67 protein-coding genes, 1 tRNA gene, 1 other RNA gene, 2 pseudogenes and 1 riboswitch (1 of these 72 running past the window's edge) are annotated in these 56,801 nt (G+C 32.5%); of the genes and pseudogenes, 48 read left to right on the top strand and 23 right to left on the bottom strand.

Annotated elements, in window-relative coordinates; genetic code table 11:
* From HMPREF2580_RS09440 to whiA, 13 genes and pseudogenes are all read left to right on the top strand, one after another.
* A pseudogene (locus tag HMPREF2580_RS09440) lies at positions 1-211 on the top strand (CHAP domain-containing protein) (its annotated part extends 437 nt beyond the left edge of the window); the annotation flags it as partial.
* Positions 212-605: 394 nt separating this feature from the next.
* Entirely contained in the window at positions 606-1,247 is a 642-nt protein-coding gene (locus tag HMPREF2580_RS09435) for a YfbR-like 5'-deoxynucleotidase (RefSeq protein ID WP_037541189.1), read from the top strand.
* Between the two features lie 5 nt (positions 1,248-1,252).
* Positions 1,253-1,489: a CsbA family protein gene (locus HMPREF2580_RS09430; protein WP_002441536.1), complete on the top strand. Its 237-nt coding sequence runs from the start codon at positions 1,253-1,255 to the stop codon at positions 1,487-1,489.
* Between the two features lie 290 nt (positions 1,490-1,779).
* Positions 1,780-3,765, top strand: coding sequence for an excinuclease ABC subunit UvrB (gene uvrB, locus HMPREF2580_RS09425; RefSeq protein WP_002441539.1), 1,986 nt, complete (start codon positions 1,780-1,782; stop codon positions 3,763-3,765).
* Between the two features lie 7 nt (positions 3,766-3,772).
* Positions 3,773-6,607 (top strand): excinuclease ABC subunit UvrA, encoded by a 2,835-nt coding sequence (gene uvrA, locus HMPREF2580_RS09420; RefSeq protein WP_070832324.1) that lies wholly within the window; start codon positions 3,773-3,775, stop codon positions 6,605-6,607.
* Between the two features lie 392 nt (positions 6,608-6,999).
* Entirely contained in the window at positions 7,000-7,932 is a 933-nt protein-coding gene (hprK, locus tag HMPREF2580_RS09415; RefSeq protein ID WP_002441542.1) for an HPr(Ser) kinase/phosphatase, read from the top strand.
* Positions 7,933-7,938: 6 nt separating this feature from the next.
* Positions 7,939-8,775, top strand: a complete 837-nt coding sequence (gene lgt, locus HMPREF2580_RS09410; RefSeq protein WP_002441545.1) for a prolipoprotein diacylglyceryl transferase — start codon at positions 7,939-7,941, stop codon at positions 8,773-8,775.
* The gene (locus HMPREF2580_RS09405) at positions 8,754-9,278 is read left to right on the top strand and encodes an acyltransferase (RefSeq protein ID WP_371106729.1); all 525 of its coding nucleotides are present in this window, start codon (positions 8,754-8,756) and stop codon (positions 9,276-9,278) included. Before lgt ends, HMPREF2580_RS09405 begins: the two co-directional genes overlap by 22 nt.
* Positions 9,278-10,717, top strand: coding sequence for a tetratricopeptide repeat protein (locus HMPREF2580_RS09400; protein WP_070832320.1), 1,440 nt, complete (start codon positions 9,278-9,280; stop codon positions 10,715-10,717). The genes HMPREF2580_RS09405 and HMPREF2580_RS09400 overlap by 1 nt, the downstream gene beginning before the upstream one ends.
* A gap of 44 nt (positions 10,718-10,761) precedes the next feature.
* Entirely contained in the window at positions 10,762-11,724 is a 963-nt protein-coding gene (gene trxB / locus HMPREF2580_RS09395; RefSeq protein ID WP_301280170.1) for a thioredoxin-disulfide reductase, read from the top strand.
* 171 nt (positions 11,725-11,895) lie between these two features.
* A complete protein-coding gene (gene rapZ / locus HMPREF2580_RS09390; RefSeq protein ID WP_070832317.1) occupies positions 11,896-12,807 on the top strand; it encodes an RNase adapter RapZ in 912 nt (303 codons plus the stop codon).
* Positions 12,804-13,796: a gluconeogenesis factor YvcK family protein gene (gene yvcK / locus HMPREF2580_RS09385; RefSeq protein ID WP_002441556.1), complete on the top strand. Its 993-nt coding sequence runs from the start codon at positions 12,804-12,806 to the stop codon at positions 13,794-13,796. Before rapZ ends, yvcK begins: the two co-directional genes overlap by 4 nt.
* Positions 13,797-13,922: 126 nt before the next feature.
* Positions 13,923-14,867, top strand: a complete 945-nt coding sequence (whiA, locus tag HMPREF2580_RS09380; protein WP_002441558.1) for a DNA-binding protein WhiA — start codon at positions 13,923-13,925, stop codon at positions 14,865-14,867.
* Positions 14,868-14,932: 65 nt separating this feature from the next.
* Here the strand turns inward: whiA and HMPREF2580_RS09375 are convergent.
* Positions 14,933-15,004: transfer RNA gene (locus tag HMPREF2580_RS09375), tRNA-Arg, on the bottom strand.
* Positions 15,005-15,195: 191 nt separating this feature from the next.
* Here HMPREF2580_RS09375 and clpP point away from each other — a divergent pair.
* Positions 15,196-15,783: an ATP-dependent Clp endopeptidase proteolytic subunit ClpP gene (gene clpP, locus HMPREF2580_RS09370; RefSeq protein WP_002441560.1), complete on the top strand. Its 588-nt coding sequence runs from the start codon at positions 15,196-15,198 to the stop codon at positions 15,781-15,783.
* A 215-nt stretch (positions 15,784-15,998) separates the two neighbouring features.
* On the opposite strand, the gene HMPREF2580_RS09365 is transcribed toward clpP, so the two are convergent.
* From HMPREF2580_RS09365 to HMPREF2580_RS12345, 3 genes are all read right to left on the bottom strand, one after another.
* Positions 15,999-16,181, bottom strand: coding sequence for a hypothetical protein (locus tag HMPREF2580_RS09365; RefSeq protein ID WP_002441562.1), 183 nt, complete (start codon positions 16,179-16,181; stop codon positions 15,999-16,001).
* A 31-nt stretch (positions 16,182-16,212) separates the two neighbouring features.
* Entirely contained in the window at positions 16,213-17,112 is a 900-nt protein-coding gene (locus HMPREF2580_RS09360; protein ID WP_070832314.1) for a TIGR01777 family oxidoreductase, read from the bottom strand.
* 394 nt (positions 17,113-17,506) lie between these two features.
* Positions 17,507-17,680 (bottom strand): hypothetical protein, encoded by a 174-nt coding sequence (locus HMPREF2580_RS12345; RefSeq protein WP_167495588.1) that lies wholly within the window; start codon positions 17,678-17,680, stop codon positions 17,507-17,509.
* Positions 17,681-17,998: 318 nt separating this feature from the next.
* On the opposite strand from HMPREF2580_RS12345, the gene HMPREF2580_RS09355 reads away from it, so the two are divergent.
* Positions 17,999-18,655, top strand: coding sequence for a DUF4887 domain-containing protein (locus HMPREF2580_RS09355; RefSeq protein ID WP_070832311.1), 657 nt, complete (start codon positions 17,999-18,001; stop codon positions 18,653-18,655).
* 49 nt (positions 18,656-18,704) lie between these two features.
* On the opposite strand, the gene HMPREF2580_RS09350 is transcribed toward HMPREF2580_RS09355, so the two are convergent.
* Positions 18,705-18,953, bottom strand: coding sequence for a hypothetical protein (locus tag HMPREF2580_RS09350; protein ID WP_002441568.1), 249 nt, complete (start codon positions 18,951-18,953; stop codon positions 18,705-18,707).
* 365 nt (positions 18,954-19,318) lie between these two features.
* On the opposite strand from HMPREF2580_RS09350, the gene HMPREF2580_RS09345 reads away from it, so the two are divergent.
* The 16 genes and pseudogenes from HMPREF2580_RS09345 (at position 19,319) to HMPREF2580_RS09280 (ending at position 33,920) form a co-directional block, all read left to right on the top strand.
* Entirely contained in the window at positions 19,319-20,332 is a 1,014-nt protein-coding gene (locus HMPREF2580_RS09345; protein WP_070832309.1) for a sugar-binding transcriptional regulator, read from the top strand.
* A gap of 52 nt (positions 20,333-20,384) precedes the next feature.
* The gene (gap, locus tag HMPREF2580_RS09340) at positions 20,385-21,395 is read left to right on the top strand and encodes a type I glyceraldehyde-3-phosphate dehydrogenase (protein WP_002441572.1); all 1,011 of its coding nucleotides are present in this window, start codon (positions 20,385-20,387) and stop codon (positions 21,393-21,395) included.
* A gap of 201 nt (positions 21,396-21,596) precedes the next feature.
* Positions 21,597-22,787, top strand: coding sequence for a phosphoglycerate kinase (gene pgk, locus HMPREF2580_RS09335; protein WP_002441575.1), 1,191 nt, complete (start codon positions 21,597-21,599; stop codon positions 22,785-22,787).
* A gap of 165 nt (positions 22,788-22,952) precedes the next feature.
* Positions 22,953-23,714, top strand: coding sequence for a triose-phosphate isomerase (tpiA, locus tag HMPREF2580_RS09330; RefSeq protein ID WP_002441577.1), 762 nt, complete (start codon positions 22,953-22,955; stop codon positions 23,712-23,714).
* A 2-nt stretch (positions 23,715-23,716) separates the two neighbouring features.
* Complete coding sequence (gene gpmI, locus HMPREF2580_RS09325) at positions 23,717-25,234, top strand: 2,3-bisphosphoglycerate-independent phosphoglycerate mutase (protein ID WP_002441579.1); 1,518 nt, start codon at positions 23,717-23,719, stop codon at positions 25,232-25,234.
* Positions 25,235-25,372: 138 nt separating this feature from the next.
* Positions 25,373-26,677, top strand: coding sequence for a surface-displayed alpha-enolase (gene eno, locus HMPREF2580_RS09320; protein WP_002441581.1), 1,305 nt, complete (start codon positions 25,373-25,375; stop codon positions 26,675-26,677).
* Between the two features lie 254 nt (positions 26,678-26,931).
* Positions 26,932-27,390, top strand: a complete 459-nt coding sequence (locus HMPREF2580_RS09315; protein ID WP_095323332.1) for a hypothetical protein — start codon at positions 26,932-26,934, stop codon at positions 27,388-27,390.
* A gap of 68 nt (positions 27,391-27,458) precedes the next feature.
* A complete protein-coding gene (gene secG, locus HMPREF2580_RS09310) occupies positions 27,459-27,692 on the top strand; it encodes a preprotein translocase subunit SecG (protein WP_002441585.1) in 234 nt (77 codons plus the stop codon).
* Between the two features lie 300 nt (positions 27,693-27,992).
* Positions 27,993-28,733, top strand: coding sequence for an alpha/beta hydrolase (locus HMPREF2580_RS09305; RefSeq protein WP_002441587.1), 741 nt, complete (start codon positions 27,993-27,995; stop codon positions 28,731-28,733).
* Between the two features lie 31 nt (positions 28,734-28,764).
* Entirely contained in the window at positions 28,765-31,143 is a 2,379-nt protein-coding gene (gene rnr, locus HMPREF2580_RS09300) for a ribonuclease R (protein WP_070832306.1), read from the top strand.
* Between the two features lie 24 nt (positions 31,144-31,167).
* Entirely contained in the window at positions 31,168-31,638 is a 471-nt protein-coding gene (gene smpB, locus HMPREF2580_RS09295; RefSeq protein ID WP_070832302.1) for an SsrA-binding protein SmpB, read from the top strand.
* Between the two features lie 129 nt (positions 31,639-31,767).
* Positions 31,768-32,129: a transfer-messenger RNA gene (gene ssrA / locus HMPREF2580_RS09290) on the top strand.
* A gap of 55 nt (positions 32,130-32,184) precedes the next feature.
* Positions 32,185-32,343: a hypothetical protein gene (locus HMPREF2580_RS12340; protein WP_176747476.1), complete on the top strand. Its 159-nt coding sequence runs from the start codon at positions 32,185-32,187 to the stop codon at positions 32,341-32,343.
* A 189-nt stretch (positions 32,344-32,532) separates the two neighbouring features.
* Positions 32,533-32,818 (top strand): annotated as a pseudogene (locus HMPREF2580_RS12090) (terminase small subunit); the annotation flags it as partial.
* 293 nt (positions 32,819-33,111) lie between these two features.
* Positions 33,112-33,513, top strand: a complete 402-nt coding sequence (locus tag HMPREF2580_RS09285) for a DUF6941 family protein (protein ID WP_070832299.1) — start codon at positions 33,112-33,114, stop codon at positions 33,511-33,513.
* Positions 33,514-33,515: 2 nt separating this feature from the next.
* Positions 33,516-33,920: a hypothetical protein gene (locus HMPREF2580_RS09280; RefSeq protein ID WP_070832296.1), complete on the top strand. Its 405-nt coding sequence runs from the start codon at positions 33,516-33,518 to the stop codon at positions 33,918-33,920.
* A gap of 269 nt (positions 33,921-34,189) precedes the next feature.
* On the opposite strand, the gene HMPREF2580_RS09275 is transcribed toward HMPREF2580_RS09280, so the two are convergent.
* Together HMPREF2580_RS09275 and HMPREF2580_RS09270 are read right to left on the bottom strand one after the other, a co-directional pair.
* Positions 34,190-34,768: a hypothetical protein gene (locus tag HMPREF2580_RS09275; protein ID WP_070832293.1), complete on the bottom strand. Its 579-nt coding sequence runs from the start codon at positions 34,766-34,768 to the stop codon at positions 34,190-34,192.
* A gap of 53 nt (positions 34,769-34,821) precedes the next feature.
* Positions 34,822-35,496, bottom strand: coding sequence for an Ltp family lipoprotein (locus tag HMPREF2580_RS09270; protein WP_070832290.1), 675 nt, complete (start codon positions 35,494-35,496; stop codon positions 34,822-34,824).
* 942 nt (positions 35,497-36,438) lie between these two features.
* On the opposite strand from HMPREF2580_RS09270, the gene HMPREF2580_RS09265 reads away from it, so the two are divergent.
* Positions 36,439-36,840, top strand: a complete 402-nt coding sequence (locus HMPREF2580_RS09265; RefSeq protein ID WP_070832288.1) for a DUF1433 domain-containing protein — start codon at positions 36,439-36,441, stop codon at positions 36,838-36,840.
* Positions 36,841-36,937: 97 nt separating this feature from the next.
* Here HMPREF2580_RS09265 and HMPREF2580_RS09260 read toward each other — a convergent pair whose 3' ends face one another.
* Positions 36,938-37,432, bottom strand: coding sequence for a PH domain-containing protein (locus tag HMPREF2580_RS09260; RefSeq protein WP_002441603.1), 495 nt, complete (start codon positions 37,430-37,432; stop codon positions 36,938-36,940).
* 151 nt (positions 37,433-37,583) lie between these two features.
* Here HMPREF2580_RS09260 and HMPREF2580_RS12560 point away from each other — a divergent pair, with 151 nt between their 5' ends.
* Complete coding sequence (locus HMPREF2580_RS12560) at positions 37,584-38,513, top strand: thermonuclease family protein (protein ID WP_083321685.1); 930 nt, start codon at positions 37,584-37,586, stop codon at positions 38,511-38,513.
* A 108-nt stretch (positions 38,514-38,621) separates the two neighbouring features.
* Here the strand turns inward: HMPREF2580_RS12560 and HMPREF2580_RS09250 are convergent, their stop codons facing one another.
* The 3 genes from HMPREF2580_RS09250 to HMPREF2580_RS12385 all read right to left on the bottom strand — a co-directional run bounded on the left by HMPREF2580_RS09250 (position 38,622) and on the right by HMPREF2580_RS12385 (position 39,976).
* Positions 38,622-39,170, bottom strand: a complete 549-nt coding sequence (locus tag HMPREF2580_RS09250) for a hypothetical protein (RefSeq protein WP_070832284.1) — start codon at positions 39,168-39,170, stop codon at positions 38,622-38,624.
* A gap of 162 nt (positions 39,171-39,332) precedes the next feature.
* Positions 39,333-39,401 (bottom strand): epsilon family phenol-soluble modulin, encoded by a 69-nt coding sequence (locus tag HMPREF2580_RS12555; protein ID WP_115177471.1) that lies wholly within the window; start codon positions 39,399-39,401, stop codon positions 39,333-39,335.
* Between the two features lie 464 nt (positions 39,402-39,865).
* Positions 39,866-39,976, bottom strand: a complete 111-nt coding sequence (locus tag HMPREF2580_RS12385) for an excalibur calcium-binding domain-containing protein (protein WP_142382855.1) — start codon at positions 39,974-39,976, stop codon at positions 39,866-39,868.
* Positions 39,977-40,241: 265 nt separating this feature from the next.
* Here HMPREF2580_RS12385 and HMPREF2580_RS09245 point away from each other — a divergent pair, with 265 nt between their 5' ends.
* A complete protein-coding gene (locus HMPREF2580_RS09245) occupies positions 40,242-40,442 on the top strand; it encodes a cold-shock protein (protein WP_037541206.1) in 201 nt (66 codons plus the stop codon).
* 125 nt (positions 40,443-40,567) lie between these two features.
* Positions 40,568-41,302 carry an SGNH/GDSL hydrolase family protein gene (locus HMPREF2580_RS09240; protein WP_070832281.1) on the top strand — a complete coding sequence of 245 codons (735 nt, stop codon included), beginning with the start codon at positions 40,568-40,570 and terminating at the stop codon, positions 41,300-41,302.
* Positions 41,303-41,507: 205 nt separating this feature from the next.
* On the opposite strand, the gene HMPREF2580_RS09235 is transcribed toward HMPREF2580_RS09240, so the two are convergent.
* The 4 genes from HMPREF2580_RS09235 to HMPREF2580_RS09220 all read right to left on the bottom strand — a co-directional run bounded on the left by HMPREF2580_RS09235 (position 41,508) and on the right by HMPREF2580_RS09220 (position 43,741).
* Positions 41,508-41,834 (bottom strand): hypothetical protein, encoded by a 327-nt coding sequence (locus HMPREF2580_RS09235; RefSeq protein ID WP_070832277.1) that lies wholly within the window; start codon positions 41,832-41,834, stop codon positions 41,508-41,510.
* A gap of 301 nt (positions 41,835-42,135) precedes the next feature.
* On the bottom strand, positions 42,136-42,354 hold the full coding sequence (locus HMPREF2580_RS09230; protein WP_002441617.1) for a hypothetical protein: 219 nt from the start codon (positions 42,352-42,354) through the stop codon (positions 42,136-42,138).
* A 28-nt stretch (positions 42,355-42,382) separates the two neighbouring features.
* Entirely contained in the window at positions 42,383-42,667 is a 285-nt protein-coding gene (locus HMPREF2580_RS09225; RefSeq protein WP_070832275.1) for a hypothetical protein, read from the bottom strand.
* Between the two features lie 327 nt (positions 42,668-42,994).
* Positions 42,995-43,741, bottom strand: a complete 747-nt coding sequence (locus HMPREF2580_RS09220; RefSeq protein WP_070832272.1) for a poly-gamma-glutamate hydrolase family protein — start codon at positions 43,739-43,741, stop codon at positions 42,995-42,997.
* A 180-nt stretch (positions 43,742-43,921) separates the two neighbouring features.
* Here HMPREF2580_RS09220 and HMPREF2580_RS09215 point away from each other — a divergent pair, with 180 nt between their 5' ends.
* Positions 43,922-44,527, top strand: coding sequence for a GNAT family N-acetyltransferase (locus HMPREF2580_RS09215; RefSeq protein WP_070832269.1), 606 nt, complete (start codon positions 43,922-43,924; stop codon positions 44,525-44,527).
* Between the two features lie 141 nt (positions 44,528-44,668).
* On the top strand, positions 44,669-44,902 hold the full coding sequence (locus HMPREF2580_RS09210) for a hypothetical protein (RefSeq protein ID WP_002441627.1): 234 nt from the start codon (positions 44,669-44,671) through the stop codon (positions 44,900-44,902).
* Between the two features lie 63 nt (positions 44,903-44,965).
* Here the strand turns inward: HMPREF2580_RS09210 and lnsA are convergent, their stop codons facing one another.
* The 3 genes from lnsA to tsaA all read right to left on the bottom strand — a co-directional run bounded on the left by lnsA (position 44,966) and on the right by tsaA (position 46,251).
* On the bottom strand, positions 44,966-45,550 hold the full coding sequence (gene lnsA, locus HMPREF2580_RS09205; protein ID WP_070832266.1) for a lipoprotein N-acylation protein LnsA: 585 nt from the start codon (positions 45,548-45,550) through the stop codon (positions 44,966-44,968).
* 225 nt (positions 45,551-45,775) lie between these two features.
* Positions 45,776-45,964 (bottom strand): type II toxin-antitoxin system toxin TsaT, encoded by a 189-nt coding sequence (gene tsaT / locus HMPREF2580_RS09200; protein WP_002441631.1) that lies wholly within the window; start codon positions 45,962-45,964, stop codon positions 45,776-45,778.
* A 29-nt stretch (positions 45,965-45,993) separates the two neighbouring features.
* Complete coding sequence (tsaA, locus tag HMPREF2580_RS09195) at positions 45,994-46,251, bottom strand: type II toxin-antitoxin system antitoxin TsaA (protein WP_070832263.1); 258 nt, start codon at positions 46,249-46,251, stop codon at positions 45,994-45,996.
* 442 nt (positions 46,252-46,693) lie between these two features.
* Between tsaA and HMPREF2580_RS09190 the strand changes: the two genes are divergently transcribed.
* On the top strand, positions 46,694-46,897 hold the full coding sequence (locus tag HMPREF2580_RS09190; RefSeq protein ID WP_070832260.1) for a sterile alpha motif-like domain-containing protein: 204 nt from the start codon (positions 46,694-46,696) through the stop codon (positions 46,895-46,897).
* Here HMPREF2580_RS09190 and HMPREF2580_RS09185 read toward each other — a convergent pair.
* A complete protein-coding gene (locus tag HMPREF2580_RS09185; RefSeq protein ID WP_002441638.1) occupies positions 46,889-47,125 on the bottom strand; it encodes a hypothetical protein in 237 nt (78 codons plus the stop codon). The genes HMPREF2580_RS09190 and HMPREF2580_RS09185 overlap by 9 nt on opposite strands.
* Before the next feature lie 223 nt (positions 47,126-47,348).
* Here HMPREF2580_RS09185 and HMPREF2580_RS09180 point away from each other — a divergent pair, with 223 nt between their 5' ends.
* Complete coding sequence (locus HMPREF2580_RS09180) at positions 47,349-47,933, top strand: histidine phosphatase family protein (RefSeq protein ID WP_070832257.1); 585 nt, start codon at positions 47,349-47,351, stop codon at positions 47,931-47,933.
* 62 nt (positions 47,934-47,995) lie between these two features.
* On the opposite strand, the gene HMPREF2580_RS09175 is transcribed toward HMPREF2580_RS09180, so the two are convergent.
* From HMPREF2580_RS09175 to HMPREF2580_RS09165, 3 genes are all read right to left on the bottom strand, one after another.
* Entirely contained in the window at positions 47,996-48,616 is a 621-nt protein-coding gene (locus HMPREF2580_RS09175; protein ID WP_070832255.1) for a LysE/ArgO family amino acid transporter, read from the bottom strand.
* 197 nt (positions 48,617-48,813) lie between these two features.
* Positions 48,814-49,320 (bottom strand): GNAT family N-acetyltransferase, encoded by a 507-nt coding sequence (locus HMPREF2580_RS09170; protein ID WP_002441644.1) that lies wholly within the window; start codon positions 49,318-49,320, stop codon positions 48,814-48,816.
* Positions 49,321-49,713: 393 nt separating this feature from the next.
* Entirely contained in the window at positions 49,714-50,136 is a 423-nt protein-coding gene (locus HMPREF2580_RS09165; protein WP_002441647.1) for an organic hydroperoxide resistance protein, read from the bottom strand.
* Between the two features lie 169 nt (positions 50,137-50,305).
* Here HMPREF2580_RS09165 and aroD point away from each other — a divergent pair, with 169 nt between their 5' ends.
* Together aroD and HMPREF2580_RS09155 are read left to right on the top strand one after the other, a co-directional pair.
* Complete coding sequence (gene aroD / locus HMPREF2580_RS09160; protein ID WP_070832252.1) at positions 50,306-51,028, top strand: type I 3-dehydroquinate dehydratase; 723 nt, start codon at positions 50,306-50,308, stop codon at positions 51,026-51,028.
* 78 nt (positions 51,029-51,106) lie between these two features.
* A complete protein-coding gene (locus HMPREF2580_RS09155) occupies positions 51,107-51,649 on the top strand; it encodes a nitroreductase family protein (RefSeq protein ID WP_002441651.1) in 543 nt (180 codons plus the stop codon).
* A 77-nt stretch (positions 51,650-51,726) separates the two neighbouring features.
* Here the strand turns inward: HMPREF2580_RS09155 and HMPREF2580_RS09150 are convergent, their stop codons facing one another.
* Complete coding sequence (locus tag HMPREF2580_RS09150) at positions 51,727-52,050, bottom strand: thioredoxin family protein (protein WP_037541218.1); 324 nt, start codon at positions 52,048-52,050, stop codon at positions 51,727-51,729.
* A 141-nt stretch (positions 52,051-52,191) separates the two neighbouring features.
* Between HMPREF2580_RS09150 and HMPREF2580_RS09145 the strand changes: the two genes are divergently transcribed.
* The 7 genes from HMPREF2580_RS09145 (at position 52,192) to HMPREF2580_RS09115 (ending at position 56,762) form a co-directional block, all read left to right on the top strand.
* Positions 52,192-52,545 carry an arsenate reductase family protein gene (locus HMPREF2580_RS09145; RefSeq protein WP_070832248.1) on the top strand — a complete coding sequence of 118 codons (354 nt, stop codon included), beginning with the start codon at positions 52,192-52,194 and terminating at the stop codon, positions 52,543-52,545.
* Positions 52,546-52,717: 172 nt separating this feature from the next.
* Positions 52,718-53,098: a glycine cleavage system protein GcvH gene (gene gcvH / locus HMPREF2580_RS09140; RefSeq protein WP_070832245.1), complete on the top strand. Its 381-nt coding sequence runs from the start codon at positions 52,718-52,720 to the stop codon at positions 53,096-53,098.
* Positions 53,099-53,294: 196 nt separating this feature from the next.
* Positions 53,295-53,681 carry a toprim domain-containing protein gene (locus HMPREF2580_RS09135; protein WP_002441658.1) on the top strand — a complete coding sequence of 129 codons (387 nt, stop codon included), beginning with the start codon at positions 53,295-53,297 and terminating at the stop codon, positions 53,679-53,681.
* On the top strand, positions 53,674-53,970 hold the full coding sequence (locus HMPREF2580_RS09130) for a thioredoxin family protein (RefSeq protein ID WP_002441660.1): 297 nt from the start codon (positions 53,674-53,676) through the stop codon (positions 53,968-53,970). Before HMPREF2580_RS09135 ends, HMPREF2580_RS09130 begins: the two co-directional genes overlap by 8 nt.
* Before the next feature lie 57 nt (positions 53,971-54,027).
* A riboswitch (SAM riboswitch) is annotated at positions 54,028-54,130 on the top strand.
* An 88-nt stretch (positions 54,131-54,218) separates the two neighbouring features.
* Positions 54,219-55,244: a methionine ABC transporter ATP-binding protein gene (locus HMPREF2580_RS09125; protein WP_070832242.1), complete on the top strand. Its 1,026-nt coding sequence runs from the start codon at positions 54,219-54,221 to the stop codon at positions 55,242-55,244.
* Positions 55,237-55,932, top strand: a complete 696-nt coding sequence (locus tag HMPREF2580_RS09120) for a methionine ABC transporter permease (RefSeq protein ID WP_002441663.1) — start codon at positions 55,237-55,239, stop codon at positions 55,930-55,932. The genes HMPREF2580_RS09125 and HMPREF2580_RS09120 overlap by 8 nt, the downstream gene beginning before the upstream one ends.
* A gap of 20 nt (positions 55,933-55,952) precedes the next feature.
* Complete coding sequence (locus HMPREF2580_RS09115; protein ID WP_070832239.1) at positions 55,953-56,762, top strand: MetQ/NlpA family ABC transporter substrate-binding protein; 810 nt, start codon at positions 55,953-55,955, stop codon at positions 56,760-56,762.
* Positions 56,763-56,801: the final 39 nt, after the last annotated feature.

The following is a 56,801-nucleotide window of genomic DNA, read 5'->3' as shown; positions in this document are numbered from 1 at the left end:
TTTCAATGTTAATAACACACCTGAAGTCGGTGCAATCTTCCAAAGTGGACCAGGACAAAATGGTGCTGGTGCATATGGTCACGTAGGTGTAGTTGAGTCAGTAAATCCTAACGGTACATTAACTGTTTCAGAAATGAACTGGAACGGTGGAGTCAACGTTAAATCATATAGAACAATCTATAATCCTGGTTCATACAGTTATATTCATTAAACTATCATTTGAAATTAAGAAGTGGGACAGAAATATAATTTAGTAAAATTAATTTCGGTCTCCTGCACCCAACTTGCATTGTTTGCAGTATTTCTTAAAAAAGAAGTTCACTATGTTGGGGCTCTGCCAACAAGGATGATTAGGATTGAAAGAAGCTTGATATCAGTGAACTTTCAATTCAGTCATCTACTATCAATATGTTAAAGGAAGCTGAGATCATTATCTTGGCTTCTTTTTTGTTGAAAATAAATCTATAAAATATGAATTTACTTTCAATAATGAGATTGATTGATATAATAACTATAAGTAAAATATCTGCTTTATAAATATTATTTGTCAATAAGCGATAACTATAAAAATTAAACTAAGTTCGTGTATGAGGAGGTATCGTGATATGGGCGTACATCAATACTTTAAAAGACTTTCAGATTTAGAAAAATTAATAAGATTGCCAGGAAAATTTAAATACTTTGAGCATAATGTGGCGGCTCACTCCTTCAAAGTAACTAAAATTGCACAGTATTTAGCAACGGTTGAAGAATATCATGGCAATGAAATCAACTGGAAAAGTCTGTATGAAAAAGCGCTGAATCACGATTTTGCAGAAGTTTTTACAGGAGACATCAAGACGCCTGTTAAATATGCGAGTAGAGAACTGAAAAAATTGTTCTCTCAAGTCGAGGAAGAAATGGTTGATACTTTTATCAAAGAAGAAATTCCTGAACAATATCAAAACGTTTACCGAGAACGTCTCCAAGAAGGTAAAGATGATTCCTTAGAAGGACAAATACTTTCAGTAGCAGATAAGATTGATTTATTATATGAAACATTTGGAGAAATTCAAAAACGTAATCCAGAGCCTTTATTTTTCGAAATTTATGAAATGAGTTTAGAAACAATCATTCAATTTGACCACCTACATTCAGTTAAAGACTTTATAGATAATGTTATTCCTGAGATGTTAACTGAAAACTTTATTCCTAGAACTGAATTGCGTGAAACTACTATGACAATTTTAAATAGAAGAAATGGGTGACGATAATGATTTGGTATGCATGTGCCGCCTTTTTTCCTTGTATTTTAGTCGTGCTATTTAGCGTTGTAACGAGAAGTAAATGGATTGGCACACTATTAACACTTATTTTAATAGGAACATCTATCTATAAAGGGTTTTTCCATAATGAATGGATTATTTTTATAGATGTCGTAAGTCTATTGGCAGGCTATTTGATTATAGATAAATTAAAGTTTCATAAGAACCAAGAAGATTCTCGTTAGGATAATATGAATCGTAAAATAACTAAACATATCTTTTGAAGGTTTAAGAAGAATGTTTTATAGTATATTTACACATTAAAGACTTAAATTGAATAACTTTTTTAAACAAGCATAGTGCATCGCTATGTTTGTTTTTATTTTGAAAATAATCAATGATAAGCGAACAAATGTTTGCTTTAGAAGATATAAATTTGTTAAAATAGAACATAAATAAAACGTGAAAATTCAGTTCATAAACATGCATGTTAAACTAAATATAAGCGATAAATAAATAGGAGGCGTATGTCAGAATGGTCGAACACGTTCCATTTAAGTTGAATTCTGAATTCGAACCACAAGGGGATCAACCACAAGCAATACAAAAGATTGTTGATGGAGTAAATGAGGGGAAACGCCATCAAACGTTATTAGGGGCTACAGGAACTGGTAAAACATTCACCATGAGCAACGTGATCAAAGAGGTTGGTAAACCTACATTAATCATTGCACATAACAAAACATTAGCTGGACAACTTTACAGTGAGTTTAAAGAGTTCTTCCCTGAAAATAGAGTAGAATATTTCGTCAGTTATTATGACTATTATCAACCAGAAGCATATGTACCATCAACTGACACTTTCATCGAAAAAGACGCCTCAATTAACGATGAAATTGACCAATTACGTCACTCCGCTACAAGTGCGTTATTTGAGCGTGATGACGTCATTATTATTGCCAGCGTAAGTTGTATTTACGGCTTAGGTAATCCAGAAGAATATAAAGACTTAGTTGTAAGCGTACGCGTAGGAATGGAAATGGACCGTAGTGAACTTTTAAGAAAGTTAGTCGATGTTCAATATACTCGGAATGATATTGATTTCCAACGTGGTACGTTTAGAGTGCGAGGAGATGTTGTTGAAATATTCCCTGCATCTAGAGAAGAAATGTGTATTCGTGTTGAATTCTTCGGTGATGAAGTTGACCGAATTAGAGAAGTTAATTACTTAACAGGAGAAGTCATTCGCGAACGTGAACATTTTGCAATTTTCCCAGCTTCTCACTTCGTAACTCGAGAAGAAAAAATGAAAGTAGCAATTGAACGTATTGAAAAAGAATTAGAAGAACGATTAAAAGAATTACGTGATGAAAATAAATTATTGGAAGCTCAAAGACTTGAACAACGTACAAATTATGACTTAGAAATGATGAGAGAAATGGGCTTCTGTTCAGGAATCGAGAACTATTCAGTTCACCTTACATTAAGACCTTTAGGTTCTACACCATACACGTTACTTGATTATTTCGGAGACGATTGGCTTGTAATGATTGATGAATCACACGTTACGTTACCGCAGATTCGTGGTATGTATAACGGTGACAGAGCACGTAAACAAGTACTTGTAGATCATGGTTTCCGTTTACCAAGCGCGCTAGATAACCGCCCACTTAAATTTGAAGAGTTTGAAGATAAAACAAAACAATTAGTGTATGTATCTGCAACACCAGGACCATATGAGTTAGAACATACTGATGAGATGGTAGAACAAATTATCCGTCCAACAGGATTACTTGATCCTAAAGTGGATGTTCGACCAACTGAAAATCAAATTGATGACCTATTAAGTGAAATCCAAGAACGTGTAGAGCGAAACGAACGCGTCTTAGTTACAACATTAACTAAAAAGATGAGTGAAGATTTAACCACATACATGAAAGAAGCGGGAATTAAAGTGAATTACCTTCACTCTGAGATTAAAACATTGGAAAGAATTGAGATTATTCGTGACTTGCGAATGGGCACATATGATGCAATTGTAGGTATTAACTTGCTAAGAGAGGGTATTGATATACCTGAGGTTTCATTAGTAGTTATTCTTGATGCAGATAAAGAAGGATTTTTACGTTCAAATCGTTCACTTATCCAAACGATTGGTCGTGCTGCCCGTAATGATAAAGGTGAAGTTATTATGTATGCCGATAAAATCACTGATTCCATGCAATATGCAATTGATGAAACCCAAAGACGTCGGGATATACAAACGGCACATAATGAAAAATATGGTATCACGCCACGAACAATTAACAAAAAAATACATGATGTCATTAGTGCTACAGTGGAAAGTGATGAAACGAACGAACAGAAACAAACAGAACTACCTAAGAAAATGACTAAAAAAGAAAGACAAAAAACAATCGAAAATATAGAAAAAGAAATGAAAAAAGCAGCTAAAGATTTAGACTTTGAAAAAGCAACAGAATTAAGAGATATGTTATTTGAATTAAAAGCAGAAGGGTGACGTTTAAATGAAAGGACCGTCTATAGTAGTTAAAGGAGCTCGTGCACACAACTTAAAAGGGGTAGACATTGAATTACCTAAGAATAAACTTATTGTCATGACCGGGCTTTCAGGGTCTGGTAAATCTTCCTTAGCGTTCGACACCATTTATGCTGAAGGACAAAGACGCTACGTGGAATCGTTAAGTGCATATGCTCGTCAATTTTTAGGTCAAATGGATAAACCAGATGTAGATACAATTGAAGGTTTATCGCCTGCGATATCTATCGATCAAAAGACTACTAGTAAAAATCCTCGTTCAACTGTAGCTACAGTTACGGAGATTTATGACTATATTCGTCTACTATATGCTCGAGTTGGGAAGCCTTATTGTCCTTATCATGACATAGAAATTGAGTCGCAAACGGTTCAACAAATGGTGGACAGAATTTTAGAGCTTGAAGAACGCACTAAAATACAATTACTTGCCCCAGTTGTGTCCCATAGAAAAGGAACGCATGAAAAATTAATTGAAGATATCGGCAAGAAGGGGTATGTACGTCTTCGTGTAGATGGAGAAATCGTAGATGTTAATGAAGTCCCAGAGTTAGATAAGAATAAAAATCACACAATAGAAGTCGTTGTAGACCGTTTAGTAGTTAAAGATGGTATAGAAACGCGTTTAGCTGATTCAATTGAAACAGCTTTAGAATTAGCTGAAGGAAATTTAACAGTTGATGTTATCGATGGAGAAGAACTCAAGTTCTCTGAGAACCATGCATGTCCTTTATGTGGATTTTCAATTGGTGAATTAGAACCTAGAATGTTTAGTTTTAATAGTCCATTCGGTGCTTGTCCCACTTGTGATGGCTTAGGTCAAAAACTAACAGTAGACCTAGACTTAGTTGTGCCAGATAAAAATAAAACTTTAAATGAAGGTGCCATTGAACCATGGGAACCTACAAGCTCAGATTTCTATCCAACACTTTTAAAACGTGTGTGCGAAGTGTATCGAATTAACATGGATAAACCTTATAAGAAACTGACAGATAGACAAAAAGATATTTTAATGAACGGTTCTGGTGATAAGGAGATAGAGTTCACTTTCAAACAACGAAATGGCGGAACACGTAAACGTACAATGGTGTTTGAAGGTGTTGTTCCTAACGTTAATCGTCGCTATCATGAATCACCTTCAGAATATACACGTGAAATGATGAGTAAATATATGACAGAATTACCATGTGAAACATGTCATGGTAAACGTTTAAGCAAGGAAGCTTTATCAGTATATGTAGGCGGATTAAATATTGGCGAAGTTGTAGAATACTCAATTAAAAATGCTTTGAAATATTATGAAAACATTGAGTTGAGCGAACAAGATAGAGCGATTGCAAATCAAATTTTAAAAGAAATTATTTCAAGATTATCTTTCTTAAATAATGTAGGTTTAGAATATCTGACGCTAAATCGTTCGTCAGGTACTTTATCAGGTGGTGAAGCACAGCGAATTCGTCTTGCAACGCAAATAGGTTCAAGATTGACAGGTGTCTTGTATGTCTTAGATGAACCTTCCATTGGTTTGCATCAAAGAGATAATGATCGCTTAATTAATACTTTAAAAGAAATGCGTGATTTAGGTAATACACTCATCGTTGTAGAACATGATGATGATACGATGAGAGCTGCAGATTATTTAGTTGATGTTGGCCCTGGCGCTGGTAATCATGGTGGAGAAATCGTATCAAGTGGTACACCATCTAAAGTAATGAAGGATAAAAAATCTTTAACAGGTCAATATTTAAGTGGTAAAAAACGTATCGATGTACCTGAACATAGAAGAGAAATAACAGATAAGAAAATTAGTATTCAAGGCGCACGTAGCAACAACCTTAAAGATGTTAATATTGATTTTCCGCTTTCAGTTATGACAGTAGTTACTGGCGTATCAGGATCAGGTAAAAGTTCACTAGTAAATGAAATTTTATATAAATCTCTTGCTCAAAAAATTAATAAATCCAAAGTTAAACCTGGAAATTATGACAAAATTGATGGTATCGATCATTTAGATAAAATTATTGATATCGATCAATCTCCAATCGGTAGAACGCCTCGTTCGAATCCTGCAACTTATACTGGTGTATTTGATGACATTCGCGATGTTTTTGCGCAAACAAATGAAGCGAAAATACGTGGATATCAAAAAGGAAGATTTAGTTTTAACGTAAAAGGTGGCCGTTGTGAAGCTTGTAAAGGTGACGGCATCATTAAAATAGAAATGCATTTCTTACCTGACGTATACGTTCCATGTGAAGTTTGTGATGGTAAACGTTATAATCGTGAAACTTTAGAAGTCACTTACAAAGGTAAAAATATTGCAGATGTTTTAGAAATGACGGTTGAAGAAGCAACACACTTTTTCGAAAACATACCTAAAATTAAGAGAAAACTACAAACACTAGTAGATGTAGGACTTGGCTATATAACTTTAGGACAACAAGCAACAACACTTTCAGGTGGTGAAGCACAACGTGTGAAACTTGCATCTGAATTGCATAAACGTTCAACAGGTCGTTCAATTTATATTCTTGATGAACCTACGACAGGTTTACACGTGGATGATATCAGTCGCTTGTTGAAAGTGTTAAATCGTTTAGTGGAAAATGGAGATACCGTCGTAATTATTGAACATAACCTTGATGTCATTAAGACGGCAGATCATATCATTGACCTTGGACCTGAAGGCGGTGATGGCGGTGGTACCATTGTTGCTACCGGTACACCTGAAGAAATAGCACAAAACGAAGATTCTTATACTGGAAAGTACTTGAAACCAGTATTAGAAAGAGATAGTATTGAATAGTTTAGTTCATATAATAAACTTAGAATAGAATGTCTAGAGAGAGACTAGAATGCAATGAAATGTTCCTTACAAAGTAGCCAGTTTAACAACTCAAACTTTGAAGGGGCATGAACCACAGATGCGTTTTAGTCTCTCTTAGTTTTTATATGATGATCAATATCGATTTAAGTCAGAGACGCTTTGACACTTTTATGAGTCATTCATTGTAATTCGTCCAGTGCTTCATTTTCAAAAAGCAAAAGAATTTGTGACTTAAAATGTTCAAGTTAATAGTCATTTAAGAATGTTTTATATTTTAAAGCATCATTTTAATATAGATTGTGAGTTTATTTTTGATATGATAATAGAATAGAGAATAGAAATGAAGGGATATTGAAAATTGAGGTGAACCCATGTTAACAACAGAAAGATTGGTTAATACGCTTAATTTAGAAGTAATTGCCGGTGAACAAGGTTTAGATAGACCAATAAAGAATACAGACATTTCACGTCCAGGTTTAGAAATGGCAGGTTATTTCTCTCATTATGCTTCTGATAGAATTCAATTATTAGGAACTACAGAGCTATCATTTTATAACTTACTTCCTGATGAAGAAAAAGAAGGAAGAATGAGAAAATTGTGCCGACCAGAAACGCCCGCAATTATTGTTACGCGTGGATTAACTCCCCCTGAAGAATTAGTGAATGCTGCTAAAGAATTACATACACCGATTATCATAGCGAAAGATGCCACAACAAGTTTAATGAGTCGATTAACTACATTTTTAGAACATGAATTGGCTAAAACAACATCTCTCCATGGTGTGCTTGTAGATGTTTATGGCGTTGGTGTACTCATTACAGGTGATTCTGGTATAGGGAAAAGTGAAACAGCATTAGAGTTAGTGAAACGTGGTCACAGACTAGTTGCTGATGATAATGTTGAAATCAAAGAAATTACTAAAGATGAATTAATAGGAAAGCCACCTAAGTTAATCGAACATTTACTAGAGATTCGTGGTCTCGGCATAATCAATGTTATGACACTTTTCGGCGCAGGGTCTATTCTCACTGAAAAGCAAATCCGCTTAAATATTAACTTAGAAAATTGGAATAAAGATAAATTATATGATCGCGTAGGGCTAAACGAAGAAACCCTAAAGATTCTAGATACTGAAATTACTAAAAAGACCATCCCTGTTAGACCAGGTCGTAACGTCGCAGTCATCATTGAAGTTGCTGCAATGAATTATCGTCTTAATATCATGGGGATTAATACAGCAGAAGAATTTAGCGAACGATTAAATGAAGAGATTGTTCGCAATAGTCATAAAAGTGAGGAGTAATATGAAATGGGTTTAACGCTAGGTTATATCGATCCAGTTGCCTTTAACATTGGACCTATCCATGTTCGTTGGTATGGCATCATTATTGCTTGTGGCATTTTATTAGGTTATTTTATTGCGCAAGCCGCACTTAAGAATGTAGGGTTACATAAAGATACTTTAATAGATATCATATTTTATAGTGCCATTTTTGGTTTTATAGTAGCTAGATTGTATTTTGTTATTTTCCAATGGCCGTATTACATGGAAAATCCAGGAGAGATACCTAAAATATGGCATGGGGGTATCGCCATCCATGGTGGTTTAATAGGTGGTTTTATCACAGGTATCATTGTATGTAGAACCAAAAATCTTCACCCTTTCCAAATTGGAGATATAGTCGCTCCAAGTATTATCTTGGCTCAAGGTATTGGCAGATGGGGGAACTTTATGAACCATGAAGCGCATGGTGGACCTGTTTCAAAAGCATTCCTCGAACACCTACATTTGCCTGATTTTATTATTAGAAACATGTACATCGATGGTCAGTATTATCATCCTACATTTTTATATGAGTCTCTTTGGGATGTGCTTGGGTTCATTATTTTAATCACATTAAGAAAGCATTTGAAGTTAGGGGAAACATTTTTCGGCTATCTTATTTGGTATTCTATTGGACGATTCTTTGTCGAGGGTTTGAGAACAGACAGTTTAATGCTTACAAGTCACATTCGAGTGGCACAACTTGTTTCAGTGATTCTTATCGTAATAAGTATTATTTTAATTATTTATAGAAGAATTAAGTATCAACCTTCAACATTTAAAAATGCTGGACCATTAACATGGCCAGGCAAAAAGGTATAGTGGTTATATTGAGACGATTAAATAAAGAAAAATATCACAACGTTAATCCGTTATGGAAAATATATCAAATAGTGAAGTTTCCTAAAGTATTCAAACAGACGGTTATTATTGAAGTGTCGCGGTTTATACCAAGTATGAATTTAAAAAGTCATATATACCGTAAATTTCTAAAAATGACTGTGGGTCAAAACACAGCCTTTGCTTATAAAGTCTTACCTGACTTGTTTTATCCAGAGTTAATTTCTGTTGGCAATAACAGTGTTATTGGTTATAATACAACAATATTAACGCATGAGGTGCTCGTCGACGAGTGGAGATATGGCAAAGTTCACATTGGCGACCACACTTTAATTGGCGCAAATGTGACGATATTGCCGGGTGTTAAAATAGGAAACCATGTAAAGATTGGAGCTGGTACAGTGATTACTAAAGATGTACCAGATGACAGTTTTGCATATGGTAATCCTATGCAAATTGAAGTTTATAAAGGAGGTGACAATTAATGGCACATGCAGACAATAAAATTATTCCAATGATTTTTGATGAAGCATTTTATCGTAAAATGGCTACGCAAAAGTGGCAACAAAAAGACTATAAAAAAGCAGCGGACTATTATGAGAAAGTGCTTGAATTGTCACCTGAAGATTACGATATACAACTACATTATGCCCAATGTTTAACGAAATTAAACCTTGGGAGAAAGGCTGAGCACATATTTTACGAGAATATTGTTAATGACTTTCATGTAGCAGATAGTTTTTATGAGCTCAGTCAATTAAATATAGAACTTAATGAACCAAACAAGGCGTTCTTGTTTGGTATTAATTATGTACTTTTAACAAATGACCAAGAATTTAGGGAAGTTCTTGAAAAAACATTCGAAGTTACGTATACAAGTGAGCATAAAATTGAATTAGAAGCTCAATTATTTACGACGCAACTATTATTTCAGTTTTTATTCTCTCAAGGAAGATTAACTGACGCACGTGCATATATTTTAAGCCAAGATGAACATATTCAATCTCATCGCGTCATTCGTAATTTACTTGCAATGTGTTACTTATATTTAAGTGAGTATGAAACAGCCAAAGAGATGTTTGAAGAATTACTGAGTGAAGATAACTCAGATGTTCATGCATTATGTCACTACACACTATTACTTTATAATACGAACGAAATGGATAAATATAAGAGATATCTTAAAATATTGAATAAAGTAGTTCCGATGAATGACGATGAAAGTTTTAAACTGGGTATTGTCCTAAGTTATTTAAAACAATATCAAGCATCTCAAAACTTACTTTATCCTCTATATAAAAAAGGTAAATTTTTATCCATTCAAATGTATAATGCATTGAGCTTTAACTTTTATTACCTAGGTAATAAAGATGAAAGTGTAGAATTTTGGAATAAACTATTACAAATTTCTAAAGTCGACGTAGGATACGCGCCGTGGGTGCTTGAAGAAAGTAAATCTGTTTTCAATCAACGAATACTCCCATTACTATTAGATGATGACAGTCATTATAGACTATATGGAATCTTTTTATTAAATCAACTCAATGGTAAAGAAATATTAATGACGGAAGAGATTTGGTCAATTCTTGAATCAATGAATGATTATGAAAAGCTATACCTTACTTATCTCGTGCAAGGATTGACGCTCAATAAATTAGATTTTATTCATAGAGGGATGTTAAAACTTTATAACCTAGAGAATTTGAAATATGATACAACATTATTTATTGAATGGATTGATCAAGCTGAAGCGATTATCTCTGAAAAGGTTGATTTAGCTGATGTAGATAGATACCTTGCCGCATTTGTTTATATGTTCTATCGACATACGAACAATGCATTGACCAAAAAAGAAATAATTGATTATTTTGACGTGACACGCTATAAATTAGATAAAACGATTGAGTTTTTAATGAGCATTTAAATTTATGAAATAAATGGTATGGTATATAATGCGCATAATGATTAATAACTAGGAGGCATTTTAAAATGACTGAAGTAGATTTTGACGTAGCGATTATTGGTGCGGGGCCTGCCGGTATGACAGCAGCAGTGTATGCATCTCGTGCAAATTTAAAAACAGTTATGATTGAACGTGGTATGCCAGGTGGACAAATGGCTAATACTGAAGAAGTGGAAAACTTCCCAGGTTTTGAAATGATTACGGGTCCAGACTTATCTACTAAAATGTTTGAACACGCGAAAAAATTTGGAGCGGAATATCAATATGGAGATATTAAATCTATAGAAGATAAAGGTGATTATAAAGTTATCAACTTAGGTAACAAAGAGATCACAGCTCATGCAGTAGTTATTTCAACTGGAGCAGAATATAAAAAAATCGGTGTTCCTGGTGAACAAGAACTTGGTGGACGAGGCGTAAGTTACTGTGCTGTTTGTGATGGTGCCTTCTTTAAAAACAAACGCTTATTTGTTATCGGTGGCGGTGACTCAGCAGTCGAAGAAGGAACATTCTTAACTAAATTTGCTGATAAAGTCACAATTGTTCATAGAAGAGATGAGTTACGTGCGCAAAATATCTTACAAGAACGTGCTTTCAAAAATGAAAAAGTTGACTTTATTTGGAGCCATACGTTAAAAACAATCAATGAAAAAGATGGAAAAGTAGGATCAGTTACTTTAGAATCTACGAAAGACGGTTCTGAACAAACATACGATGCTGATGGCGTGTTTATTTATATCGGTATGAAACCATTAACAGCACCGTTTACTAATTTAGGAATTACTAACGACAATGGTTATATTGTGACTAAAGCTGATATGAGTACAAGCGTGCCTGGTATTTTTGCTGCTGGGGACGTTCGTGATAAAGGCTTACGTCAGATTGTAACTGCAACAGGAGATGGTAGTATTGCTGCGCAAAGTGCGGCTGACTATATCACAGAGCTCAAAGATAAACTTGAAGCGTAATTTTTAAAATCTAACAAGAAGCTAGAACATTGATGATGATTTCAATTCGTGATCAATTGTTCTAGCTTTTTTAAATATGAAAATACATTCCTTTGGATATACGAGTGTGATAAGATTATTTTAATAGAATCAACGATAGACTGAAGAATTGAATTGGCGGTGACTTTTAAAATGAAAAACAACGAAAATGAAATAGGCAAAAGTGAATTATTAGTTGTTACAGGAATGTCTGGCGCGGGTAAATCATTAGTGATTCAAAGTCTCGAAGATATGGGATTCTTCTGTGTAGACAACTTGCCACCGGTTTTGTTACCAAAATTTGTAGAATTGATGGAGCAGGGTAATCCCTCTTTACAAAAAGTGGCGATTGCCATTGATTTGAGAGGGAAAGAACTTTTCAAATCATTAATTAAAGAGATAGACATTATCAAAAGTCGTAATGATGTCATCTTGGATGTCATGTTTTTAGAGGCGAAAACGGAAAAACTCATTTCGCGTTATAAAGAATCTAGAAGAGCACATCCATTAAATGAACAAGGGCAACGCTCACTTATAGAAGCTATCAATGAAGAGCGTAAACATCTTTCTGAAATTAGAAGTATTGCGAATTATGTCATTGATACGACGCAATTAAAACCGAAAGAATTAAAGGAACGCATTAGTAAATTTTATCTGGATGATCATTTCGAAACATTTAGTATTAATGTAACAAGTTTTGGTTTTAAACATGGTATACAAATGGATGCTGATTTAGTCTTTGATGTGAGATTTTTACCTAATCCATATTACGTTAAAGAATTACGTCCACTGACGGGGCTTGATGAACCGGTGTATAACTATGTCATGAAGTGGAAAGAAACAGAAATCTTCTTTAATAAGTTGACTGACCTTTTAAAATTTATGATTCCAGGATATAAAAAAGAAGGGAAGTCACAGCTTGTTATTGCAATTGGTTGCACAGGTGGTCAACATCGTTCAGTTGCGCTAGCGAAACGTCTAGGCGAATATCTTGATGAGATTTTTGATTACAATGTTTATGTGCATCATAGAGATGCGCATATCGAAAGTGGAGATAAAATATGAAACAAATAAAAGTAGTACTTATAGGTGGAGGAACAGGTTTATCCGTTTTAGCTAGAGGGTTAAGAGAATTCCCCATAGATATTACTGCTATTGTAACTGTTGCTGATAACGGAGGTAGCACTGGGAAAATTAGAGATGTGATGGATATTCCTGCACCAGGTGATATTCGAAATGTCATTGCAGCTTTAAGTGATTCAGAGTCCATCCTTACTCAACTTTTCCAGTACCGTTTTGGAGAAAATCAAGTCGACGGGCATTCTTTAGGTAATTTAGTTATTGCCGGAATGACAAGTATTACGAATGATTTCGGGCATGCGATTAAAGAATTAAGTAAAGTTTTAAATATTAAAGGGCAAGTTATTCCATCTACAAACACAAGTGTTCAACTTAATGCAGTGATGGAAGATGGAGAAATTGTATGTGGTGAAACGAATATCCCAAATACGCATAAAAAAATTGACCGCGTATTCCTAGAACCTGGAGATGTCGAGCCGATGGAAGAAGCGGTAAATGCACTTGAACACGCTGATTTAATTGTGCTCGGTCCCGGTTCATTGTATACGAGTGTGATATCGAATCTATGTGTGAAGGGGATATCTGAAGCATTACTACGTTCCGAAGCACCTAAACTGTACGTTTCTAATGTGATGACACAACCAGGCGAGACAGATAATTATGATGTGAAAGAACATATTGATGCCCTTTGTCAGCAGGTTGGTCAAGATTTTGTAGACTTTGTCATTTGTAGTAATGAAAAATATAGCCAAGCTACCTTACGTCGTTATGAAGAACAAAATTCTAAACCAGTTAAAGTTAATAAAGAAGAGTTGAAAAAGAACGGAATAAGAGTTTTAACGGCTTCAAATTTAATTGAAGTTTCAGATACACATCTCGTACGCCATAATACTAAAGTTCTATCAAAAATGATATATGAATTGGCATTAGACTTAACTAGTACAATTCAATTTAATCCGAATCGTAAACGTTAATAGTATTGGCAATAGAAACGTTTATGATATGATAACTTACGTGTGTTTAATTATTAAAATTCATAATCTCTATGTCGACCATACATAGATTAAAATAGAGTTGATTTAGGAAGGAATGAGTGTTCTATGAGCTTTGCATCCGACATGAAAAATGAATTAACACGCATTGAAGTAGATGAAGCAAATGCTAAAGCAGAGCTCAGTGCATTAATTCGTATGAATGGCGCACTTAGTTTATCGAATCAGCAATTTGTAATCAATGTACAGACTGAGAATGCGACAACCGCTCGTCGTATTTACTCTCTTATCAAACGAATTTTCAATGTAGAAGTTGAAATATTAGTTAGAAAAAAGATGAAATTAAAGAAAAATAATATTTATATTTGTCGCACTAAAATGTTAGCAAAAGAAATTTTAAATGATTTAGGCATTCTCAAAGAGGGCGTCTTCACTCATGAAATCGACCCTAATATGATTAAAGATGATGAAATGCGTCGTAGTTACTTAAGAGGGGCATTTCTTGCAGGTGGATCAGTGAATAATCCAGAGACGTCATCTTATCACCTTGAAATATTTTCTCAATATGAGAATCATTCTGAAGGCTTAACTAAATTAATGAATAGCTATGAATTAAATGCGAAACATTTAGAGCGGAAAAAAGGAAGTATTGCTTATTTAAAAGAAGCGGAAAAAATCTCAGATTTTCTAAGTTTAATCGGTGGTTATCAAGCATTGCTTAAATTTGAAGATGTGAGAATCGTACGTGATATGAGAAATTCGGTGAATAGATTGGTAAACTGTGAGACAGCTAATCTTAATAAAACAGTTAGTGCTGCGATGAAACAAGTTGAAAGTATTCAGCTAATAGATGAAGAAATAGGCTTAGATAATTTGCCAGATCGATTGAGAGAAGTAGCTAAATTACGTGTAGAACATCAAGAAATATCTTTAAAAGAATTAGGAGAAATGATTTCAACAGGACCTATCTCTAAATCTGGAATGAATCATCGACTGAGAAAGTTAAATGAGCTAGCAGACAAAATTCGTAATGGTGAACAAATTGAATTATAAAGAAAGGTATCTTTGAACGAGGTTCAAAAATACCTGCTTTGTTATGTCTTTTATGTTTATAGGTACCCCCTCGAGAGGAATTGAACCTCTATTATAAGAACCGGAATCTCATGTGTTATCCATTACACTACGAGGGGTAAATGAGGGTAGAATCATTTTTCTGTACTAAAGAAGTTGATAACAGTACAATTAAAACGATAATTCTAGTTTACAAATCTTAGAGTTAAGCGTCAAACTGAAATTTTAAAACTTAAAGTTGAATATTTTGACCATTTTTGACTTTTAAGGTAAAATAATTTATAACAGTTATTATAAGGAGGAAAAATAGATGAATTTAATTCCTACAGTTATAGAAACAACAAATCGCGGTGAACGCGCATATGATATTTATTCACGTTTATTAAAAGACCGTATTATCATGTTAGGTTCTCAAATTGATGATAATGTAGCAAATTCAATTGTATCTCAATTATTATTCTTACAAGCACAAGACTCTGAAAAAGATATCTACCTATATATTAACTCACCAGGTGGTAGTGTAACTGCTGGTTTTGCCATTTATGATACTATCCAACATATTAAACCAGATGTTCAAACTATTTGTATCGGTATGGCTGCGTCAATGGGTTCATTTTTACTAGCAGCTGGCGCTAAAGGTAAACGTTTTGCTTTACCAAATGCTGAAGTAATGATTCACCAACCATTAGGTGGAGCACAAGGTCAAGCAACTGAAATTGAAATTGCTGCCAACCATATCCTAAAAACTCGTGAAAAATTAAATCGTATTTTAGCAGAACGTACAGGTCAATCAATTGAAAAAATTCAACAAGATACTGACCGTGACAACTTCTTAACAGCAGAAGAAGCTAAATCATATGGTTTAATTGATGAAGTCATGGAACCAGAAGGTAAATAATAAACAAAATTCGAGGCTAGGGCATTTCCAATGTCCTAGTTTTTTTATGAAAAAAGGGACGATACAGAATTCTAGAAGTTAAGAATTCATATCATCGCCCCTGCAAACTCTTCTGACAGTCTTTATATTTCAATTTATAGTGTTATGAAACATAAAGAGGCGCGTCATTGCCTCTTCATATGCCAATAGTGACAATACCATAGACTGTCTCTATTTTAGTTTTTCTTTCCTTTGAACATTAAGCGTACAACAACAATTAATAACACTACTCCAATAATTATAAATAGCAAAGAAAGTAGTATCATTGCTATTGTATGTTCAAACGCAAAAATCCCATTTAAAATTAATAAAATACTAGCAATAATTAACAAAATATAAGTTAATTGATTGTCTTTCATTGTATAAACCTTCTTCGTACGTAGTTATTTCTTATGCTTCAACTAAATCATCTAAAGCATTTTTCAAGTTGTTAAATTTAAATTCAAAACCAAGTGCATGTAATTTATTCGGTAGAACCTTTTGAGTATCGAGAACAACTGTAGACATTTCACCTAGAACTAAGCGCATTGCTAATTTAGGCGCCCATGTTTCATGAGGTTTGTGCATTGCGCGTGCTAAAGTATAGCCAAATAAATTTTGTCTTTCAGGTATAGGCGCTGTCATATTAAACGGACCATGTGCATCTTTATTACCGATTGTGAATAAAATTCCTCTAATTAAATCATCAATGTGAATCCATGAATACCATTGTTGTCCTGAACCTAATTTACCACCTACATAGAAACGGTAAGGTAATTCCATTGTTTGCAATGCACCGCCATCATCAGAAAGAATAAGTCCGAATCTTCCTATGACTACGCGAGTTCCGAAGTCTTTGAATTTATTCGCAAAGCGTTCCCATTGATAAACAACATCTGATAAGAAATCAAAAGGTAACGTTTTATATAATTCAGTATAACTATAAAATAAATCTGGTGGATAATATCCCATCGCACTAGCATTAAATAACACTTCAGGCTTTTGAGTACGATCTTTGAATAATTCATATAAAGCTTGGGTTGATTGGATGCGGCTTACCATCATGATTTGTTTATGTGATTTTGTCCATCTTTTATTGAGAGTGGCACCTGCTAAGTTTATGACAATATCGATATCTGGAACTTTCTCTTGCCAACCCTCTTTTGACCAATTGACATATGAAATCTTAGCGTCGTTCGAAGTTTTATCTTGTCTTGTTAAGATCGTAATATGTGCATCGGTTTGCTTGATTTCATTTACTAAGTGGGAACCTACCATTCCTGTTCCACCTGTAATTAAATAGTGTTTCATTATTTCACCTCATTTTGAAAAATTAAAGCGCTAACCTTATTGATAGTCATTATTGATATTCAAATTTTATACATTTTTTAGCCAATAAGATGTCAAATACTTTTTTTAATTTGCATTTAAAATTAAAAGATATCAGTTATAATGAACTTGTACCTTCGATAATTAATTAAACATCTCTTAATTAGTATGAGTATACCCCATAATATACTAACGAAGGTAAATTTTGACTCCCTTTAGTAGTGGATCCATGCGAGCAACGTATGGATCCTTTTTATTTGTATTTTAAGGTATAATTATTGCTTTATACAAAAATTATTTTGATGAATATAAAATCTACAATCATTGTTTAATTTGTATTATTAATGGTTAAAAACAAATTACATTATTTAATTACTTAACCAATCATCCATTTTACAAAAAGTATGATACATATAATAAAAGATGTAATGATAAATCCGGCAACATGATTCGTTTTTTCTTCCTCATAATTATCATTCTCAATCATCATATATTTTAAACTTTTTTTAGACTTACTTTTTAAAAATTCATCATCATTAAATCCGTACATAAACATCACGTACCATTCGTATTAAGTTTAGATTAAGTTACTAAAAAAATAATGTTCACCTATGTGTATGATGTTATCATATACAGGATAGATATTTGTAAACGTACAACTTTTAAGTAATGGTAATTTATTGCAATTATTACATAGTTAGTCCATTATAATAAGTTGAATTCTGTAGTTTCGACATTATAAGTAATTGTAATGCGTTGAGGTCATCCTCAATTAAAAGTAATGAACAAGATTGAAATGCACGTTTAACAACAAACATATTTTTATTATAAATTAATTCCTAATAATTGAAAGAGAGGTAAGTAGAGAATGAGTGGCATGGCAAAAATAATTAGCACAATTATCGTATTATTATTACTAATTGGCTTAGCATTTGGAATATTCTCTTTTGTAGATAGTTCAAAAAAAGCGAATGAACGACTTAATAGTGAAAAAACAGAACAACATGATAAGTCTAAAGAGGATAAAAAAGATAAAGACAAAGACAAGAAAAAAGATAAAAAGTCTGATGAGAATAGCATGAACACGACACAACAAACGCAACAAACACAGCAAACGCAACAGACTCAACAAACACCGCCGCCGACTAAGCAAGCACCAACACAACAAAGAAATACGCAAGAAACACAACAAACAAAACAACAGAAAAAACAACCACGTTCAACGCAAGAAACTAAAACTGATGAAAAATCATCACAACAACCTAAAACACAAGAAAAAGAGGAACCAAAAGAAGATAATGCTTCTAAAGAACAACCAAGTTCAGAAGAGAAACCATCTTCTCAACAACCTCGTTCACAACAAAATAGCTCTCAGCAAAAGCAATCTAATAATAGTAATCAATCTGCGCAAAGAAATACAAGTCAGTCACAACAGTCAAGCGGTCAAAGAAATTCTAGTCAGTCACAACAATCAAGCAGTCAAAACTCAAATAGTAATCAATCACATAGTTCAAACGAAGATTAATAGTTTAAGCCAATGTCCACTTTTAGGGCATTGGCTTTTTAAGTACATATTAAAATAACCAGTAGATTAACATCGATAAGAGAAATGAAATAAACATAATTGAAAAGCAGCCTATAGAACATCCACAACCCGTATGCGTGCAACCATAAGAATATGTTTTATTGATGGTCTTACCATTTTCATATTGATGATGTTTATATGTAGACTGATGATTTTTAAAATAATCATCATCTTTATAACGTGAATCATCTGGATCGATGACTTCTATTTTATCCTCGGAACGTTTGTCGTTAGCCATTAATATCCCTTCTTTATAAAAAGCTTCATAACAATTTAATTATAAATGAAATGATTATGTAATCAAAACGAATGATTATTCACAAAAGACCGTGGGTAAAATTATCTCGTAAAGGTAATAACACAAAAATGTGAACTTTTTGGCGTCGTGAGATAGCAAAATCTAGATGTAAACGTTTTATTGTTAACTTTAATAAATATTAATAAAATTTTGAGTTAATTTGCTTGCAATTTATTATACGCAATAGTACTATTGCATGTGTAAAGAGGTTAATTTTTGTCCCAGGTGGGACTTAAAAAGTCAACCAATGGTTGTGAGCGACCCCTTAGATACCTTTTTATAAAGATATAAGGAGGAAGGTAGTAGTGAAAGACTTAATGAAAGTTCAACAAAAGCTCATACCTGATCTTGTAGATAAGATGTATCGACGTTTTTCAATTTTAACTACTATCTCACAAAATCAACCAGTTGGAAGACGAAGTTTAAGTGAGCACATGGATATGACTGAAAGGGTCTTACGATCTGAAACAGACATGTTAAAGAAACAAGAATTAATCAGAGTCAAATCAACTGGCATGGAAATCACTAATGAAGGAACTGAAGTACTATCGCAATTAAATGATTACTTCAATGTATATAGTGATGACAATAAAATGGCTCGAGCAATCAGAGATAAATTTCACATCAAAGATGTTCACGTCATTCCAGGAGATTCAGATTCTAATCAAACAGTTAAAAGAGAAATGGGGAGACAAGCTGGTCAGTTAGTTGAAAGCATTCTTTACGAAGATGCCATTGTTTCAGTAACTGGAGGATCTACAATGGCTTATGTAAGTGAATCCATTCATTTACTTCCATTCAATGTATTCTTCGTGCCGGCTAGAGGTGGACTTGGTGAAAACATGGTCTACCAAGCAAATACCATTTCATCAAGCATGGCTCAACAAGCTGGTGGTTACTATACAACGTTATATGTACCAGATAATGTGAGTGAAACGACATATAACACATTAATGTTAGAACCATCAGTTATTCACACGCTCGATAAAATAAAACAAGCAAATGTTACCATACATGGCATTGGTGATGCGCTGAAGATGGCGCATCGACGTCAATCACCTGAAGAAGTGATTGATAAACTTCAACATCATCAAGCCGTTGGAGAAGCTTTTGGATATTATTTTGATGCTCAAGGAAAGGTAGTTCATAAAGTGAAGACAATCGGACTACAATTAGAAGATCTTGAGAGTAAAGATTTTATCTTTGCTGTAGCAGGTGGACAATCTAAAGGAGAAGCGATTAAAGCTTATCTTTCGATTGCGCCTGACAACACTGTACTCATTACAGATGAAGCTGCAGCGAAAGTTATTTTACAATAGTAATAAAAAGTTTAATACTTTTTAAATATCATTTTTAAAGGAGGCCATTATAATGGCAATTAAAGTAGCAATTAATGGTTTTGGTAGAATTGGTCGTTTAGCATTCAGAAGAATCCAAGATGTAGAAGGTCTTGAAGTAGTAGCAGTTAACGACTTAACAGACGATGAAATGTTAGCTCATTTATTAAAATATGACACTATGCAAGGACGCTTCACTGGAGAAGTTGAAGTTATCGAAGGCGGATTCCGCGTAAACGGTAAAGAAATTAAATCATTCGACGAACCAGATGCAAGCAAATTACCTTGGGGTGACCTTGACATCGATGTAGTATTAGAATGTACTGGTTTCTACACTGATAAAGATAAAGCACAAGCACATATCGATGCAGGTGCTAAAAAAGTATTAATCTCAGCTCCAGCTACTGGTGATTTAAAAACAATCGTATTCAATACTAACCATGACGAATTAGATGGTTCAGAAACAGTTGTATCAGGTGCTTCTTGTACAACTAACTCATTAGCTCCTGTTGCTAAAGTATTAAATGATGAATTCGGTTTAGTTGAAGGTTTAATGACAACTATCCACGCTTACACAGGTGACCAAAATACTCAAGACGCACCTCACAGAAAAGGTGACAAACGTCGTGCTCGTGCAGCAGCAGAAAACATTATCCCTAACTCAACAGGTGCTGCTAAAGCAATCGGTAAAGTAATTCCTGAAATCGACGGTAAATTAGACGGTGGTGCACAACGTGTTCCAGTTGCTACAGGTTCATTAACAGAATTAACTGTAGTATTAGAAAAACAAGATGTAACTGCTGATCAAGTTAACGAAGCAATGAAACAAGCTTCTGACGAATCATTCGGTTACACTGAAGATGAAATCGTATCTTCTGACGTTGTAGGTATCACTTATGGTTCATTATTCGATGCAACTCAAACTCGTGTAATGACTGTTGGTGACCGTCAATTAGTTAAAGTAGCAGCTTGGTACGATAATGAAATGTCTTACACTTCTCAATTAGTTCGTACATTAGCTCACTTAGCTGAACTTTCTAAATAATTGAACCATAGTGTATAAGCACGTTATTCAAGTTATTTAAAGTACACATGTGAAGAGATTGAACTCTTCCAAACCTTCATAATTTGATTAGTGCTCTGTACTGTTTAATTAGATATAAAAGCTTATGAGTAAGCGGGGAGCACAGACGCTTCTCCGCTTATTTTTATATAAAGTTTTCCTATTAAAAGGAGGAAATTAATAATGGCTAAAAAAATCGTTTCAGATTTAGATTTAAAAGGTAAAGTAGTTCTCGAACGTGCAGACTTTAACGTTCCTTTAAAAGATGGAAAAATCACAAACGATAACCGTATTGTTCAAGCATTACCAACTATTAAATACATCATCGAACAAGGTGGTAAATTAGTATTATTCTCTCATTTAGGTAAAGTGAAAGAAGAAAGCGATAAAGCAGGTTTATCTTTAAAACCTGTAGCAGACGATTTATCTGAGAAATTAGGTAAAGAAGTTACTTTCGTTCCTGAAACTCGTGGTGAAAAACTAGAAACTGCTATTAAAAACCTAAATGAAGGTGATGTATTATTAGTTGAAAATACACGTTTCGAAGATATCGATGGTAAAAAAGAATCTAAAAATGACCCTGAATTAGGTAAATATTGGGCTTCATTAGGCGATGTATTTGTTAACGATGCTTTCGGTACAGCTCACCGTGAACATGCTTCAAATGTAGGGATTTCTACACACTTAGAAACAGCAGCTGGTTACTTAATGGAAAAAGAAATTAAATTTATCGGTGGCGTAGTTAACGACCCACATAAACCAGTTGTAGCAATCCTTGGTGGAGCTAAAGTATCAGATAAAATCAATGTAATTAAAAACTTAGTGAATATCGCTGATAAAATTTTAATTGGTGGCGGTATGGCTTACACATTTATGAAAGCACAAGGAAAAGAAATCGGTCTTTCATTATTAGAAGAAGATAAAATTGATTTTGCAAAAGATCTATTAGAAAACAATGGCGACCAAATCGTTTTACCAGTAGATTGTAAAGTTGCTAAAGAATTCTCTAATGATGCTAAAATCACTGAAGTATCCATCGATGATATCCCTGCAGACCAAGAAGCAATGGATATTGGACCTAAAACGGTTGAATTATTCAATAAAGAATTACAAGGCGCTCATACAGTAGTATGGAATGGACCAATGGGTGTATTCGAATTTAGTAACTTTGCCCAAGGTACTATCGGCGTATGTGAATCTATTGCTAACTTAAAAGACGCTACGACTATTATCGGTGGTGGTGACTCTGCAGCCGCTGCAATCTCACTAGGATTTGAAGATGATTTCACACATATCTCAACTGGTGGCGGCGCGTCATTAGAATATCTTGAAGGTAAAGAATTACCTGGAATTAAAGCAATTAATAATAAATAATTATTAATCGACGCTTAGTTAAGGCGAAAGTTTCTAAATGAAATGATTTGGGAAAATGAACAAGTGAAAGCCACAGTAAGCTTTCGTGTTTTAACCTTAAGTTATTCAAGTAATGATCGATATAAGCTTTTAAATTTAACACTAAATTATTAAGGAGTGTAACGAATGAGAACACCAATTATAGCCGGAAACTGGAAAATGAATAAAACAGTTCAAGAAGCTAAAGATTTCGTAAACGAATTACCAACATTACCTGATCCTAAAGAAGTAGAATCAGTAATCTGTGCGCCTACAATTCAATTAGACGCATTAGTAACTGCTGTTAAAGACGGCAAAGCACAAGGGTTAAAAATCGGTGCTCAAAATGCTTACTTTGAAGATAGCGGTGCATATACTGGTGAAACTTCACCTGTCGCATTAGCTGATTTAGGTGTTAAATATGTAGTGATTGGTCACTCTGAACGTCGTGACTATTTCCACGAAACAGACGAAGAAGTAAATAAAAAAGCTCATGCTATTTTCAATCATGGTATGACACCAATTATTTGTGTTGGTGAATCAGACGAAGAACGTGAAGCTGGCAAAGCTAATGAAGTTGTTGGCAACCAAGTTAAGAAAGCTGTAGAAGGTTTATCAGAAGAGCAACTTAAAGAAGTTGTCATCGCATATGAACCAATCTGGGCAATCGGTACAGGTAAATCATCAACTTCAGAAGATGCTAATGAAATGTGCGCACACGTTCGTAAAACATTAGCTGACTTATCTAGCCAAGACGTTGCAGAAGCAACTCGTATTCAATATGGTGGTAGTGTGAAACCAAATAATATTAAAGAATACATGGCTCAATCAGATATCGATGGTGCATTAGTAGGTGGCGCATCATTAAAAGTTGAAGATTTCGTACAATTGTTAGAAGGTGCAAAATAATTATGGCTAAGAAACCAACTGCCTTAATCATCCTAGATGGTTTTGCAAATCGTGAAAGTGAACATGGCAACGCTGTTAAATTAGCAAACAAACCTAATTTTGATCGTTATTATGAGAAATACCCAACGACTCAAATTGAAGCAAGTGGTTTAGATGTAGGTCTTCCAGAAGGACAAATGGGTAACTCTGAAGTTGGTCACATGAACATCGGTGCTGGACGAATCGTATATCAAAGTTTAACTCGCATTAACAAATCAATCGAAGATGGAGAATTCTTTGAAAATGATGTGTTAAACAACGCAATTAAACATGTAAAAGATAACAACTCAGCACTTCACGTGTTTGGTTTACTATCAGATGGTGGTGTTCACAGTCACTATAAACACTTATTTGCAATCTTAGAATTAGCTAAAAAACAAGGTGTAGATAAAGTTTACGTGCACGCTTTCTTAGATGGTCGTGACGTTGATCAAAAATCTGCCCTCAAATATATTGAAGAAACTGAAGCTAAATTCAAAGAATTAGGCGTTGGCCAATTCGCTTCAGTGTCTGGACGTTATTATGCAATGGATCGTGATAAACGTTGGGACCGTGAACAGAAAGCTTACAATGCTATCCGTAACTTTGAAGGCCCAACATACGCTTCAGCTAAAGAAGGTGTAGAAGCGAATTACAGTAATGACGTTACTGATGAATTCGTTGAACCATTCATTATTGATAATCAAAATAATGGCGTTAATGACGGCGATGCTGTTGTATTCTACAACTTCCGTCCTGACAGAGCTGCTCAACTTTCAGAAATTTTCACTAATAAAGCATTTGATGGTTTCGAAGTTGAACAAGTTAAAGATTTATTCTATGCAACGTTCACGAAATACAATGACGATGTAGATGCTGAAGTTGTATTTGAAAAAGTTGACTTAAACAATACAATTGGTGAAGTCGCACAAAACAATAATTTAAAACAATTACGTATTGCTGAGACTGAAAAGTATCCTCACGTGACTTACTTTATGAGTGGGGGTCGTAACGAGGAATTTGAAGGAGAACGTCGTCGACTTATCGACTCTCCAAAAGTTGCTACGTATGATTTAAAACCAGAAATGAGTGCATATGAAGTTAAAGATGCACTTTTAGAAGAGTTAGACAAAGGTGATTTAGATTTAATCTTATTAAACTTTGCTAACCCTGATATGGTAGGTCATAGTGGTATGCTTGAACCTACAATTAAAGCAATTGAGGCTGTAGACGAATGTCTTGGTGAAGTTGTAGACAAGATTTTAGAAATGGATGGTTATGCTATTATCACTGCTGACCATGGTAACTCAGACCAAGTGTTAACAGATGATGATCAACCAATGACGACGCATACAACTAATCCAGTTCCAGTTATTGTTACTAAAGAAGGCGTAACTTTACGTGAAACAGGTCGATTAGGAGATTTAGCTCCTACACTATTAGACTTGTTAAATGTAGAACAACCTTCTGATATGACTGGTGAATCATTGATTAATCATTAATTTTGATTATAAAAACACTCAAATTTTGGGAGGAATAAACGTACTCCCGAAATTTGAATATTACTTAGTAGAATTATTTTATTAAAATTATAAATAGGGCTATAATAGCTTTATAATATATTTAAAGGAGATATTAACATGCCAATTATTACAGATGTTTACGCTCGCGAAGTCTTAGATTCACGTGGTAATCCAACAGTTGAAGTTGAAGTTTTAACTGAAAGTGGTGCATTCGGTCGCGCATTAGTACCATCAGGTGCTTCTACAGGTGAACACGAAGCAGTTGAATTACGTGATGGAGATAAATCACGTTATTTAGGTAAAGGTGTGACTAAAGCTGTAGAAAACGTAAATGAAATTATCGCACCAGAAATCGTTGAAGGTGAATTTTCAGTATTAGATCAAGTATCTATCGATAAAATGATGATTCAATTAGACGGTACAAGTAACAAAGGTAAATTAGGTGCTAACGCTATCTTAGGTGTTTCTATTGCCGTAGCTCGTGCAGCAGCTGACTTATTAGGTCAACCTTTATATAAATATTTAGGTGGATTCAATGGTAAACAATTACCAGTACCAATGATGAACATTGTTAACGGTGGTTCTCACTCTGATGCACCAATCGCTTTCCAAGAGTTCATGATTTTACCAGTTGGTGCTGAATCATTTAAAGAATCATTACGTTGGGGTGCTGAAATCTTCCACAACTTGAAATCTATCCTTAGTGAACGTGGTTTAGAAACTGCAGTAGGTGACGAAGGTGGTTTCGCTCCTAAATTTGAAGGTACTGAAGATGCTGTTGAAACAATCATCAAAGCTATCGAAAAAGCTGGTTACAAACCAGGTGAAGATGTATTCTTAGGATTTGACTGTGCTTCTTCTGAATTCTACGAAAATGGTGTATATGATTACACTAAATTCGAAGGTGAACACGGTGCTAAACGTAGCGCAGCAGAACAAGTTGACTACTTAGAAGAATTAATTGGTAAATATCCTATCATCACTATTGAAGATGGTATGGACGAAAACGATTGGGAAGGTTGGAAACAATTAACTGATCGTATTGGCGATAAAGTTCAATTAGTAGGTGACGATTTATTCGTAACTAACACTGAAATTTTATCTAGAGGTATCGAACAAGGAATTGGTAACTCTATCTTAATTAAAGTGAACCAAATCGGTACTTTAACTGAAACATTTGATGCAATTGAAATGGCTCAAAAAGCTGGTTACACAGCAGTTGTTTCACACCGTTCAGGTGAAACTGAAGATACTACAATTGCTGACATTGCAGTTGCTACAAACGCTGGTCAAATTAAAACTGGTTCATTATCAAGAACTGATCGTATTGCTAAATACAATCAATTATTACGTATTGAAGATGAATTATACGAAACAGCTAAATTTGATGGAATTAAATCATTCTACAATTTAGACAAATAATATCTCTATAGCTAAATAAAAGAGTTCACGCTTATATCTTTAGGTTTCACGCCCTAAAGTAAATCTATTCCCGTTACAGAGTTGAGGCTGTAACGGGTTTTTTATGTTGAGAAATACAGTGGATTGGTGAAAAATTGATGAGTTTGATTTAACATCAAACCTTTTTGAGTAAGGGGCATCTCATTTAATTTACTTCGCTAAACTGATATAATTAATGAAAGTAATTCGGAAAAAGGAGTACCGTTATGGCAGATATCACAGAGTCAAGCGCTAGAGAAATAAGAGCCGGACGTTTAATCGCGATCAGTTCCTTTATATTTTGTATCTTACTTATTATTCATCATTTTGTAGTATTAGATGAAACCACGGCGAAATCATTGTTATCTTTAGCAGGACAGAAAACGTCAGACACTGCTGTGCATAATATTTTAAATAGTGATAGATATACTGGTGTCATGTACATTCTTGCTTACTTAGCAGGTGTTGTTGCACTATGGAATCGTCATCCCTATTTATGGTGGTTTATGTTTGCAGTTTATGTATCTAATGCTTTATTCACGTTAGTGAATTTATACATGTTTGTACAAGCAATTTTAGATGTGAAGAACGTTATCGCAATTTTACCAATCTTAATCGTTGTGATTGGCTCAATTGTTTTAGCAATTTATATGTTAGTCGTGTCAATCGCTCGTAAAAGCACTTTTAATAGATAGAAGTTTGATAATACGAATAGAGATGTGTTATAATTCGTCTCGTATATAATGAACGGAGGACAATTTTTATGCATACATTAATCATCGTTTTATTAATTATAGATTGTATTGCATTAGTGACTGTTGTATTACTCCAAGAAGGTAAAAGTAATGGACTTTCAGGTGCTATTAGTGGTGGCGCAGAACAGTTATTTGGTAAACAAAAGCAACGTGGCGTCGATTTATTCTTGCATAGATTAACAATTTTTTTAGCAATTATTTTCTTCGTACTTATGTTCTGTATCAGTTATTTAGGTATGTAGATAATAAGTTATTGAATGAAGTAAATGAATCTAATCAAGTCTGATGTACAATGTGATAAAGGAACACTATCCAACATTCACATTTGACATCAGCCTGAGTCCGACGATATGCTTGTCGGGCTTTTTTATTTTATAATAGATGATAGCAATGTTTTTAATACCTGTAATTAAGGGAATAGTCCAATTATGCATTTATCAAAGATTCAATTTAATTTTGAAAATGAAATCAATAACCTTAAATGATTTAAAGTTTAAATAGAGCTATCTAGTTCTCAATGAAAAGGGAGAGGAATTCAAACCATGCAAATTAAACTACCGAGACCATTCTTTTTCGAAGAAGGAAAACGAGCTGTATTATTACTACATGGTTTCACTGGAAATTCAGCTGATGTGAGACAATTAGGTCGTTACCTTCAGAAAAAGGGTTATACATCATATGCACCTCAATATGAAGGGCATTCAGCACCACCAGAGGAAATTTTAAAATCTAGCCCTTACGTATGGTTTAAGGATGTTTTAGATGGTTATGATTATCTAGTCGATCAAGGCTATGAGGAAATTGCTGTAGCCGGATTGTCACTAGGTGGGGTCTTCGCATTGAAGTTAAGCTTAAATCGCGATGTGAAGGGTATTGTAACAATGTGTGCACCAATGGATGGTAAGACTGAAGGAACAATATATGAAGGTTTTCTAGAATATGCCCGTAATTTTAAAAAGTATGAAGGCAAGGATCAGGAAACCATTGATAGAGAAATGGAGGATTTCCATCCTACAGAAACGCTTAAAGAGCTCAGTGACACATTGAAACGTGGCAAAGAACAAGTAGATGAGGTTATTGAACCTATTCTAGTTATACAAGCAGAGCAAGATAAAATGATTGATCCTCAATCAGCAAATTATATATACGAACATGTTGATTCCGATGAGAAAGACATCAAGTGGTATCATGAATCTGGTCATGTGATTACAATTGATAAAGAGAAAGAACAGGTCTTTGAAGATGTTTATCAATTTTTAGAATCATTAGATTGGACAGAATAAAAAGATGAAGAAGTAAGAAAGGAGGGGCATAATGAATTTAAAGCAATCCATTGAAGAAATAATTAAACAACCTGACTATGAACCAATGTCAGTGTCAGATTTTCAAGATGCGTTAGGTTTAAATAGTGCCGACTCATTTAGAGATTTAATTAAGGTGCTCGTTGAACTAGAACAAACTGGTTTAATTGAACGTACGAAGACAGATAGATATCAACGAAAAGAAACAAGTAAGTCCAATTCAAAACTAATTAAAGGAACGTTAAGTCAGAACAAGAAAGGCTTTGCATTCCTTCGACCAGAAGATGATGAGATGGAAGATATATTCATCCCACCAACTAAAATTAATAGAGCCTTAGATGGAGATACGGTCATCGTAGAAATTCAAAAATCTCGAGGCGAACACAAAGGTAAAGTTGAAGGCGAAGTTAAATCTATTGAGAAACATTCGGTGACACAAGTAGTAGGCACTTATAGTGAAGCGAAACACTTTGGCTTCGTCATACCTGATGACAAGCGTATCATGCAAGATATCTTTATTCCTAAAGGACAAAGTCTTGGTGCTGTAGATGGTCATAAGGTATTAGTTCAAATTACGAAATATGCTGATGGTACAGACAATCCTGAAGGTCATATTTCAGCAATTTTAGGTCATAAGAATGATCCCGGCGTCGATATTTTATCTATCATCTATCAACATGGCATTGAAATCGAATTTCCAGACAATGTGCTTAAAGAAGCCGAAGACGTGCCAGAAGAAATTGAACCGTCAGAAATTGAAGGTCGTCGTGATTTAAGAGATGATTTAACCATCACGATTGACGGTGCAGATGCTAAAGACTTAGACGATGCGATCGCCGTTAAAAAGCTGAAAAATGGTAATACTGAATTAACCGTAAGTATTGCAGATGTAAGTTACTATGTGAAGGAAGATTCTGCATTAGACCAAGAAGCATACGATAGAGCGACGAGTGTTTATTTAGTCGACCGAGTCATTCCAATGATTCCACACCGTTTAAGTAATGGTATTTGTTCATTGAATCCTGAAGTCGACCGATTAACATTGAGTTGTCGAATGGAAATCAATGCACGTGGAGAAGTCGTTAAACACGAAATCTTTGATAGTGTCATTCATTCTAATTACCGAATGACGTATGATGCAGTCAATAAAATCATTACTGTCCAAGATCCACAAGTACGTGCGCAATATAAAGAATTAACGCCAATGCTTGATTTAGCACAAGATTTATCCAATCGTTTAATCAGCATGCGTCGACGTCGTGGTGAAATTGACTTCGATATCAACGAAGCTAAAGTACTCGTAAATGAAGAAGGTATTCCTACAGACGTTCAAATGCGTGAACGTGGCGAAGGTGAACGTTTAATTGAGTCATTCATGTTAGCAGCTAATGAGACGGTGGCAGAGCATTTTAATAAAATGGAAGTTCCATTTATTTATCGTGTTCATGAGCAACCTAAATCCGAAAGATTAAGACAATTCTTCGACTTTATTACGAATTTCGGTATTATGATCAAAGGTACGGGCGAAGATATTCATCCTACAACGTTACAGAACATTCAAGAAGAAGTTGAAGGACGACCAGAACAAATGGTGATTTCAACTATGATGTTACGTTCAATGCAACAAGCACATTATGATGATGTCAATCTTGGACACTTTGGTCTATCAGCAGAGTATTATACGCATTTCACATCTCCAATTCGTCGTTATCCTGACTTAACCGTACATCGATTAATTCGTAAGTATTTAATTGAGAATTCTATGGATAAAAAGGAACTCAGACATTGGGAAGATACATTGCCTGAGCTTGCTGAACACACATCTCAACGTGAGCGCCGTGCAATTGAGGCTGAACGTGATACAGATGAGTTGAAGAAAGCTGAATATATGATTCAACACATTGGTGATGAATTCGAAGGTATCATTAGTTCAGTAGCGAACTTCGGTATGTTTGTAGAGTTACCTAATACCATTGAAGGTATGGTTCATATTGCTAATATGACTGACGATTACTATCATTTCGACGAACGTCAAATGGCTTTAATAGGTGAACGTCAAGCGAAAGTATTCCGTATTGGTGATGAAGTAAAAGTTAAAGTCACACATGTTGATGTAGACGAACGGATGATTGATTTTCAAATTGTGGGTATGCCTTTACCTAAAAATGATAAATCACAACGTCCAGCACGTGGTAAAACAATTCAAGCTAAGACGCGTGGTAAGTCATTAGATAAAGCTAAGGATGACCACAATAATAAAGGCAATAAGAAGAAACGCAAACAACGTAAGGGTAAAAATGCCCGTAAAAAAGATAAACAAGGTAAAACGAATCATAAACCATTCTATAAAGATAAAAGCGTGAAAAAGAAATCACGTCGTAAGAAAAAATAGTCAGCAAAGATGAGGTGAGAATGAATGGCTAAGAAAAAATCAAAATCACCAGGTACGTTAGCGGAGAATCGTAAAGCAAGACATGATTTTAATATTGAAGATACGATTGAAGCGGGTATTGCTTTACGAGGTACTGAAATTAAGTCTATTCGACGTGGAAGTGCGAACTTGAAAGATAGTTATGCTCAAGTAAAACGTGGCGAAATGTATTTAAATAACATGCATATTGCACCGTATGAAGAAGGCAATCGATTTAACCATGATCCATTACGTTCTCGCAAATTGTTACTTCATAAAAGAGAAATCCTCAAATTAGGGGAACGTACACGAGAAATTGGTTACTCGCTTATTCCTTTAAAGTTATATTTAAAGCATGGCCAATGTAAAGTCTTATTAGGCGTTGCACGTGGTAAGAAACTACATGATAAACGTCAAGCCCTTAAGGAAAAAGCAATGAAACGTGACATTGATCGAGCGGTCAAAGACCGTTATTAAGCACGTTTGTTGCTTAATCGAGTGCCATTTGGTATGATTATTGATGTTGTATTTTAAAAGGTGACATAGTCTATTACACCAAATGGCTTGTTTATAACAGTCATTAGTTAATTATTATAATTTTATTGCGGGGGCGTTTTTGGATTCGACAGGGGTCCCTCGAGCACACTAAGCGTGTCGGAGGGTTGTCTCCGACATCAACACATTTCAGTAAATATAACTGACAAATCAAACAATAATTTCGCAGTAGCTGCGTAATAGCACACTGCATCGCCTAACAGCATCTCCTACGTGCTGTTAACGCGATTCAACCCTAGTAGGATATGCTAAACACTGCCGTTTGAAGTCTGTTTAGATGAATACCAATCAAACTAGCATAATACTGGTTGTCTGTTGCTTACTATTATGCGAATTTAATCAATAGACTACACACGTAGAAAGGTGTGTATCAGGACCTCTGGACGCGGGTTCGAATCCCGCCGTCTCCATATTGAAACCCACAACCATTGCGGTTGTGGGTTTTTTAGTGTTTAGGGTGCGCAGAAAGTGCACAATATTAGCGCATATGAAAATGAACAGAGTAACGCTGTTACAATTGTAAAGCTTAGAGATTGGGAAATACTAGCTAAAGCAATTATTGATTGCTCAATTTGTGTAAAAGACTTTATCAATTTAGGACAAAATTCACTTAATCGTATGAGTTGAAATCCTAATTATTCTTACACACATCATTATTTAAAAGATATTCATTGTTGTCGCCAACAAGCAAGTCAGTTTAAAGGTATTACAAAAAATTGGAGCGAAGTCATGTATTTTAATCATGATAAATACAGATAATCATTGATCTAATATGATAAATCAACATCGAAACAAGAGGGTTTCGCTAATGAATATATAAAGACATTAAATGTTACTCAGAGTACTATAAAGGGAGGATATAACCCTAATAGTGCCCACGTAACTGACAGTAGGTTACTCTGTTTAGGTAGACGCTTATATTAAAAGTCGTAAAGATAACCTCATAGACGACATTATTCTTTCTGCTAAAAAGTTATTGTATCTATTAACACAATCAGCTATAGGTGATGAAACAGAAACAAAAAAGGTTGTAAAGAAGAGTTTATTTGAAAAGAAATCTGATACTGGAAGAATGAACTTTGTATATAAAGAACATGTAGAATAATATTGGTAGATTTGAGGAATAGTAAAATGGTAATATCAGTGGCTGCCCTGTTTTTTGGTATAATAATAAGGAAACAGTGTTCAACACTGGCATACTCTCATTTAGTATGTATGTTTTATTATGTACAGAGGACTTGTTAATGTTAAGTATTGAGAATCTGACTGCACCGTTTACTTTTAAATTATCCGCACACGTCACTGGGTGTCTTTATGTTCGCTTTTATGTTCTATCTATTTCTTTTTAAATAAGTTGTGTATTATATAATTAATTATGTTTAAAAGGGGAAAAAAATGGTCAACATTGCATGGGTTGTACCCTCATTGGGTGTTTTTAATAATCCTCAAGGAGATTTAGTTATTGAAAAACCTCTATCTTTTATTGACTTAGAAGCTTTACCAAACAACTTTTCTTTTAGTGTATCTTTTGGGATAATTAATTTAGAGGACGATGGTCAATATAAATTGAATTTTCAAATTATAGATCCAGCGCAAAAAGTAATTTTTGACATCAATGTAGAGATTGATCACCAAAAATTAATTAAAGATAACCCAGATAAAGAATTTAATAATGTGTTTGAATCGAATGCAAATTTCAATAATTTTAAATTTCAAAAAGAAGGGCTTTATACTATCAAATTGTCTATAGATAACTCCGAAGCTCAATCTAATTTTAATGTTAATTTGGTGTCGTAATTATGGTGAATAAAAAGGTTAGTAGACCAGAACAGTTTAATTTGCAAAACAAGGAAGAAAGAACAACTATTGATTCAAAACAATTAAAAAGGGCAAGTGGTAGTTACGAATTTAGTCCGAATTCAACTTCTACTTATGAAGAGGTGGCCATTATGAGTGAATTTGTGGATAGAAAAGAATTTGAACAATTCGAAAAAAGAATAGATGACAAATTTAAAACTTTAGATTCCAAAATTGATGATTTGCCAAATAGATTTAATGATAAATTACAAATTGCCTTAAACTCTCAACTGGAAACTTTTAGAAAAGAACGTAAAGAAGATAAAAAATCTATTATCACATGGACTCTTTCAGGTACTGGAGTAATAATTGCTCTAGTAAGTCTTATAGTAAAATTATTTTTTTGAGTAACTGTACCTTTGTTGGTACGGTTATTTTTGTTTCTATGTCAAATAGGACAGGGGATAAATTTTTAGAGGGTCTGAGACATAAAAATCTTAGACCCTTTTAAGTGTTCTATATAACGGATTTTTAATCAAGGCAGTGTCAAAAAAGTGTCAATAAAATAATTTTTTGACGTGTGGTTGACCTTGTTTTTTATGCGTCAAATAGTTATTTTGATTACTAATGATTATTATAAACGTGAAACTATATATTTTTGAGATTCAGGTCTATATTACTTTTTATTTTTTTGTTGATTTGCCCAATCTATTTGGTCTTGTATCCAACGTTCATGTGCTTTTTGTTCTCTTGGCGTTCTATAAATACCATTATGATCGTAATCATATCTTTGTTCATTATCGGTAGGTTGTTGTGCTATAGATGCATTATGTTGTTCTTCAGGTGTTGTACAACCTCCAATAGTACACTGCGTGCCATCTGGTTTAGTATATCCAATCATATCGTTATTACCTGGAGCTTGATACCATGTATCACCATCCGCATCCACCATACCGTTTACACTTTGGCCACTTTTAATTCTTTGAGACATTTCATCTTTGCTTAAAGGTCTATTATTATTTTCATTTATTTGCTGTTCTTGTGAATTCGAAGATTCTTGGTTTTTATTACTCTCTTTTTCATTTTGATTATTTTTACGTTCACTTTTTTGTTTCTTATCATTATTGTTAGAGTTTTTCTTATGAGATTTTTTACTTTCACTCTTGTGCTTGCTTTCATCTTTCTTTTCTTTTTCATGGCCACATGCACCTAAAATGAGTAAGCTACTGAAAATTAAAGCTGAAATCTTTTTCATTTAGTGTGTCTCCTTTCAAAATTTAAACTATAAAACTAGAAAGTAACTCAGCTTTAATCATCTAAATGATCAATAGCATATTTTGCTTCAGATTCTGTGAATTTTTCACCCTCTGGCGATTTTAGCATATCGTATATTGCATCATTAGACATATGCATATCTTTAGCATAAGATTTAGCTGTTTCTAATGCATTCTTATTATAATCAGCGTTTAAGTGATCAATGGCAAATTGTGCATCTTCTTTATTAAACTTCTCTCCAGTTTCAGATGTTAATATGTCATATATACCTTGCTTAGACATGTTCAAATCATCAGAGTAAGATTTGGCAGTTTCTAAAGCAGCTTTCTGTAATCGTGTAGCAGATTCTTCTTCTTTTGCACCTTTAGTTACTTCATCAAACCATTCTTGATATTTACCATTAGTTTGATCTACTGCAGCTTTATGATTCTCTTCGTCTTTATCATTTACAGAAGTACTGTTTGTATTTTCTGTTTCCTTTTTAGTCGTATCGGTAGCTTGTGTTTCATGATTATTTGTTTTGAGGTTACCAACATAAGTTGTACTAGATAACGCTATAACTACTATTGCCACTGTAACGATTGTCTTTGCAATGGATGGCCATTTACTATATCGCCACATTAAAAATAAACCTAGTGGAAAAATGAATATTAAAGTTAAAACAACAAACCATTCTTGTTTGTACCATGATGTTGATTCTTGTTGCATAAAAATATCCTCCTATTTATCTGATTATTGAGTAGTTAACTTTATTTGTTTTTTAGAGATTGTGTACCTATTATAAATTTAAACTTCAACCTCTACTAAAAGTTTAAATTAAATATAATTTATATAAAAAAAGAGAACGTAATTATACTAATACAATCTTTAGTAAAATTGGCGTTCTCTTTATCTATCGCTATTTTTTTATGTATTCTTTAAAATTTACTATATTTTTTATTTTCTTTAGTAACATTGAGAGTAATGTAAGTTATTATCGCATTCTTCACTAAATTCTGTTTTTCTGTAAAATAGGCTTACATTATTAATTAACATTAAGCATCTTTAAGAATCTTCGAAAAATTGGTTGTATCCATAATGAAAATGCCAATTAGAATAATAATTTAATACCAAATTAGCATTTGAAAGGAATAATTACAACAATTTATTTAATATTTTATAAAATGAATTATTGTATATTCATGATTCCTCGAAAATTAACTTTTACTTGAAGATGACGCAAATGATACTGCATCTGGTGGAGAATTATGTTATTTCCCTGATAATAGAGAACAATTCTTAAAAGTTAGTAGTTAAACTGTTTCACAATTGAAATTCTCTGCCGTAGAGTTTGTGGATTTTTTGAGTTTCAAATATAAAATGTCGCAATTATCGCTATAATTATAAGTGACCAAATAAATAAAAAGGAGATAATACGCCTATAAGTTATTTTTCATCAATTATGCTTAAAATTTAAGGATGAATATACATTTTGATAATAAAGGTTAAATTAAAATATTTAAAGCTGTGTATAGACTGTTTTATTATGAAAGGGGCACATACATATTATTTTTTAATATGGAATTTATATGAAGTAGCAAAATATTCAATGACAAAGTGTTATCATAATTATAAAACTTGTCTACTATGTCACTTCAAAGGAATGATCATTTGAGTAAAAAAATAATTTTAATACTCATAATATTAGTTGGTATAATATTAATTGTAGGAAGCATTTATTTTAAACTGAAATATGACAATAAGAAAGAAAAAGAACAACAATACTATGATGAACAAAAAGAAAGAATTACATTATATATGAGGTATAATGTAAAAGGTTTTAAAAGTATTAAATTTACAGAAATTAGAAAAAACCCAATGGATGGATACGATATTAAAGGATACTTAAATGGCGACAAAAATATATCCTTTACAGCAGGAATAACTTCTATTGATGATTTTAATTTTGATGCAGATCTTTCATATTCAAAAGAATTAAGTGAAAAATTTATTAAAAATACAAAATCAGTATCACAAATAAAGAAAGAAAAATCGAAAAAAGAAGAGAAATAGAATAATTAATAAACGAGATTAGATTTAAAGAGCTTTGATAAGTGTAAAAAAGACAATTTCTATTGAAATAATATAGAGATTGCCTTTTTCATTTGCATTAGTTTAATTCTAATAATTCTTTTTTCTTTTGTTCATATTCCTCTTGAGTAATAGCCTCGATGTCTAATAATTCTTTAAGTTGTTTTATTTTGGACAAATTATCATTTTGAAGGTTATTTTGTGGTTCACTGTTTTTCTCATTTTCCATTTTTCTATTTACATATGTTACAAAATCATTGATTTCTTTATCATTAATATATTTCATTGTTACTTTGTTTCCACTGGAATAAAAAGTGATTTTATTGCCTGTTAGGCGTTTGCTTAATTCAAATGTGCTAATTCGATTGTAATCGAAATTCTCGAAATCATAGCCTGTTAATCGTTTTGAAAAGAATATAACTCTTTGATTTGTAGCTGCTAGAATACCATTTCTATATACATCCACACCTATTGTATGCGTTTCATAAATACCTTCAATAACGTATTGCAATTCTTCGCTCTCATTAAGTATAATATCTTTTAATTGTTGAATATTTTTCTTCTTGCTTGCCATAGTATTCCTTCTTTCGTTGATATAATTTTCATGAAAATTGTTATAAAGAACCGCATCTATCGAAATCTTAAATTTTAAAATTAAAATATTTATAGTTTAATCGATAAAATTGTTATAAAATATTATAAAATAACAAATTTAGAGGTGCAACATGAAAGATATATTAATAAATATTGGAGTATCATTATTTTTAGTAGCATTTATATTGCTAATAACGGCTCTTGTTTACGCGAAAAGAAAGAAAAAAATCAAAAAAATAATAATTGTTGCTGCAACTTGTTTTATAATCAGCATATTATTAATAGGACCTAATGGAGAACAAAAGCAAAACCATAGTGAAAAAGATAAAGTTACTCAAACACAAAGTAGTAAGAAGAACGATGTAAAAAGTAGTAAAAAATCAGAAAGCAATAATAAAAATACAGAAGAAAAGAAAAAAGACAATAATAGTAATCATAGAGAAGTAGTGACCCTTATTAAAGTTGTAGATGGTGATACTGTTAAATTTAATTATAAAGGTAAGAAAACTACTTTCAGATTATTACTGATAGATACTCCTGAAACAAAAGATCCAAGAAAACCGGTAGAAAAATATGGTCCTGAAGCAAGTGAATTTACTACAAATAAGTTAACCAGTGCTAAAAAGATAGAAGTTGAATTCGATAAAGGTCCGCATACTGATAAATATGGAAGAAGCTTAGCATATGTTTATGCGGATGGTGAAATGTTAAACAATGCTTTGGTTAGAAATGGGTTAGCTAGAGTAAAGTATGTTTTTCCTCCTAATGACACGTATGAAAGTAAATTGAAAGAGAGTGAATCATTGGCTAAAGCTGAGAAGTTAAATATATGGAGTGAAGATTCTGAAGAGGATAATAAAGATCAAAACAATAATCAGTCCGATAATCACTCAAATACTAACAATAATGATTCAAACAACAACAATAATAGTTTACCCGTACAATTTTCTAACTGTAAAGCACTTAGAGCAGTATATCCTGCGGGTGTGCCAATAGGTCATCCCGCATACAGCGCAAGGTTAGATGGAAATCATAATGGAGTTGCGTGTGAAATCAGATAGTTTTCATTTAGATAATATTCTTAAAATTATTATAGGCTAATCAAACTTCATAAAAGCAAATTTAAAGTCATGGATGCTACTAATAGAGCTAACCATGACTTTTGCATTTTAATATCCATTTCGGTTATTTGTATTGGCCTGGCCTTGATTGTTATTCCCGTTTGCTCCGTTATTTGAGTATTGTTGTGTATTGCTTTGTTGCGGATTTTTATTTGCAGCTCCTTGAGGATATTGAACATTATTTTGTGCTTTCCCGTTTGTTTGATTTTGTTGTTGATTTGCTGTGTTAGCTTGATTATTATTGGCTGCGTTCTGATTAGCGTTGTTGTTATTGTATTGGGATTGTTTAGTAGTGTTGTTCGCTTGAGATGCATTATTGTTAGTAGGATGATTTTGCTTGTTGTTTTGTTGCTTAGATTTAGATTTGTCGTCTTTATTTTTTGAATCTTTATCTTTATTTTTCTTTGCTAATTTACTATCTTTAATTTTATCTTTTGCGTTATTTATTTTTTTATCGCCTTTAGAGTCTTTTTTATTATCTTTTTTTGAATCAGACTTCTTACTACTATCAGTTTCTTTTTTGTCAGAACTATCAGTATGACTGCATGCGCCTAATACTAAAAAACTCGATAATAGGATGGTAAATAATTTCTTCATAAAAAGTTCGCTCCTATATTTTAAATATTGGTGTTAATAAATTATCTTTACCCAAAATCTACACGATTAATTTTAAATTTATGTAAAATTTCTATTTTCAAAATTTGAATATTTATAAAGGCATGAAAAAGCCCCTCTTATCAAGAGGGGAAAGGTAAACAATTATTTGTTACCGCCGAATAAACCTTTGAAGAATTCGATTGCTTTTTTGATTAAGTTGATGATGAACATTTGACTCACCTCCTATGTATTTATTAACTGTAGTATATTCTCATTGGATATATTTTAGTTGATTATTTCAAAAGTCGTAAAAAATTGTTCATAGATGTAAAATTTAACTTAAAATTTAATAATTTGGAATTCATTTCTGTTAAAATTGCAAAACAATAACAAATTTATTCAATATATATTATAAGAATAGTAGGGATTAATTTGTAAAAAATACCCTTCATTGAAGAAGGGTATTGCTACTACTCTAGAACAGTCTTATTTGAATACGTCTTTAAAGAATTCTATACCTTTTTTTAATAAATCAAAGATGAACATGTGAAACACCTCCAATTAATTGAGTATGTGTTTATCTTATAATACGAATTGGAGGATTTGTCATTAAATGCGTTAATTACAATATATGATTCCTTTGTGTCAAAAAAATAAATATTTTAATAATTGTGAATTCCTAACTGTAGGCCTAACTATTTTTCTCCTGATATACCGTCTTTGTCACGGTCTTTTTTAGGATCATAGCCAGGAGAACCCGCTACATGTTCACCAGGTTTAGGTGTGTCACTACCATAATTAGGCAAGTGATTAGAATCGTTAGAATGATTTACATTTGGATTAACATTCACATACGTTTGATAATAAATTGTTATCTTTAGAAACTTGAAGAATATAAATAATTTGAAGAATTAACTAAAAAGGCTTTACTTTTCTCAAAATAAGCGTATAGTGGAGGTTAAGTAATAAAGCACGTGAAGTTGATTGTTGAAATATTTTTATAGAATATTCTCTTTTGATTAATGGATTTGTTACAAATATTTAGTGCAAAAGCACGCGGAGGTATTCTATATGAATAACGGTACAGTTAAATGGTTTAATGCAGAAAAAGGTTTTGGATTCATCGAAAGAGAAGATGGCGGAGACGTATTCGTACATTTCTCAGCAATCGTTGAAGACGGTTATAAATCATTAGAAGAAGGTCAAAGCGTTGAATTCGACATCGTTGAAGGCGAACGTGGCGAACAAGCTTCAAACGTTGTTAAAATGTAATAACAATTTTCAAAGTCCTCTTCGGAGGGCTTTTTTATTTGGAAAATGATAACCATGTTACAATAACATTCAAGAATATATACGATGCTTTAATTCTACATACATATAAATATAAGGAGACAAGCATGAAAAAAGGGAAAATGATATTGAGTGAAATGACAACTTTGATGAAGTCTTTGAAGAACATTTTCAATATTATCAATGGTAATAAAGATTACTATAATCCTAAAATCGACTTGAAAAAGGATGACGATAATCTTAATAGTAAAAAGATTATTTTCTTAGGATCTTCAATTACATATGGTGCAGCTTCGAAGGGGATATCATTTGTCGAATATTTAACAACTGAATATGAAGTGAAGGGGATTAAGGAAGCTAAATCAGGGACTACGCTTGCAGGGGACAAGTCTGATAGCTACGTGAATAGATTGAAGAAATTAAACTTTGTGAATACAAAAATTGATGCAGTAGTTTGTCAGTTATCGACGAATGATGGGAGATTTGAGTATGAAATAGGTCAGATGAGTTCGTCGTTTGAGCAAGAGGATTTCGATATTAACACGACGATCGGCGCGATAGAATATATAATTAAGTATGTTCAAGCGAAATGGCGTTGTCCAATTATTTTTTATACTTGTATTAGAGAAAATGATGAAAACTATCGAGATTTAGTAAATCAGCTTCATCGTCTTAGAACAAAATGGGATATACATATTATAGATATATTTAATAATGAGGAAATTAATAGATTAGCTAAAAGTGATAAAGAAATGATGGCAGATGATGCTCACCCAACTAAAAAAGGGTACCGCTATTTATATACACCCATCATAGTAAGACAATTGGATGAGATATTATAAATTAAAGAGGATGTGCACGCGTTAAAGTTGGACTTTAAATCTAACTTTGGCAGTCGCACATCCTTTTTGTGATAATTGAAATATTTTTTCTTATTATAATGAATGACTTGTGAATATTGTTGTAACATTTCATATCGATAACTTTCGTTTGAATGATACTTTGAGTATCTAGAATATTTTGAGATTAGCTTGGAAGATTACTTAGCTATTTATTATTATTATCAGATGGGTTGCTATTATCTTTGTTTTTATTTACATCTTTACCATCTACACGTTCTGAATTTCTTTTAGCATCTTGTGATTTAGGATTATTCTTTTTGTTTGCACTTTGGCTTTCATTTTTAACTGTGTCGTTGCTATTTTGTTTCTTGGTATCTGTCTTTGTTTTATCTGATTTTTTAGTATTATGACTTTTTTCTTTTTTAGGTGTTGATTCAGATTTTTTGTCGTCCTTAGTTGAAGAAGTGTCTTTATTACCGCATGCTGTTAATATTAAAAAACTACTCAATAATAAAATTACAACTTTTTTCATAAAATCCTCCTCATATATTCTTATTTCACATATATTTTATACTAATAAGCATCATAAGTCTTTTAAAAACAAAAAATCGCCTATGCAGATACTTTAATAATGACGAAAATTAAAGTCTGCAAGGCGACAACAAGAAGTAATGTTAAACACTCACAGAGTGTAACATTTACAGATTACCATAAAACTATATTTGTGGCTATTTAATTTGGTTAAAATTAATATAATTAATGTTACTTTTTTGTTAACACAAATTGACAATTTTTTGAAAATGTACGCATTTTTAGTACGCAGCTTAAGTTTTCTATTTTTTATCGAAAATACTTATTTCTTCATTTTCATTTTTGACTGAAATATATAAATTATCATCATAAGTATTTACATGATTTTCATTAGATAAGTTGAATTCAGCAAGTATTTTAAACGACCCATTATCTATAGGTTCGACTATTGAAATATCATTATCATTTTTTTGAATAAGAAATTTTCGATTTGAATAATTATTTATTTTCCAGTCGTTCATATTATGTCACCTAACTAAAATTAATAATTTAACCAAAACTTTTTTCAATTTCAGTAAAAGCTTTAGTGGTTACTTTGATATTATAGATTTTATTTTCATCTATATCTCCCTCTAGATAACCTTCTTGAATGAGTACTTTGCAATTATAGATAAAATCATCATACTCACGGTCGCAAAAGTAATCATCTTGAGCTGTTACGGAATTTTTAAAATCGTTAGCTAATTCTTCTGATATTCCTTCGTTGGATCTCTCCATATATAGTTTATAAAACTTTGCAATTGTATATTTTTGTTCTTTCGTAAGTTCGTCCATGTATTATCCCTCCACACATATTACCTATGTCTATATACCCTAGATGAACGCTTAGAAAAACGCTAATATTTAATCAGACTTTAATAATTAAGCTAGAATTTCAATACTTCGTATTGCTTTAGCTCCCTTGCCGCGGGCATGGCTTGAGCCTGTAGTCTCAAGACGCATGCTATTCCTGCAGGCGTGTCGCAATCAATACTTCGTTAAATAAATGTGGATTCTCAGTTGACAAGGGTTACATAGTAGCTTGCATAGATTAATTTTTACTTTGTTGATAAGCACTAATATTTTTTGGGATTTTAAATGAATGTGAAGGCTATTTTAAATTTAATTCGCATTTTTTATGCCTTTTTGAACAGCATTCGCAAATTTATAGAATGTTTTAGTGTATTTTTTTGGATTACCACGTGTTGTTTTGTCTAATTTCTGATGTTTAAAGAATTCTTGTCTCAAAGCAGTAGTTAATTCTAGTTGAACACCTGAATCAGTATCATTCATGTTTACGAAATTATCTGACGATTGAGCGTCAATTTCCTTAGGACTTTCCTTCGCAGTAAATCCTTTTTTACGTAATTCTTTTGCAATAGACTTCGCCATGTCTCTGTCTTTACCACCAATATAGACGATAGGATCATCGCCAGAAAATCCATGTATAGAAATTGTTTCTTTAGTTTTATCTAACATTTTAATTAATTTTGGTTCATCGTAATTTGTAGAAGTGATATGCAGCTGATCATTATTATTAGTGCGTAGGCCTTCAAAAGAATAGAAATTATATTTTCCAACGTTTGAGATACGTCTTGCTAACTCAGTTGTCCCAGGTTCAATTCCGCCACCGTGAATGGCTGACACTAGAATACGCTTATCTTTTCGATGCTTTGTAACAACTTTCCAATCTTTATTTTTAGTCGTATGCTTTTTAAGTTCATTAAAATCACTGTAACGATCACTAGCCGGTTTTGATGGTGATTTTCTTGTATTATAAAAAATCATAACCACTAAGATAATGGCGATAATAATTATAGCTATGAATATATAGTATAGTTTTGAATATAGACTCCCTTTATCTTTCATTATGTCTCCTTTAATTTCAAAATTATAACTCATAAATGATAACAATGATTTTATCTAATTAACAAGTATTTTAACTTTTATTTAAAATTTTAAAATAATTGAACTTACTATAATAGGGTATACAATTAATGTTAAATACATGTATTTTTAATTTTAAAATTATTTTACGGAGGCGAAATTTTGGTTAATATTCAAGTAGTTCCAGCACATCCAAGTAATAAAAAAGCTGGCAAGTTAACTCATTTTGCAATTGATGAAATGGCAAAAGTCATTTTAGGTGAAACATCTAAAAATCGAATTAATTGTCAGTTACAGAAGTTATGGAAAAAAAGAGGTAATCGATTTAGCCATGATATTTCTTATGTAGCTAAAGAAGACGACAGAGTTTTAGGAGCAATCACGTGTGCATCGCTAGTTAAAATAGAAAAATCTATGGTTAAGACTGTTTTAGAAATAATAAAAATGAAAAAATTAAAAGCTCTGAAAATTATTTTCTCAAACCCTAAAAAATTATATTCTTTAATTACAATGGACGAAGGTAATAAAGATGAATTCCATATTAGTATGTTAGCGACGTTACCTGAAGCGCGAGGTAAAGGTGTAGGAACGCGTTTACTTAATTTTGCCGAGAAAAAAGCCCAAAAAGAAGGCTTTAAAAAATTATCATTAACAGTAGTTAAAGATAATGACAAAGCATTAAATCTATATAAGAAATTTGGATTCTCTATAGTAGGAGAAATCAATAAATCACCATTTTACCTTTATCAAATGAGAAAGAATATCTAATTTGATAATCATAAACGACAAATTTGTCATTTTATAACTACACACTCGAAATTATATAATAATTTTAATAAATACTTGAAATGTTTTCACACTCCCTTAACAATAATATGCTATTTTAAAATAAAGGGATGTGATGTTGTTATGAATAAGGAAATATTAAGAAGATATTTAAACGATGATAGCTTTAAAGCTGTAGCAGTGGTCATAGGAAATAAGAAAATCGTCTTAGAGAATGATCTTCATGTCGATTACGAAAACGAAATCATTATTTATCCGCTCAAGAATTGCACACGTATTATTCCTTTTAGCTCAATTTCATATTTAGATGTACTAGATAGAAACGAGCAGTTTGTTAATTATTTTAAAGAAGTCTAACTGACTAAAAATAACCCTCCAATCATAATAGCTAGGAAATCTCTACGCTATCATTTGGAGGGTTTAATTTTTAATACTTTTAACTAACTTTAATCGATAATCTTTGGTGAAATTATCTTTTAATGCATATGGAGAAATAATGTATAATCCATGATCACTCACGGCATTTTGATCAACACCATATTTATATGCTTGATAAATTATTTTTGTACAATATGTATATTTCGTACTTTTTAAATTAAGTGTGACAAGATAACGACTGTGACTATTCTCATAATGACGTTTAACCCAGTTAGCGGCTTTCTGACCAGCACCTGGTTTAACACTACGATAAACTTTAATCCATTCGTTTTTCCCCGTACCGAATCGATGCTTATAAGATTCAAATGATTCAGTGATGGGTTTATCGCCAGGACCTTCAATTTGAAGAACGGTATCTTCGTCGATTGCGATGCTAGAATGCCCGAAGAACCCGTATAACACTGGGCCTTTAGTGATTACGATATCTCCAGGTTTAAGTTTGAAGTCATTATTATCATTTGTCGCGACAGCATCTTTATTTTTAGTAAATTCATTTATCGAAAAAAGTGCTACTAATACAATGAAAAGGGCAATAATTAAGTATATGTATTTATGTATCGCTTTCATTATTAGTGAAAACTCCTTAAATTGAGTCATTAAATTAATTACTATATTAAATTAATATCTGTGAAAATTAAACATTAATTTCAAGAAATGGATTATCAAATAGAAAAATTAAAAACTCAGTTACGTGATTGTAACTGAGTGACAAAGTGTAAACAATTTTCATTAACATTCAATACATCAATACTGTTCTGTAAAAATTTTTGTTCATAAAAGTGAAATTGAAATTTATAATATACCAAAAATAAATGTATAAATGAGCATTGCAAAGCCGAAAATTAAGAAAATAACCGTAAAACCTAAATAAGATTCTTTTCTCTCTTCTTTTTTCGTTTTAAGCATAATAGCTAAAATAATTGCGCCTGCAACAATGAATATAATTGAAAGCCATAATAATATTTGAAAATGTAAATTCATCTTACTCCCTCCTTATATCAATATTTTCCCTATAGGAAGTCATAAAAAATTGGATAAATATAGTAAAGTGCTAAGACAATATTAATAAAGAACAAAATTTCACTTAAAAGATCAGTATAAATAATTGCTATTGTTAAACTCGTAAATAGAGCAATACCACAAATACATAATCCTGGTATTAACCATAGGTGATTATCAACGTTTGCATTATAGGTAATGAGTACATTAAAAGCTATAAATAGTATGGTTAAGATGATATTAATCACATTTACACTAATTATTTTCATAGGTGTTTCACCTCATTAGACACATGAATAGCAAAAGGTCATTTATATACTATAATATCATATCATTTAATACAGATAGGTAAATAAATACATTTTACATTTTTATTTATGCACAATTAGAAAGCATTGTAAAACAAATATATACAATGACAAAAACGTTTCTTAATTTAAAGAGTCATGATTTCGACAAAAATCAATCGAAGATTTAAAAGTTATCATTATTGCTATAATTATGGTTTGGAAGTATGATGATTACTTATTTTTTGAGAGTGATTAAAGTATGAAGATTTTTGAGGAATTAAAATTCTGAGGAATTTATGTAAAAAATGTGCAAAAAAAGAAATTTTGCACATAGACAATCTCGACTATTTTGGTATGATTAATAGCAAGCTTTTAATTAAATGATTGATTTTAATCAATTTTATAAAAGGGAAGAGATTTAATGACTTTTTATGATTTTATGTTAGGTTTTGTAAATGATGATACGCCGTTAGGTAGTTTAGCTAATCATATCTTAGAAGATACTCAATTTCCCCGAGAAGAGAAAAATAATAAAGAAATTCGCACGTACGTGATGACTCATTATCGAGATCACAACTTAATTGAGAGTACAAATAGAGCGATTAGTTTATATAAATTAATTTGAATAGTACCAATTATGAGTATTTAGTGCTTCCCACACATCTTTTGTTTTAAAATTAATTTCATTATTTCGAATGGAAAATGGTTCAATAACATCTTCGTCTAACCATGTATTAATCAATTCTCTTGGAACACCGTCTAACAACATATCAGTTTTACTAATAATGAAACATTCCCAGTCTAACGAGACTGTATTAGGATTTACATAATTGCATTGATTATGACTATCCATAGCAAAACACTCCTTATAATAAATGTAAACCTGATGTTAAGTTTTACCCAAGGTCGCAACTTTCAAACAATTTAATAGTCAAATACGTCAATTTGTATATTTTTTTAAAACTGATAGATTTCGTTTACTTCTGTTTTCTTTAGTGATTAAATGAAGGGGATAAAAAGAGAGAATCTATTCGTTTAGAATAATTTAAGTAATTGTTATTGAAGAGGTGTTTATTTTGACTAAAACATTATATTTAATGCGACATGGTCAAACAGTTTTTAATTTAAAAGGTAAAATACAAGGCGCTAGTGATTCACCCTTAACATCACTAGGTATTCAACAAGCTCAGGCTGCACGAAAATATTTCGAAACTCATAATATTACGTTTGATACGCTCGTTTCATCATCACAAGAGCGCGCTAGTGATACATTAGAGAATGTTGCTCCTGAGCGAAATTATCAACGTTTAAAAGGCATTAAAGAATGGAGTTTTGGTTTATTTGAGGGTGAAAGTGTTAGTCTATTGAATGCAACTTATGATCCTAAATTTTTGTATGATGACAAAATTGTTCCGTTTGAGGGAGAGTCTCGAGAGGAAGTTGAAACTCGTGTCTATCATACTCTTGAAAAAATCATGCAAAACTCGAATGGTGACACAGTTTTAGCTGTAAGTCATGGTAGTACAATTGGCTTATTTATAAGAGTGATTCTTGGTTATGACGAGGGCAGTAAATATGATATGGGTAATTGCCATATAGCAAAATTTGAATATGATAATAATGAATTCAAATTTGTAGAGATTATTGATCCAATCGTTTAAAAATAAAACTCATCAACTTACTTGTAAGAAATTAAATGATACAAGTGGTTGATGAGCTTTTTTTATCTGAAAAGGAGCATGAATATTTTTTGAACTATTATTAAAGCTACAATAACAATGATGATACTAGATAGTTTATTCACAAAGATTAATAGCTTACCGTTTTTATCTAAAGAACCTACTGATTTTCCTGCTAACGCTAAGAAAATGAACCATATCCATGAAACTGAAATACACGTTAATGTAAAAGCAAACTTTTCGTAACCAACGTATGCTGACGCACTTGTTCCTATCACACCAATTGTGTCCATTACTGCATGGGGATTTAAAAGAGAAACGGAAAGGGCAAAACTTATTTGTTTTGATGCGGACAGACTGTTGTCCTGTTTAACATTCTGAGTTTTCTCATTCCAAAGTGTCCAAGCTATATAAAATAGGAAAATAAGACCGAAAATATATATCACAAGTTGTAAAGTAGGTAAGGACATGAGTACGAGTGAAACACCTAGAACGGCTAAACTTATGAGTATAGTGTCGCATAATCCAGCTGTAATAATAACTGGTAATGTTTTAACGAGTTGTGGTTGGGTGGCCCCTTGGTTAAAAACAAATATATTTTGGGCACCTAATGGAAGTATAAGCCCGAGCGCCAAAAGGAAAGCATGTAAAATAGCTTCAATCATTTTAAATCACATCACTTTAATAAATGAAAATTTAGAAAATTCAAATTAATTATATCTTAAAAATAAAGTGAATGCATTTACTTTTCACCAGATTTAAAAAGTGATTAAAGTCATTGAAGAGATAAATATCGAATATATCGTAGATAGGGTATGATGTGAAATACCCCATATACGTACAAAATTGTTGATATATTCAATTATGAGTTAGCTAAATGATCACAAACATAATAAATCAACCAGTTTTCATCAAGGTATTCGTCATCAATTTTGCTCGCATTTTTTTCAAAAGCTAGATTTTCAAAACCGATAGAACTAAAGAAAACTTTGGCACTAATATTGTTAGAAGCGATAGTAGTCATTAACATTTCAATATTTTGAGTCTTAGCGTATTCAATAATATGATTAATCAATTCTCTATTGATGATTTCATCATTATTTTTAACAAAATTATTTTCAAGAATCGCTTTATGACGCTTACTTACAAATTTCATTTGTTTTAACGTACAAGTAGCGACAAGCTGGTCATCTTCAAATGCACCAAAAATATTCCAATATTTTGTTTCTTGAGAAAGAATGGTTTTAAGGCAATCTTCCGAAACATTTTCTAAATAATAGCGATCCCATGCGTAATTATGGTAACCGTTTGACATTAACTCTTTATATGCTTCTAAATCATCATTATTTAATAAACGGATATTGTTCATGTTGACCTCCAGATTTAAAGAAAATACAAAATTATAAAATACCTTTAGTTAAAGAGACTTATCAAATACATAATAAAAGAATTATTAAAAATACGCAATAATCGTTTTATGATAACAAAAAACATTTCTGAAAATATATTTAAGCGTAAATTTTAATATTAAAACTATTATTTTAAATATTAAGAACTTCTTGTCGCTTGAAATGATTTTAATACGCACTATTTTAACGAAATATTTATTCATTTAACTCTATTTACTAAATCTTAATAAATTTTATTTCAGGTGTATACAATTTATAAGCTTACTGAATTTAGATATAAAAAAGCCACCAACAAAATACGTAAATTTGTTGGTGGTTGAACCTATAATATATTCAATTACTATTTATTATTATTAATCTACAACTTCTACATTTAAGTTAACATCGATATTGCCACGTGTTGCTTTAGAATATGGACAGAAGTCATGTGCATCTTTTAAATATTTTTCTGCATCTTCTTGTGATAAAACGTTTTTAACTTTTGCGTCAATATCGACACTTAGTTTTGGACTTTCTGCATCTGGATCATCTTCTAAACGTACAGTTAATGTGACTTCAGGTTCAGCGTCACGTACTTTATTTTGTTTTAAGATAAGATCAAATGCACCGTTAAAGCATGAAGCATAGCCTGCTGCAAATAATTGTTCAGGGTTTGTAGCTTTTCCGTCAGCTTGTTGTGGTGGTAATACGTCTACATTTATTGCGTTATCGTCAGTGTGAACATGTCCTTTACGTCCACCTACGTTTGTAGCTTTAGTTTCATATTGAACTGCCATTATGATTACCTCCTAAATTCATTATACTTGTGTACTACCCGATGACTAATTTTTTAAATCATAGAGAATTTCATTTTCAGGAAAATGAATTAAATAACAGCAATTTGTAAGTGATAAAGCAATTAATATAAAATAAGTTTAATACGATGTTAGAAACGAGGTATATACTATGACACATGTTGATGTGGCAGCTACAATTGCACCGGAAAATCAAATTTCACAAACACTCTTAAATGATATTTACCAATATAGAGATTCGATTGATATTGTGGAATTAAGAATAGATCAATGGTTCGATTTTAATATGGAACAATTTAAAACGATTATTCATCAATTAAAACAATTAAAATTGGATTTTAAAATCCTTGTGACGTATCGAACATCAACGCAAGGCGGTAAAGGGGATATTGGAGAAACTGAATATTTAGAGTTACTGTATAAGTTAATCCAACACGCGCAGTTTGATATCTTAGATATTGAATGGAACGCGTCCATAGATGTAGAGGTTTACGGTAAGTTAATTCAACACGCGCAAGAGAATGGTCTAAAAGTGGTGTTATCGCATCATAATTTTCAAGAGACGCCTTCATTAGAGGAATTAAAATTTATTTATTTCAAAATGCAAAAATTGTCACCACAATATTTGAAGTTAGCAGTTATGCCTCATAGTAAAGAGGATGTCTTACATTTATTAGAGGCGATGAGTGTGACTTCTGATAGTACGCCATATCAAGTGATTGGCATCTCGATGTCTAAATTAGGTGTAATTAGTCGTACAGCTCAAGGCGTCTTCGGCGGTGCAGTTTCGTATGGTTGTTTGGGAGAACCGCAAGCTCCTGGTCAGATTCATGTTAAGGAGCTGAAACAGCAACTCCAATTTTATGAATCATAAACAGAAAAGTTGAATAAAATGTGACTGTGAATTATAATTGATAATTGTTATCAACGAACGTAGAAGGAGCGAATTAAAGTGGAATTACAAGAAGCTATATCTAATAGAAGAAGTATCAAGAAATTTAAACATGATATGGTTATTGACGATAAGGCATTATATGATGCTGTCGAAAAAGCTACAGACGCTCCAAATCACGGAATGAGAGAACCTTGGAGAGTCGTTCATGTTGCAAAAGATAAATTAGGTGATTTCAGTCAGGATATTACGAGATTTGCATTTCCTGATAATCCTGAAAAAAGAGAAGACCATTATAATGCAGTAACAAATCTAGGAGGTTTATTATTATTAATCTTAAAAGATGATCCTAGACAAAGACAAAGTCGTGAAAATTACTTTGCATTTGGGGCATTTGCTCAAAATTTAATGCTTCTCTTATATGAAGCGGGTATCGGAACATGTTGGAAATCACCACATTACATTTTCGAGCCTAAAGTGCGTAAAGCTTTAGATATTAAAAATGATGAAATTTTAGCTGGTTTCTTATATCTTACAGATTTAGAAGTAGAACCAACTAAAGCACAACGTAAAAATAAAAATTTAATCACTGAATTTGAATAAGGTTTAAAAAATTGAGTGTATGAAAATAAAAAAGGAGTTTTCCCTACATTAAACAGTAGAGAAAGCTCCTTTAACTTTTATTGATTTAAATTTTCATCTAAAAATGATTCCACTTGTTCTGGAGATTTCGCATTTGCTGAATGTAAATGCGCTAATTTTTCACCATTTTGGAAAATTAAAATACTAGGAATACCCATTACGTCATTTTCAGTGGTTACATCTTCTAATTCATCACGGTCTACGACGTACCAGCTATAGTTATTATATTTCTCAACAATAGGATCAATCCACATATCCATTGCTTTACAATCAGGACACCAATCGGCCTCGAATTTTACAATAACTGGATGATTACTGTTAATTGTTGAATTAAAATCTTCAGTTTTATGAATACCTTGCATCATTTATACTCCCTTTCAATATTAGTAAATTTATTATAACGAATGATATCTTTTTTATAAAAATATTAGCCTAAAAAGTAGAGCGTTTTCTTATAGAAAATGATATATTTGTCTTAATAGAGATAAGGAGGTAATAAACATATGATAAAATTTTATCAATATTCAAATTGTACGACTTGCAAGAAAGCCGCTAAATTTTTAGATGAATATGGTGTGAGCTACGAACCTATCGATATTGTTCAACACACACCCACTAAAAAAGAGTTTGAAGATATTATTGACAAAACAGGTGTAGAAATAAATAAATTATTTAATACACATGGTGCTAAATATCGTGAACTTGATTTGAAAAATAAATTAAAAGACATGTCAGATGATGAAAAATTAGATTTATTAGCATCTGATGGAATGTTGGTAAAACGTCCACTAGCTATCTCTGGAGAAAAAATCACTTTAGGTTTTAAAGAAGAAACGTACAAAAATACTTGGATATAATTTTTTAACACTCGTCGTAAAAAGTGAACATTAGAAATGAAAATGTATCAAATATCGTGTTTTACATAAATAAATACGAATTTTATCATATTAATTCTTTTAGATAATAGTTGATTGAACTATATCAGTGTGGCATCATTAAAATGTAATTAATAATTAGGAGGGGATTCTCGTGGCAGTACCGAGCGAATTTAAATATTCTAAAGAACATGAATGGGTTAAAATAGAAGATAATGTAGCAACAATTGGTATTACAGAGTACGCTCAAAACGAGTTAGGCGACATTGTATTTGTTGAACTACCTGAAACAGATGACGAATTAAATGAAGGCGATACTTTTGGTAGTGTAGAATCTGTTAAAACTGTATCAGAATTATACGCGCCTATCTCAGGTAAAATTGTAGAAATCAACGAAGAATTAGAAGATAGCCCAGAATTCGTTAATGAATCACCATACGAAAAAGCATGGATGGTTAAAGTAGAAATGAATGACGAAAGTCAATTAGATGCATTATTATCAGCAGACCAATATTCAGAAATGATTGGTGAATAGCATGTGTTAAACTCCTCGATTATTTTAATCAAGGAGTTTTATTTATAATATAAAAGAATTTTTACACTTTATTTTAAATCAGTGTTTAGTTTTCATTAACCATATGTAAGTTTGCCCGTTGTGATGTTTAGTTTTTCTAAATTCTGTGAATGGTTTAAGTGACAGTTAACTATCGACGCTTAGAAGGTGGATTGACATGACTATTGTGAATAAAGTTATCATTGTTGAAGGTAAATCGGATAAGAAAAGAGTGCAACAAGTTATCGCAGAGCCAGTAAGTATTATTTGTACACATGGGACCATGAGTATAGATAAAATTGATGATATGATAGAATCACTTTATGGTAAACAAGTTTATGTTCTTGCAGATTCTGATGACGAAGGAGAAAAAATTAGAAAATGGTTTAAACGATATTTAAGCGAAAGTGAACACATATATGTTGATAAAACATATTGTGAAGTTGCGAAATGTCCGAAAAATTATTTAGCTAATGTTTTGAATAGATATGGTTTCTCAGTGAAAAAAGAAAAGAATCTCATGCCTAATTTAAACACTGAAAGGTTAGTTCTAGTTAATGAATAGTTCAATTGATCTTGAAGATATAACAGAAAATTACAATGAAGAGAAACATCTTATATTTGGCTATACGCCAATGTGTGGAACGTGTAAAGTTTCAGAAAGAATGTTAGATATTGCGAATGATATTTTACAGCTTCCGGTTAAAAAGGTGGATCTTAATTTTCATCCTGAATTTAGTAAAGAAAAAGAAATTATGTCAGTGCCTGTTTTATTGGTGATGAATAAGGATCAAGAAGTAAAAAGAATCTATGCTTTTCAATCAGTCCCTTATTTGTTAGAAAATTTAAAATAGTTATTGACGAAACTTTAGTACGGTGGTAGGATTAAAACAAATTAAATGATGCGTAAACTCTTATCGAGAGAGGTGGAGGGATGTGCCCTACGAAGCCCGGCAACCGTCTGATATAGAAATGGTGCCAATTCACATAAAGTTTAACTTTAGAAGATGAGAGAAAGAAGATATACAAATGCTTTCTCAACTCTCTAAAGATTGAGGAAGCATTTTTTAATTTATATAAGCAATTTAAGGAGGCTATTAACGTGATTAAGTTAAACCAAATAGTGAAACGATATCATACTAAGAACAAAGATGTTCTAGCAGTTGATCACGTTGATTTAAATATTGATTCAGGCTCGATTTTTGGCGTTATTGGTTTCTCTGGTGCAGGTAAAAGTACGCTAATTAGAATGTTTAACAATCTAGAAGCGCCTACGTCTGGAGATGTCATTATTGATGGTGACAATATTAGTAAATTATCCAAATCAGAGTTGCGTAAAAAACGACAAAAAGTAAGTATGATTTTCCAACATTTCAACTTATTATGGTCAAGAACCGTATTAAAAAATATTACTTTCCCACTTGAAATTGCAGGAGTACCGAGTGGTAGAGCGAAGCAAAAAGCACTTGAACTTGTAGAACTTGTAGGATTGAAAGGCAGAGAGAGTGCGTATCCATCAGAATTATCAGGTGGACAAAAGCAAAGAGTAGGTATAGCTAGAGCGTTAGCAAATGACCCTGATGTTTTACTTTGTGACGAAGCAACGAGTGCTTTAGACCCTCAAACAACTGATGAAATTCTAGACTTATTACTTAAGGTAAGGGAACAACAAAACCTTACAATCGTATTAATTACTCATGAAATGCATGTGATTAGACGCATTTGCGATGAAGTCGCGGTAATGGAAAACGGTAAAGTCATAGAACAAGGAAAAGTTAGCGAAGTATTTGAAAATCCACAACATGCAGTTACTAAACGTTTTGTTAAGGATGATTTAAATGATGACTTTGAAGATGCTCTAGATGAATTAGAACCATTAGCGAGTGATTCTTACATAGTGAGATTAAACTTTACTGGGGATAATACGACAGAACCTATTGTTTCATATATTACTAAAACACATAATATAGACGTTAATATTCTTGAAGCTAATATCAAGAATACTAAGGATGGTTCTATAGGCTTCTTAGTTATTCAAATACCGCATATTGATAGTGATAACTTTGAACAATTTAAGAATGATCTTCATCAACAACATGTGAATGTGGAGGTGTTGAAACATGGGTAAATCATATGGCGAAATATTCCACGAAATGTTTACAATGCCTAATGTTCAGTGGCCAGATGTATGGCAAGCAATATTAGAGACACTATATATGACTGTTGTTTCTACTATATTTGCTTTCATCTTTGGTTTGATTTTAGGGGTGTTACTTTTCTTATCTGCGAAAAGTCATTCACCGGCAGCTCGAGTTTTCTACACAATTGTTTCATTTATAGTTAACTTATTTAGAGCGATACCATTTATCATTTTAATTTTATTACTTATACCGTTTACAAGTGTAATTCTTGGAACGATTAGTGGACCAACAGGCGCTTTACCAGCACTTATTATCGGTGCAGCACCATTTTATGCTCGCTTAGTAGAAATTGCCTTCAAAGAAATTGATAAGGGAGTTATCGAAGCGGCTTGGTCAATGGGTGCGAATACTTGGACAGTCGTACGCAAGGTACTACTTCCTGAGGCGATGCCTGCGTTAGTTTCAGGTATTACTGTGACAGCTATTGCTTTAGTCGGTTCAACTGCTATAGCTGGTGTCATTGGTGCCGGTGGTTTAGGTAACTTAGCCTACTTAACTGGTTTCACACGAAATCAAAATGATGTTATCTTAGTTTCAACTGTATTCATCTTAATCATAGTATTTATAATTCAATTCCTAGGGGATTGGCTTACAAATAAAATTGATAAACGCTAAAGAAAAGGGGACAATGTTCAATGAAAAAAATCTTAGGAATAATTTTAGTATTAGCATTAACAGTTGCTTTAGCTGCTTGCGGTGGTGGCGACAAGAGCAAAACAATCACAGTAGGTGCATCACCAGCACCTCATGCTGAAATTTTAGAAAAAGCTAAACCATTATTGAAGAAAAAAGGTTACGATTTACAAATTAAAACAATTAACGATTACACTACACCTAATAAATTATTAGATAAAGGTGAAATTGATGCTAACTTCTTCCAACATACGCCATACTTAAAAACTGAAAGTAAAGAAAAAGGATATAAAATTGAATCTGCAGGAAACGTAGAACTTGAACCAATGGCTGTGTACTCTAAAAAGTACAAAAGTTTAAAAGACTTACCTAAAGGTGCAACAGTTTATGTTTCAAATAACCCTGCTGAACAAGGTCGTTTCTTAAAATTCTTCGTAGATGAAGGTTTAATTAAACTTAAAAAAGGCGTTAAAATTGAAGACGCTAAATTCAGTGACATCACTGAAAACAAGAAAGATATTAAATTTAACGACAAACAATCTGCTGAATACTTACCTAAAATCTATCAAAACCAAAAAGCTGATGCAGTCATCATTAACTCTAACTACGCAATCGATCAAAAATTAAGTCCTAAGAAAGATTCTATCGCATTAGAAAATGCTAAAGATAATCCATATGCTAACTTAATCGCTGTTAAAAAAGGACATAAAGATGATAAAAAAATCAAAGCTTTAATGGAAGTATTACAATCTAAAGAAATTCAAGACTACATTAAAGATAAATATGATGGTGCCGTGGTGCCTGCTAAGTAACAAAAAATCGGGAGCGGGACAGAAATATAATTTAACAAA

This window comes from Staphylococcus sp. HMSC036D05 (genome assembly GCF_001836225.1).
GTDB classification, from domain to species: domain Bacteria; phylum Bacillota; class Bacilli; order Staphylococcales; family Staphylococcaceae; genus Staphylococcus; species Staphylococcus caprae.
The sequence above is the reverse complement of the archived record's forward strand: the minus strand, read 5'-3'. Positions and strand labels throughout refer to the sequence as shown.

Bases quoted from the DNA above. Each gene is read 5' to 3' on its own strand.
- HMPREF2580_RS09435 (WP_037541189.1), top strand. From the start codon at position 606: ATGGGCGTACATCAATACTTTAAAAGACTTTCAGATTTAGAAAAATTA.
- HMPREF2580_RS09430 (WP_002441536.1), top strand. From the start codon at position 1,253: ATGATTTGGTATGCATGTGCCGCCTTTTTTCCTTGTATTTTAGTCGTG.
- uvrB (WP_002441539.1), top strand. From the start codon at position 1,780: ATGGTCGAACACGTTCCATTTAAGTTGAATTCTGAATTCGAACCACAA.
- uvrA (WP_070832324.1), top strand. From the start codon at position 3,773: ATGAAAGGACCGTCTATAGTAGTTAAAGGAGCTCGTGCACACAACTTA.
- hprK (WP_002441542.1), top strand. From the start codon at position 7,000: ATGTTAACAACAGAAAGATTGGTTAATACGCTTAATTTAGAAGTAATT.
- lgt (WP_002441545.1), top strand. From the start codon at position 7,939: ATGGGTTTAACGCTAGGTTATATCGATCCAGTTGCCTTTAACATTGGA.
- HMPREF2580_RS09405 (WP_371106729.1), top strand. From the start codon at position 8,754: ATGGCCAGGCAAAAAGGTATAGTGGTTATATTGAGACGATTAAATAAA.
- HMPREF2580_RS09400 (WP_070832320.1), top strand. From the start codon at position 9,278: ATGGCACATGCAGACAATAAAATTATTCCAATGATTTTTGATGAAGCA.
- rapZ (WP_070832317.1), top strand. From the start codon at position 11,896: ATGAAAAACAACGAAAATGAAATAGGCAAAAGTGAATTATTAGTTGTT.
- yvcK (WP_002441556.1), top strand. From the start codon at position 12,804: ATGAAACAAATAAAAGTAGTACTTATAGGTGGAGGAACAGGTTTATCC.
- whiA (WP_002441558.1), top strand. From the start codon at position 13,923: ATGAGCTTTGCATCCGACATGAAAAATGAATTAACACGCATTGAAGTA.
- clpP (WP_002441560.1), top strand. From the start codon at position 15,196: ATGAATTTAATTCCTACAGTTATAGAAACAACAAATCGCGGTGAACGC.
- HMPREF2580_RS09365 (WP_002441562.1), bottom strand. From the start codon at position 16,181: ATGAAAGACAATCAATTAACTTATATTTTGTTAATTATTGCTAGTATT.
- HMPREF2580_RS09360 (WP_070832314.1), bottom strand. From the start codon at position 17,112: ATGAAACACTATTTAATTACAGGTGGAACAGGAATGGTAGGTTCCCAC.
- HMPREF2580_RS12345 (WP_167495588.1), bottom strand. From the start codon at position 17,680: ATGTACGGATTTAATGATGATGAATTTTTAAAAAGTAAGTCTAAAAAA.
- HMPREF2580_RS09355 (WP_070832311.1), top strand. From the start codon at position 17,999: ATGAGTGGCATGGCAAAAATAATTAGCACAATTATCGTATTATTATTA.
- HMPREF2580_RS09350 (WP_002441568.1), bottom strand. From the start codon at position 18,953: ATGGCTAACGACAAACGTTCCGAGGATAAAATAGAAGTCATCGATCCA.
- gap (WP_002441572.1), top strand. From the start codon at position 20,385: ATGGCAATTAAAGTAGCAATTAATGGTTTTGGTAGAATTGGTCGTTTA.
- pgk (WP_002441575.1), top strand. From the start codon at position 21,597: ATGGCTAAAAAAATCGTTTCAGATTTAGATTTAAAAGGTAAAGTAGTT.
- tpiA (WP_002441577.1), top strand. From the start codon at position 22,953: ATGAGAACACCAATTATAGCCGGAAACTGGAAAATGAATAAAACAGTT.
- gpmI (WP_002441579.1), top strand. From the start codon at position 23,717: ATGGCTAAGAAACCAACTGCCTTAATCATCCTAGATGGTTTTGCAAAT.
- eno (WP_002441581.1), top strand. From the start codon at position 25,373: ATGCCAATTATTACAGATGTTTACGCTCGCGAAGTCTTAGATTCACGT.
- secG (WP_002441585.1), top strand. From the start codon at position 27,459: ATGCATACATTAATCATCGTTTTATTAATTATAGATTGTATTGCATTA.
- HMPREF2580_RS09305 (WP_002441587.1), top strand. From the start codon at position 27,993: ATGCAAATTAAACTACCGAGACCATTCTTTTTCGAAGAAGGAAAACGA.
- rnr (WP_070832306.1), top strand. From the start codon at position 28,765: ATGAATTTAAAGCAATCCATTGAAGAAATAATTAAACAACCTGACTAT.
- smpB (WP_070832302.1), top strand. From the start codon at position 31,168: ATGGCTAAGAAAAAATCAAAATCACCAGGTACGTTAGCGGAGAATCGT.
- HMPREF2580_RS09285 (WP_070832299.1), top strand. From the start codon at position 33,112: ATGGTCAACATTGCATGGGTTGTACCCTCATTGGGTGTTTTTAATAAT.
- HMPREF2580_RS09280 (WP_070832296.1), top strand. From the start codon at position 33,516: ATGGTGAATAAAAAGGTTAGTAGACCAGAACAGTTTAATTTGCAAAAC.
- HMPREF2580_RS09275 (WP_070832293.1), bottom strand. From the start codon at position 34,768: ATGAAAAAGATTTCAGCTTTAATTTTCAGTAGCTTACTCATTTTAGGT.
- HMPREF2580_RS09270 (WP_070832290.1), bottom strand. From the start codon at position 35,496: ATGCAACAAGAATCAACATCATGGTACAAACAAGAATGGTTTGTTGTT.
- HMPREF2580_RS09260 (WP_002441603.1), bottom strand. From the start codon at position 37,432: ATGGCAAGCAAGAAGAAAAATATTCAACAATTAAAAGATATTATACTT.
- HMPREF2580_RS12560 (WP_083321685.1), top strand. From the start codon at position 37,584: ATGAAAGATATATTAATAAATATTGGAGTATCATTATTTTTAGTAGCA.
- HMPREF2580_RS09250 (WP_070832284.1), bottom strand. From the start codon at position 39,170: ATGAAGAAATTATTTACCATCCTATTATCGAGTTTTTTAGTATTAGGC.
- HMPREF2580_RS09245 (WP_037541206.1), top strand. From the start codon at position 40,242: ATGAATAACGGTACAGTTAAATGGTTTAATGCAGAAAAAGGTTTTGGA.
- HMPREF2580_RS09240 (WP_070832281.1), top strand. From the start codon at position 40,568: ATGAAAAAAGGGAAAATGATATTGAGTGAAATGACAACTTTGATGAAG.
- HMPREF2580_RS09235 (WP_070832277.1), bottom strand. From the start codon at position 41,834: ATGAAAAAAGTTGTAATTTTATTATTGAGTAGTTTTTTAATATTAACA.
- HMPREF2580_RS09230 (WP_002441617.1), bottom strand. From the start codon at position 42,354: ATGAACGACTGGAAAATAAATAATTATTCAAATCGAAAATTTCTTATT.
- HMPREF2580_RS09225 (WP_070832275.1), bottom strand. From the start codon at position 42,667: ATGGACGAACTTACGAAAGAACAAAAATATACAATTGCAAAGTTTTAT.
- HMPREF2580_RS09220 (WP_070832272.1), bottom strand. From the start codon at position 43,741: ATGAAAGATAAAGGGAGTCTATATTCAAAACTATACTATATATTCATA.
- HMPREF2580_RS09210 (WP_002441627.1), top strand. From the start codon at position 44,669: ATGAATAAGGAAATATTAAGAAGATATTTAAACGATGATAGCTTTAAA.
- lnsA (WP_070832266.1), bottom strand. From the start codon at position 45,550: ATGAAAGCGATACATAAATACATATACTTAATTATTGCCCTTTTCATT.
- tsaT (WP_002441631.1), bottom strand. From the start codon at position 45,964: ATGAATTTACATTTTCAAATATTATTATGGCTTTCAATTATATTCATT.
- tsaA (WP_070832263.1), bottom strand. From the start codon at position 46,251: ATGAAAATAATTAGTGTAAATGTGATTAATATCATCTTAACCATACTA.
- HMPREF2580_RS09190 (WP_070832260.1), top strand. From the start codon at position 46,694: ATGACTTTTTATGATTTTATGTTAGGTTTTGTAAATGATGATACGCCG.
- HMPREF2580_RS09185 (WP_002441638.1), bottom strand. From the start codon at position 47,125: ATGGATAGTCATAATCAATGCAATTATGTAAATCCTAATACAGTCTCG.
- HMPREF2580_RS09175 (WP_070832255.1), bottom strand. From the start codon at position 48,616: ATGATTGAAGCTATTTTACATGCTTTCCTTTTGGCGCTCGGGCTTATA.
- HMPREF2580_RS09170 (WP_002441644.1), bottom strand. From the start codon at position 49,320: ATGAACAATATCCGTTTATTAAATAATGATGATTTAGAAGCATATAAA.
- HMPREF2580_RS09165 (WP_002441647.1), bottom strand. From the start codon at position 50,136: ATGGCAGTTCAATATGAAACTAAAGCTACAAACGTAGGTGGACGTAAA.
- aroD (WP_070832252.1), top strand. From the start codon at position 50,306: ATGACACATGTTGATGTGGCAGCTACAATTGCACCGGAAAATCAAATT.
- HMPREF2580_RS09150 (WP_037541218.1), bottom strand. From the start codon at position 52,050: ATGCAAGGTATTCATAAAACTGAAGATTTTAATTCAACAATTAACAGT.
- HMPREF2580_RS09145 (WP_070832248.1), top strand. From the start codon at position 52,192: ATGATAAAATTTTATCAATATTCAAATTGTACGACTTGCAAGAAAGCC.
- HMPREF2580_RS09135 (WP_002441658.1), top strand. From the start codon at position 53,295: ATGACTATTGTGAATAAAGTTATCATTGTTGAAGGTAAATCGGATAAG.
- HMPREF2580_RS09130 (WP_002441660.1), top strand. From the start codon at position 53,674: ATGAATAGTTCAATTGATCTTGAAGATATAACAGAAAATTACAATGAA.
- HMPREF2580_RS09120 (WP_002441663.1), top strand. From the start codon at position 55,237: ATGGGTAAATCATATGGCGAAATATTCCACGAAATGTTTACAATGCCT.
- HMPREF2580_RS09115 (WP_070832239.1), top strand. From the start codon at position 55,953: ATGAAAAAAATCTTAGGAATAATTTTAGTATTAGCATTAACAGTTGCT.